Annotated in this window: 51 protein-coding genes, 1 pseudogene and 1 other annotated feature; of the genes and pseudogenes, 4 read left to right on the forward strand and 48 right to left on the reverse strand. The window is 53.8% G+C overall.

Annotated elements, in window-relative coordinates:
• Positions 1 to 108: 108 nt before the first annotated feature.
• Positions 109 to 339 (reverse strand) — a binding site (T-box leader).
• Positions 340 to 396: 57 nt separating this feature from the next.
• From GXX34_03455 to sigG, 13 genes are all read right to left on the reverse strand, one after another.
• The gene (locus tag GXX34_03455) at positions 397 to 981 is read right to left on the reverse strand and encodes a DivIVA domain-containing protein (GenBank protein ID HHW06583.1); all 585 of its coding nucleotides are present in this window, start codon (positions 979 to 981) and stop codon (positions 397 to 399) included.
• Between the two features lie 35 nt (positions 982 to 1,016).
• Positions 1,017 to 1,277, reverse strand: coding sequence for a YggT family protein (locus GXX34_03460; protein ID HHW06584.1), 261 nt, complete (start codon positions 1,275 to 1,277; stop codon positions 1,017 to 1,019).
• Positions 1,278 to 1,283: 6 nt separating this feature from the next.
• On the reverse strand, positions 1,284 to 2,063 hold the full coding sequence (gene proC, locus GXX34_03465) for a pyrroline-5-carboxylate reductase (protein HHW06585.1): 780 nt from the start codon (positions 2,061 to 2,063) through the stop codon (positions 1,284 to 1,286).
• Between the two features lie 56 nt (positions 2,064 to 2,119).
• The gene (locus GXX34_03470; GenBank protein ID HHW06586.1) at positions 2,120 to 2,554 is read right to left on the reverse strand and encodes a cell division protein SepF; all 435 of its coding nucleotides are present in this window, start codon (positions 2,552 to 2,554) and stop codon (positions 2,120 to 2,122) included.
• A gap of 13 nt (positions 2,555 to 2,567) precedes the next feature.
• Entirely contained in the window at positions 2,568 to 3,257 is a 690-nt protein-coding gene (locus GXX34_03475) for a YggS family pyridoxal phosphate-dependent enzyme (protein ID HHW06587.1), read from the reverse strand.
• A gap of 63 nt (positions 3,258 to 3,320) precedes the next feature.
• Positions 3,321 to 4,280: a hypothetical protein gene (locus GXX34_03480; GenBank protein ID HHW06588.1), complete on the reverse strand. Its 960-nt coding sequence runs from the start codon at positions 4,278 to 4,280 to the stop codon at positions 3,321 to 3,323.
• 23 nt (positions 4,281 to 4,303) lie between these two features.
• On the reverse strand, positions 4,304 to 5,125 hold the full coding sequence (pgeF, locus tag GXX34_03485; protein HHW06589.1) for a peptidoglycan editing factor PgeF: 822 nt from the start codon (positions 5,123 to 5,125) through the stop codon (positions 4,304 to 4,306).
• A gap of 138 nt (positions 5,126 to 5,263) precedes the next feature.
• Complete coding sequence (gene nrdG, locus GXX34_03490) at positions 5,264 to 5,737, reverse strand: anaerobic ribonucleoside-triphosphate reductase activating protein (GenBank protein HHW06590.1); 474 nt, start codon at positions 5,735 to 5,737, stop codon at positions 5,264 to 5,266.
• A 16-nt stretch (positions 5,738 to 5,753) separates the two neighbouring features.
• Positions 5,754 to 7,772, reverse strand: coding sequence for an anaerobic ribonucleoside-triphosphate reductase (nrdD, locus tag GXX34_03495; GenBank protein HHW06591.1), 2,019 nt, complete (start codon positions 7,770 to 7,772; stop codon positions 5,754 to 5,756).
• Positions 7,732 to 8,244: a transcriptional repressor NrdR gene (nrdR, locus tag GXX34_03500; protein HHW06592.1), complete on the reverse strand. Its 513-nt coding sequence runs from the start codon at positions 8,242 to 8,244 to the stop codon at positions 7,732 to 7,734. Before nrdR ends, nrdD begins: the two co-directional genes overlap by 41 nt.
• 157 nt (positions 8,245 to 8,401) lie before the next feature.
• Positions 8,402 to 8,662, reverse strand: a complete 261-nt coding sequence (locus GXX34_03505; GenBank protein HHW06593.1) for a YlmC/YmxH family sporulation protein — start codon at positions 8,660 to 8,662, stop codon at positions 8,402 to 8,404.
• A 251-nt stretch (positions 8,663 to 8,913) separates the two neighbouring features.
• The gene (spoIIR, locus tag GXX34_03510) at positions 8,914 to 9,525 is read right to left on the reverse strand and encodes a stage II sporulation protein R (GenBank protein ID HHW06594.1); all 612 of its coding nucleotides are present in this window, start codon (positions 9,523 to 9,525) and stop codon (positions 8,914 to 8,916) included.
• A 16-nt stretch (positions 9,526 to 9,541) separates the two neighbouring features.
• Entirely contained in the window at positions 9,542 to 10,315 is a 774-nt protein-coding gene (gene sigG / locus GXX34_03515; protein ID HHW06595.1) for an RNA polymerase sporulation sigma factor SigG, read from the reverse strand.
• A 150-nt stretch (positions 10,316 to 10,465) separates the two neighbouring features.
• Between sigG and GXX34_03520 the strand changes: the two genes are divergently transcribed.
• From GXX34_03520 to GXX34_03535, 4 genes and pseudogenes are all read left to right on the forward strand, one after another.
• The gene (locus GXX34_03520; GenBank protein ID HHW06596.1) at positions 10,466 to 10,645 is read left to right on the forward strand and encodes a hypothetical protein; all 180 of its coding nucleotides are present in this window, start codon (positions 10,466 to 10,468) and stop codon (positions 10,643 to 10,645) included.
• A 419-nt stretch (positions 10,646 to 11,064) separates the two neighbouring features.
• Positions 11,065 to 11,679 carry a right-handed parallel beta-helix repeat-containing protein gene (locus tag GXX34_03525; protein HHW06597.1) on the forward strand — a complete coding sequence of 205 codons (615 nt, stop codon included), beginning with the start codon at positions 11,065 to 11,067 and terminating at the stop codon, positions 11,677 to 11,679.
• 238 nt (positions 11,680 to 11,917) lie between these two features.
• Positions 11,918 to 12,118 carry a hypothetical protein gene (locus tag GXX34_03530; GenBank protein ID HHW06598.1) on the forward strand — a complete coding sequence of 67 codons (201 nt, stop codon included), beginning with the start codon at positions 11,918 to 11,920 and terminating at the stop codon, positions 12,116 to 12,118.
• A gap of 91 nt (positions 12,119 to 12,209) precedes the next feature.
• Positions 12,210 to 12,302 (forward strand): annotated as a pseudogene (locus GXX34_03535) (AraC family transcriptional regulator).
• A 76-nt stretch (positions 12,303 to 12,378) separates the two neighbouring features.
• On the opposite strand, the gene sigE reads toward GXX34_03535, so the two are convergent.
• From sigE to GXX34_03710, 35 genes are all read right to left on the reverse strand, one after another.
• On the reverse strand, positions 12,379 to 13,110 hold the full coding sequence (sigE, locus tag GXX34_03540; protein HHW06599.1) for an RNA polymerase sporulation sigma factor SigE: 732 nt from the start codon (positions 13,108 to 13,110) through the stop codon (positions 12,379 to 12,381).
• Positions 13,110 to 14,021: a sigma-E processing peptidase SpoIIGA gene (locus GXX34_03545; GenBank protein ID HHW06600.1), complete on the reverse strand. Its 912-nt coding sequence runs from the start codon at positions 14,019 to 14,021 to the stop codon at positions 13,110 to 13,112. The genes sigE and GXX34_03545 overlap by 1 nt, the downstream gene beginning before the upstream one ends.
• Positions 14,022 to 14,174: 153 nt before the next feature.
• Entirely contained in the window at positions 14,175 to 15,224 is a 1,050-nt protein-coding gene (ftsZ, locus tag GXX34_03550) for a cell division protein FtsZ (protein ID HHW06601.1), read from the reverse strand.
• 239 nt (positions 15,225 to 15,463) lie between these two features.
• On the reverse strand, positions 15,464 to 15,799 hold the full coding sequence (locus GXX34_03555; GenBank protein ID HHW06602.1) for a small basic family protein: 336 nt from the start codon (positions 15,797 to 15,799) through the stop codon (positions 15,464 to 15,466).
• Positions 15,800 to 15,816: 17 nt separating this feature from the next.
• Positions 15,817 to 16,563: an FtsQ-type POTRA domain-containing protein gene (locus tag GXX34_03560; protein HHW06603.1), complete on the reverse strand. Its 747-nt coding sequence runs from the start codon at positions 16,561 to 16,563 to the stop codon at positions 15,817 to 15,819.
• Between the two features lie 118 nt (positions 16,564 to 16,681).
• On the reverse strand, positions 16,682 to 17,944 hold the full coding sequence (gene murA, locus GXX34_03565; protein HHW06604.1) for a UDP-N-acetylglucosamine 1-carboxyvinyltransferase: 1,263 nt from the start codon (positions 17,942 to 17,944) through the stop codon (positions 16,682 to 16,684).
• 18 nt (positions 17,945 to 17,962) lie between these two features.
• Positions 17,963 to 18,952 (reverse strand): UDP-N-acetylmuramate dehydrogenase, encoded by a 990-nt coding sequence (gene murB / locus GXX34_03570; protein HHW06605.1) that lies wholly within the window; start codon positions 18,950 to 18,952, stop codon positions 17,963 to 17,965.
• Positions 18,903 to 20,273 carry a UDP-N-acetylmuramate--L-alanine ligase gene (locus GXX34_03575; protein ID HHW06606.1) on the reverse strand — a complete coding sequence of 457 codons (1,371 nt, stop codon included), beginning with the start codon at positions 20,271 to 20,273 and terminating at the stop codon, positions 18,903 to 18,905. Before GXX34_03575 ends, murB begins: the two co-directional genes overlap by 50 nt.
• A gap of 97 nt (positions 20,274 to 20,370) precedes the next feature.
• Positions 20,371 to 21,498 carry an undecaprenyldiphospho-muramoylpentapeptide beta-N-acetylglucosaminyltransferase gene (gene murG / locus GXX34_03580; protein ID HHW06607.1) on the reverse strand — a complete coding sequence of 376 codons (1,128 nt, stop codon included), beginning with the start codon at positions 21,496 to 21,498 and terminating at the stop codon, positions 20,371 to 20,373.
• A 25-nt stretch (positions 21,499 to 21,523) separates the two neighbouring features.
• On the reverse strand, positions 21,524 to 22,648 hold the full coding sequence (ftsW, locus tag GXX34_03585; GenBank protein ID HHW06608.1) for a putative lipid II flippase FtsW: 1,125 nt from the start codon (positions 22,646 to 22,648) through the stop codon (positions 21,524 to 21,526).
• The gene (locus tag GXX34_03590) at positions 22,649 to 24,007 is read right to left on the reverse strand and encodes a UDP-N-acetylmuramoyl-L-alanine--D-glutamate ligase (GenBank protein ID HHW06609.1); all 1,359 of its coding nucleotides are present in this window, start codon (positions 24,005 to 24,007) and stop codon (positions 22,649 to 22,651) included.
• A 12-nt stretch (positions 24,008 to 24,019) separates the two neighbouring features.
• Positions 24,020 to 24,976: a phospho-N-acetylmuramoyl-pentapeptide-transferase gene (locus tag GXX34_03595; protein ID HHW06610.1), complete on the reverse strand. Its 957-nt coding sequence runs from the start codon at positions 24,974 to 24,976 to the stop codon at positions 24,020 to 24,022.
• Entirely contained in the window at positions 24,973 to 26,385 is a 1,413-nt protein-coding gene (locus GXX34_03600) for a UDP-N-acetylmuramoyl-tripeptide--D-alanyl-D-alanine ligase (protein ID HHW06611.1), read from the reverse strand. The genes GXX34_03595 and GXX34_03600 overlap by 4 nt, the downstream gene beginning before the upstream one ends.
• Complete coding sequence (locus GXX34_03605) at positions 26,372 to 27,859, reverse strand: UDP-N-acetylmuramoyl-L-alanyl-D-glutamate--2,6-diaminopimelate ligase (GenBank protein HHW06612.1); 1,488 nt, start codon at positions 27,857 to 27,859, stop codon at positions 26,372 to 26,374. The genes GXX34_03600 and GXX34_03605 overlap by 14 nt, the downstream gene beginning before the upstream one ends.
• A 115-nt stretch (positions 27,860 to 27,974) precedes the next feature.
• Positions 27,975 to 30,122 (reverse strand): stage V sporulation protein D, encoded by a 2,148-nt coding sequence (locus GXX34_03610; GenBank protein HHW06613.1) that lies wholly within the window; start codon positions 30,120 to 30,122, stop codon positions 27,975 to 27,977.
• A 24-nt stretch (positions 30,123 to 30,146) separates the two neighbouring features.
• Positions 30,147 to 30,671 carry a hypothetical protein gene (locus GXX34_03615; GenBank protein HHW06614.1) on the reverse strand — a complete coding sequence of 175 codons (525 nt, stop codon included), beginning with the start codon at positions 30,669 to 30,671 and terminating at the stop codon, positions 30,147 to 30,149.
• Positions 30,672 to 30,745: 74 nt separating this feature from the next.
• The gene (gene rsmH / locus GXX34_03620; GenBank protein ID HHW06615.1) at positions 30,746 to 31,681 is read right to left on the reverse strand and encodes a 16S rRNA (cytosine(1402)-N(4))-methyltransferase RsmH; all 936 of its coding nucleotides are present in this window, start codon (positions 31,679 to 31,681) and stop codon (positions 30,746 to 30,748) included.
• A 15-nt stretch (positions 31,682 to 31,696) separates the two neighbouring features.
• Complete coding sequence (gene mraZ / locus GXX34_03625; GenBank protein ID HHW06616.1) at positions 31,697 to 32,128, reverse strand: division/cell wall cluster transcriptional repressor MraZ; 432 nt, start codon at positions 32,126 to 32,128, stop codon at positions 31,697 to 31,699.
• 140 nt (positions 32,129 to 32,268) lie between these two features.
• Positions 32,269 to 33,330: a hypothetical protein gene (locus GXX34_03630; GenBank protein ID HHW06617.1), complete on the reverse strand. Its 1,062-nt coding sequence runs from the start codon at positions 33,328 to 33,330 to the stop codon at positions 32,269 to 32,271.
• A 162-nt stretch (positions 33,331 to 33,492) separates the two neighbouring features.
• Positions 33,493 to 33,606 (reverse strand): rubredoxin, encoded by a 114-nt coding sequence (locus tag GXX34_03635; GenBank protein ID HHW06618.1) that lies wholly within the window; start codon positions 33,604 to 33,606, stop codon positions 33,493 to 33,495.
• An 18-nt stretch (positions 33,607 to 33,624) separates the two neighbouring features.
• Positions 33,625 to 34,254 (reverse strand): hypothetical protein, encoded by a 630-nt coding sequence (locus tag GXX34_03640; GenBank protein ID HHW06619.1) that lies wholly within the window; start codon positions 34,252 to 34,254, stop codon positions 33,625 to 33,627.
• 79 nt (positions 34,255 to 34,333) lie between these two features.
• Positions 34,334 to 35,680, reverse strand: a complete 1,347-nt coding sequence (locus GXX34_03645) for a VWA domain-containing protein (GenBank protein HHW06620.1) — start codon at positions 35,678 to 35,680, stop codon at positions 34,334 to 34,336.
• 3 nt (positions 35,681 to 35,683) lie between these two features.
• Entirely contained in the window at positions 35,684 to 36,568 is an 885-nt protein-coding gene (locus tag GXX34_03650; protein HHW06621.1) for a MoxR family ATPase, read from the reverse strand.
• 377 nt (positions 36,569 to 36,945) lie between these two features.
• Positions 36,946 to 37,650, reverse strand: coding sequence for a bacillithiol biosynthesis deacetylase BshB1 (gene bshB1 / locus GXX34_03655; GenBank protein ID HHW06622.1), 705 nt, complete (start codon positions 37,648 to 37,650; stop codon positions 36,946 to 36,948).
• Complete coding sequence (gene bshC, locus GXX34_03660) at positions 37,637 to 39,283, reverse strand: bacillithiol biosynthesis cysteine-adding enzyme BshC (protein ID HHW06623.1); 1,647 nt, start codon at positions 39,281 to 39,283, stop codon at positions 37,637 to 37,639. Before bshC ends, bshB1 begins: the two co-directional genes overlap by 14 nt.
• Before the next feature lie 27 nt (positions 39,284 to 39,310).
• Positions 39,311 to 40,003, reverse strand: a complete 693-nt coding sequence (locus GXX34_03665) for a Crp/Fnr family transcriptional regulator (GenBank protein ID HHW06624.1) — start codon at positions 40,001 to 40,003, stop codon at positions 39,311 to 39,313.
• Positions 40,004 to 40,143: 140 nt separating this feature from the next.
• On the reverse strand, positions 40,144 to 40,296 hold the full coding sequence (locus GXX34_03670; GenBank protein HHW06625.1) for a hypothetical protein: 153 nt from the start codon (positions 40,294 to 40,296) through the stop codon (positions 40,144 to 40,146).
• A gap of 61 nt (positions 40,297 to 40,357) precedes the next feature.
• The gene (locus tag GXX34_03675; GenBank protein HHW06626.1) at positions 40,358 to 40,762 is read right to left on the reverse strand and encodes a transcriptional repressor; all 405 of its coding nucleotides are present in this window, start codon (positions 40,760 to 40,762) and stop codon (positions 40,358 to 40,360) included.
• 78 nt (positions 40,763 to 40,840) lie between these two features.
• Entirely contained in the window at positions 40,841 to 41,203 is a 363-nt protein-coding gene (locus GXX34_03680; GenBank protein ID HHW06627.1) for a YlbF family regulator, read from the reverse strand.
• A gap of 87 nt (positions 41,204 to 41,290) precedes the next feature.
• Positions 41,291 to 42,574 (reverse strand): FAD-dependent oxidoreductase, encoded by a 1,284-nt coding sequence (locus GXX34_03685; protein HHW06628.1) that lies wholly within the window; start codon positions 42,572 to 42,574, stop codon positions 41,291 to 41,293.
• A 114-nt stretch (positions 42,575 to 42,688) separates the two neighbouring features.
• Complete coding sequence (locus GXX34_03690; protein ID HHW06629.1) at positions 42,689 to 43,447, reverse strand: histidinol-phosphatase HisJ family protein; 759 nt, start codon at positions 43,445 to 43,447, stop codon at positions 42,689 to 42,691.
• A gap of 346 nt (positions 43,448 to 43,793) precedes the next feature.
• Positions 43,794 to 44,633 carry a hydrogenase gene (locus GXX34_03695; protein HHW06630.1) on the reverse strand — a complete coding sequence of 280 codons (840 nt, stop codon included), beginning with the start codon at positions 44,631 to 44,633 and terminating at the stop codon, positions 43,794 to 43,796.
• On the reverse strand, positions 44,634 to 45,626 hold the full coding sequence (locus GXX34_03700) for a hypothetical protein (protein ID HHW06631.1): 993 nt from the start codon (positions 45,624 to 45,626) through the stop codon (positions 44,634 to 44,636).
• A gap of 15 nt (positions 45,627 to 45,641) precedes the next feature.
• Positions 45,642 to 46,529: a 4Fe-4S binding protein gene (locus GXX34_03705; GenBank protein HHW06632.1), complete on the reverse strand. Its 888-nt coding sequence runs from the start codon at positions 46,527 to 46,529 to the stop codon at positions 45,642 to 45,644.
• Positions 46,526 to 46,966, reverse strand: coding sequence for a hydrogenase iron-sulfur subunit (locus GXX34_03710; GenBank protein ID HHW06633.1), 441 nt, complete (start codon positions 46,964 to 46,966; stop codon positions 46,526 to 46,528). Before GXX34_03710 ends, GXX34_03705 begins: the two co-directional genes overlap by 4 nt.
• Positions 46,967 to 47,034: the final 68 nt, after the last annotated feature.

Consider the following 47,034-nt stretch of genomic DNA (forward strand, 5'->3'; position numbering starts at 1 on the left):
AAGTTGCCTCGCATGGGAAAATCCGTTTTCGGCAAGTTGAGTGTTTGATCGTATCCCATTTCCTTCACCTCATCACTATGAATGCATGGCAATAAAAATACCCCTCACCCAAAGGACGAGAGGTTTCCCGCGGTACCACCTTTATTGCCGATCACAATGATCGACCGCTCGTCATCGTAACGGAGATGCCTCCGGAAACCCCTAGAACTATCCTTACGGCATAGTCTTCAAGGTTCCAACTCCCGGGTGATCTTCAACAAGGCTTCCCTATCCGGCTTCCACCTGACCCGGACTCTCTTGAAGGTCCGCCTTATCTACTCTCCCGTTAATGGTTATTCACTGTCATTCAATTATGTAAAAATTATATCATAATCAGTACCGGTGTCAAATCGTTCCTTAATCGCAAAGCCCCAAGGAACGTTTCTCCTCTTCACCGACACTGGCGGCTGCTTCCTCCAGCATCGCCTCGAGGCTGCTCCCCGCCTCTTCCGGCTCTTCCACCGGTGCCGCTGCTCTTTCCTCTACCCGGTCACCGCCAAACTCTTGTTCCAGTAACAATAACTGTGCTTGAAAAAAGGCCTTCAAATGGGTCCGGTAACCGGCTTCCAATTGCTGCAAGCGGGCGTACTCGTCCCTGATTTCCTTCACTCTCGCCTCGGCATCCCGGATCATGTTTTCTCCCTGCAATCGCGCTTGCTCCAGCAGCAGCGCCGCTTCCTTTTCCCCGTTTTTCTTCACTTCCTCCGCCGCTTGCTGGGCCAGCACCAGCGTTTCCTGTAAAGTATGCTCAATGGTAGTATAATGATTCAGCTTCTCCTGCAGTTCCTGCAGTTGTTCCTGCAGGTCCAAGTTCTGCCTGTAGATCTGCTCATAATCCTTTAACACCTTGTTGATATAGCTGTCCACGTCTTTCGGCCGGTAGCCGCGAAAACTCTTCTTAAACTCCCTGCCCTTTTGCAAATCCAGAGGTGTCGCAACCATGTTTTCCCTCCATTTTTCTCCTCAAGTAGCCTCTTTTACAACGAATACAACAAGCTTAGCACCAGCCACTCCACCAACTGGATTACCAGAATCGCCACGATAGGAGAAAAAGGTATCAGGCTGTACGGCAGCATCCGTTGGATAGGGATCATGACCGGATCCGTCACTTCATGAATAAACTTGACCACCGAATTGTAAGGAACATTAGGTATCCAGGTCAGCAAGGCCCTGGCAATGATGAGCCAGGACAGCAGTTCAAATGCCACACGGACCAGCTGAATCAGCGTGTAACTAATCTCTCGTCACTCCTTCGCACCACTTAATTCTCGCGCTCTTTCCCAAGCCCGGACCACTGCTTTGATCAGAGTTCCCCGCAGTCCTTCCGTTTCAAGATGTTCCAGGGCACAAGCGGTCGTACCGCCGGGAGAAGTAACCATTTCTTTCAGCACGGCAGGGTGCTGCCCTGTTTCCACCAGCATGTCTACCGCCCCGGCCACCGTATGCAGGACCAACTCCCTGCTCAACTCCCGGGGCAAACCGACCCGCACTCCTCCTTCAATCAGGGCCTCCAGCATTAAGAACACATAGGCCGGCCCACTGCCGCTTAAAGCCGTCACCCCGTCCAAGCTTCCTTCCGGCAGTTCCGCCGTAAAGCCTAAAGCACCAAACAGGTTTTTGGCCGTCTCCACGTGTTCTTCCAAGGCGTAGGTGCCCCTGGCCAGGACCGCTGCCCCTTTCCCTACCAAACAGGGTGTATTGGGCATCACCCGGATCACCGGGACCGGACCTGTCAACATGCTCTCAATCTGGCCGGTGGTAATACCTGCCGCCACGGAGATCAACAATTGTTCCGGCGAGATGACCGCCGTTAAAGGCTTCAACACATCGAAGAATACCTGAGGCTTCACCGCCGTTACGATGATGCCGGTGCCCTGCACGGCTTCCATGTTACCGGCGCTGGTACACACCCGCCAGCGTTCCTCCAGGTAGCTGCGCCGGCCGGCCAAGGGTTCGCTGACAATAATCTCTTCCGGCCGGTACTGCCCGCTGCGCAAAGCACCGGCCACCAGGGCTTCCCCCATGGCCCCGCCGCCAATCACTGCCAACCGGTAAGACAAGTAGGTCACCCCTTACTCCTTTAGGACAATTTCAGGGACCAAACGTTTTCCTCGTCATCCCAGTCCCCCGTCAGGTCCCCGGTCACCTCGACATTGTTGGGCAAAAAGAGAATAATACCGGGACTGACTTTTTGCATGCTGCCGTTTAAGGCATAAACCGTTCCGCTTAAGAAATCCACCACTCGCCTGGCCATCTCCAGTTCCATGGCCTCCACATTGACCACCACCGGGTGGCGGTTCTTCAGGTGATCGGCGATCACCTGCACCTGTTCAAATTTCGTCGGCTTGGAGACAGCCATGCGCATAGGCTTGGCCGCCGTGGGCAGTCCCACCAGGTTCGCTCTCCTGCTTTTCGGCTCCAACTCCTCCTGTTCGGCCCCCGGGGCGGCCGGCTCGGACGGCTCCTCTTCAATTTCGTAGCCAATCAAGTTGAGCACCTTGTCCACAATTTTCATGGAAAATCCTCCTTTACGCCCGTTGTCCAAAAATACCGCTGCCGATCCTGACCATATTGGCGCCTTCTTCCACGGCCACTTCGTAATCATTGGTCATCCCCATGGACAGGTACCGCATCTCCACCCGGGGATAATGCAAATTATCTATCTCCCGGGCAAGCCGGTAGAGGGAACGGAAAACCGGTCTTACCTCTTCCGGGTCATCCACCAGGGGCGCAATGGTCATCAACCCTTGCACCTTCAAATTCGCCAGGGCCATGAGCCTGTCCAGGAAAGGTATCACTTCATCCCGGTGCAGGCCGAACTTGGTCTCTTCCCCGGCCACATTCACCTGCACCAGCACCGGTATCACCCGCCCGGCTGCCGCGGCTCTTTTCTGCAATTCTTCGGCCAGGGACCACCGGTCCAAGGAGTGCACTAGGACCACCTTGTCCACAATGTATTTGACTTTATTTGTCTGCAAATGACCGATGAGATGCCAATTAGCTACCGGGCCCAACTCTTCGTACTTGGCCACCAGTTCCTGCACCCGGTTTTCACCCAGGTGGCGGATGCCGGCTGACAAAGCTTCACGAATTCTCTCCGCGGAAACTGTCTTCGTCACCGCTACCAACTCAATCTCCTCAGGTTTCCGGCCAAAACGTTCCGCGGCTTTCGCGATCCGTTCCTGGATTTCAGCCACATTTGTTTTGATGTCCCTCATGACCACCTGACCTCCAGATGTAGTTATTTCTACACACCCCATTGAATTCCTGCTAAATTTTGGCTAATTAGCAGGTAGGCTCGCGACACCGTCAATCAGATACGGGTTGGTGATGACCCGGTCGCCCCTTAACAGGCCATCCACCACGCTGTAGTCTTCCCCTTGGAGCACAACCTGCACCGGTATCCATTGATAGCCTTGCAGGGTCTTTTTATATACTCCCTGTTCATTGTCCTTCAGCACCAGTGCCCGGTTGGGAATCACCGGGCCTTCCGCCTTAGCCAGGATAATGCTTAGCTGTACCTGCCGTTCATGTAACAGCTCCTTGCGGTCCAGTTCCAACACTCCCTGACCGGTAACACCATGGCTGGTGAGGTTCTTCAAAGTACCTTGACATATTTTATCGTCCAGGCTAAAAGTCAGCTTTTTCCCCACGGCGGGAAACAAGTCAAGATACTGGGAATCAAAGTGGAACCAGATCAGGGTAGGCTGCAGGTTATTGACGACTTTGAACAGGGGCTGCCCCGCCTCAACAAAAACGCCGGACGCTGACTCCTGCAAAGCCGGAGGGGACTTATCCAAATTAACCAGTTCCAAAGCCAGGACATTCTGGGGCGTTAACACCTTTTCCCAGCCGTCCGTATGGTAGCACACTACCCCGGCGCCGGGTGCCTCCATCACCTGGCTGGCCCCGCCGCTGGTTCTAATCACAGCCACCGGTTCCCTTTCCGCTACCCGCTGTCCTTCCTGAGCCACCGGGTTAAGAGTACCGGCCCGGGAGGCAAAAACCACCGTTTCATCACGGATGACCAGGGCCCGGTCCACATCCAATTGCCGCTGGAGAGTCCCGGTTTCCACCTCATAATAATTGAGCAGGAAAGGGAAAACCATCGCCCAGGACTGCAGAAAAACGAACCAGGCTGCCAGGCACAGGATCCCGGTACAGCATATTTTCGCCAGCAGCGGCTTCCATGGCATGGGGGGGCGTGTTTTCTTCCTGACGATCACCTTGACCTCTGCCATTTCAGCTTCACCCCATGATTAGATTAACCGGCCAGCATGATCAGAGCAGCCATGCGCCCCGTTAAGCCGTTTTCTTTCCGGTGGGAATAGAACAAATCTCTTTGGCAGCCGGTACACAGGCGGCTGGTAAAAATATGGTCCCTGGGGACCCCGGCTTCTTCCAAAGCACTGGCATTAGCCTCCCACAGGTCCAGGTGCCATTTTCCCTGCCCGGCAGCCCTAAAAAATGCCTCCCCATGGGCAAAGGCCTGGCCAAAGGCATCCCGCACGGGCCTGTCCACTTCGTAACAGCAAGGTCCGATGCTGGGCCCGATGGCCACCAGGCAGTCTTCCACCCTGGTGCCGAAATATTTCTTCATTTCGAGCAGCGTTTTCGCGGCAATCTTTAAAGCCGTTCCTTTCCAACCTGCATGGGCCAAGCCCACGGCCGGGGTAACGGGATCCAGGAAAATCACCGGCACACAGTCCGCATGATAAGTGCTGAGGGGTACGCCCGGTACATTGGTAATGACGGCATCGGTACCCGGCAGCGCCGTTTCATAGGTCAAAGCACCCCGGCCTCTATGTTCCGCCGCCACCACCGCCACGCGGTCACCGTGCACCTGCTGCAGGGCCACTAAATCTTCCAAGGGAAAGCCGACGGCCCGGGCCGCGCGCCGCCGGTTTTCCACCACCTTTTCAGGCGCATCCTGAACAGTGAAGCCCAGGTTCAGTGTATGGAAAGGGGGTTGGCTCACACCGCCCAGGCGCGACGTAAAGCCATGTTTTACTAAACCTGTTTCCGTCAAAGGCGTAACTGTCAAAAAACGTACTCCGTTTACTTGCTGCCACTGGAACACCGGCATCACACCTTTAGTTTCAGTTTAATCATCATTATATAATACTTACCCGTGCCAGTAAAAGCGTCTTGCGGCGAATCAGCAAAACAAGACAAAAAAAGCCCCGGTATGACCCGGAGCTCATGCACTATGAACAGCTTGTCCCTACTCGAACTGTCTTAAGTCAATCACCCGCTGGTTAGCGGAACCGCGGTACGGGAGATTAAAGGTTTTCTGCTCTAGGATATAGGGCCCGTCAATCAACCAGTCGGTTACCTTTAAGAGCGCCAGGATGTCCGGCCGCGACCGGGACAAATCCAGCAAGTCTTCAAAAAGGTAACCTGTATAGGTGACGATGTCGTAACCCTTGTGTTTTAACTCCCGGCCTAAGGACGCCAGCGCCTGAGCTTGCAAGAACGGCTCCCCGCCGGAAAAGGTGACTCCTTTGATGTGTTTCTGCCGGCAGATATCCGCCAGCAAGGTGTCCAAGGCCACCAGTTCACCCCCACTGGGATCATGGGTCTGGGGATTGTGGCAGCCCGGGCAGCGGTGGGGGCAACCCTGGGCAAAAATCACGTACCTGATGCCGGCCCCGTCCACTACGCTGTCTTTTTCCACCCCGGCAATCCTGAGTTTCATGGCCCGCTCACCTGCCTTAAACCACAAAATGATTGACCCGCTGCCGGAGTTCCGCTTTCTTGGCCTCATTGAACCGGTCCACCGTGCTGAAATAACCGGTGATCCGGCGTACCCGCCTGATGGCGGAACACCCGCAGGCAGGGCACTCTGCCTGGTTGATCACCCCTTGAAAACCGCAGCCGGTGCAGAAATCAATGGGGAAATTTATGCCCGCATAGCCGATGCCGCTGTCCGCCATGTGCCGAATCAGGCCTTCCATGGCCTCGGGGTTGCCTGCCGGCGGTGACTTCATCTCCACATAGCTGATATGTCCCCCGTTGCAGTATTGGTGATAAGGCCCTTCCAAAGCGATTTTGTCAAACCAGGAAATGGGATAGTACACGGGGATGTGAAACGAATTCGTATAGTATTCCTTATCAGTCACCCCCGGTATCACCCCGAAACGTTCCCGGTCAAATTTCACAAAGCGCCCCGACAAACCTTCGGCGGGGGTAGCCAGCAAGGAATAATTTAAACGGGATTGCTCCGTGAGCCGGTCGGTGAAACGGCGCATCCTGGCTATGATCTCCAGGCCAAGCTCCTGGCTCTGCGGGTCCTCCCCGTGATGCTTACCGGTTAAGCAGGTGAGGGTTTCCGCCAAGCCGATGAAACCGATGGTCAAGGTGCCGTGTTTAATGGCCGGTTCAATGGGGTCCTCCGGGCCCAACAGGTCCGAGTCCAGGTAGAGTCCTTGCCCCATTAAAAAGGGCATATCTTTTACCCGCAGCCGTGATTGGATCCGGTACCGGTGGTAGAGCTGGTCCGCCACCAGTGCCAAAGTGCTGTCCAGGTACTGTAAGAATAATTCCAGTTTCCCCTTGGCTTTTAAGGCTAAACCTGGCAAATTAATCGAGGTAAAAGAAAGATTGCCGCGCCCGTTGGAAACCTCAGGGCCGTTCACATTGGACATGACCCGGGTACGACAGCCCATGTAGGCCGCTTCATCCCCGTAAGGACTGTTAAAAGGGGCATCCATAAAGCTAAAAGTGGGATTCATCCTTTTACCCGCCACGCGCATGGCCAATTGGAACAAGTCATAATTGGGATCCCCCGGCAGGAAATTCACCCCTTTTTTTACCCGGAAAATGATATTGGGGAAAATCGGGTTTTCACCGCGGCCCAAACCCTTCTCATAAGCCAGCAGCAGGTTGCGGGTCACCTTGCGCCCGGCTTCGCTGGTATCGGTCCCCAGGTTCACGCTGCTGAAAGGAACCTGCGCCCCGGCCCGGGAATGCATGGAATTGAGGTTGTAAATAAAAGCCTCCATGGCTTGATAAACCTCTTCGTCATCGGCTCCGGCCACAAAAGGCGCCAGGTCCCGGTCAAAAAAGGCAAAGGACTGGCCGCCGTGCATGTCATTTTGAGAGCTTTGCAGGATAATCGCCGCCAGGGCCGTGGCGGAACCCGGTCGTTTCGGCGGCCGGATATAACCGTGCCCGGTATCAAATCCTTCCGTCAGCAGCCTTTTCAACGGGATATGTATGCAAGTCAGAGTTTTCCCATAAAAGTCAAGATCATGAATATGAATAATGCCCTCCTGGTGGGCCCGGGCAAAGGTACTGGGAATAACCCGGCTTAAATAATATTTCTTGCTGGCCGCGCTGGCAATCTGCAGCATTTTGGCCGAGGGGGAATTACCGATATTGGCGTTTTCCCGGCTGGTTTCCTTCAGGATCTCCGCCACCGCGTCCATCAAGTCCGATTTCGCTTCCCTGATCTGCGTCCGCCTAGCTCGATACAGAATATACGCTTTGGCGGTCCGGGCATGTCCGTTCTTAATGAGGACCCGCTCCACCACATCCTGCACGTCTTCTACGGTAAAAAGTTTACCAGGATAGGTTCTTTCCAACTCCGCCAGGACCTGCTCCGTCAGTTTCTCCGCCGTGTTCCGGTCCCGTCCTCCTACCGCTTGGGCGGCCTTAAAGATGGCAGCGGTGATTTTTTCCGGATCAAAATCAACTACGCGCCCGTCCCTTTTTTGGATTTGCGTCAACATCTTCTCCATCCTCCTTGTGCTTCTGCTGTAACAAGTCCTGCAGCTCCTGCAGGAAGGACTGCACATCTTTGAACTCCCGGTACACGGAAGCAAAACGTACATAGGCCACTTCATCCAGAAGCCGCAGCCGCTCCATCACCAGCTCGCCGATCACCTGGCTGGAGACCTCACGCTCCATCTGATTGTACAGTTCCCTTTCAATCTCTTGCACCAGCTGCTCCAACCTGGCCATTTCCACCGGGCGCTTCTCACAAGACTTGATAATGCCCGTCAGGAGCTTGTCCCGGTTAAATACTTCTCTTTGCCCGTTCTTCTTCACCACGACTAAAGGCAGCTCTTCCACCCTCTCATAGGTCGTAAACCGCCTGCCGCAAGCCAGGCATTCCCTGCGCCTCCTGATGACCGTCCCTTCATCTGCCGGCCTGGTATCTTGTACTTTGGAATCAGGATGGGCACAAAAAGGGCATCGCATTGAAACGCCTCCTTCCGGGAGTCACTATATATCGTACATTTACCAGTATAAACCACAACATATAGTGTGTCAATGAAGAACTGTGTCATGGCTTGTCCCATATGGAGGCGGCTGCCGGCCGGCTGCGCCGCTGGGTCTCTTGGGGCTGCCGGCGGGTTTAGAAATTGTGTTTTGGATCCGTGTAATTAGGTACTTCCACCAGGATCACATCTACACCTAGTTTCCTGATTCTCTCCCAGGGAATGACAATATCATCGTTCTTGCTTAAGAAACCCATAAAGCGGCCTGTGCCGGGCAAGATGATGGACTTAATCCGGCCTTCTTCCAGGTCAAGATCGATGTCCTTGATCATGCCTAACCGCCGGCCGTCGACGATATTGACTACATCCCGCATTCTTAGATCCGAAACTCTCAACATAAAGCCACCCCCGGTTATGCTTACATCTTCCAGGAATATATATGAAACAAGTCCTCAAATAGTGCCTGCTGTCTATCCCCCGGCAAATAAAAAAGCCCTCTTGATGAGAGCCGCAGACTGTTGAACAGCATCCGTACGGTATTTCATAGAAAGCCGGGGCTGCTGGGAACCGGTTGGGGAATGGCACCTAATCACAGTGACCATTGCGCCGTAACGAACAAAAAGCCCCTCTGCCGGGGGCTGGTATCACTTTAAAAGGGCAGCTTCACCTGGCGCAAAAGTTCCGCCGTCTTGAATTTAAAGTGGGGCCATGGGGTCGCCGCCTGTTTGTCTCCTCCTTTGACTTGTCGCAAAAGCTCCTCGGCGCTCGTTTCCTCCAGTTCGCCTTGGGCAATGTCCACAAAGCAGAGAGGTGGGAAAAGAACACACCACCAATTGGACCCTTCTCCCTCGCCGATGATCACCTTCACCGCCTCATATTCCCCGGCCGGCAGGACGAGTGAACCGTAACCCTTGACCGGAAAGGGGAAAACCCCGTATTCCACCCTTACCGGGTCCTCACACCCGGCTTCCCGCAGGCGATGTTCCGCCAGCCGGTGGATGTAGTCCATCCTATCCTGCAGGACCGCGCGGACTTCCTGAACGGTCCCGGCTTCCGCCACATAGGGTCCCAGCTTAGCCAGAATCTCATCCCGGACTTCGTGTTTCAACTGCTGGTCCACTGCCAGGTCTGAATTGGCAATCACATGCAGCCGGATTAAATTGTCGGGATGAAAAGCCACCTGGGCTTCCTGCATGTGGATCCAGTAGCCTCCCAGAACCAACAGTGCGGAAAGGCACAATCCCCCGATGATGCTTCTCACGGTTTCCGCCTCCTCGTTAAACGTACTTGCGCATATGGGCTAAAGCAGCCTTCTCCAAGCGTGATACCTGTGCTTGGGAGATGCCGATTTCTTCCGCTACTTCCATCTGTGTCTTGCCGTGGAAAAACCGCAGCGTTAAAATCATTTTTTCCCGCTCGCTTAGTTTAGACAGGGCTTCTCGCACGGCGATTTCTTCCAGCCAATTATTATCGTGATTCTTTTCATCTCCGATCTGATCCATGACAAAAATCGGATCCCCGCCGTCATGGTAGATGGGCTCGAATAATGACACGGGTTCTTGGATAGCATCTAGAGCAAAGACAACTTCTTCCCTCGGCAATCCCAGTTCCTCGGCGATTTCAGTAATCGAGGGTTCCCGGGAATATTTGTTGGCCAAAGCATCTCGCACTTGCAGTGCCTTGTAAGCAATATCCCGTAAGGAACGGCTGACCCTGATGGGATTGTTATCCCGGAGATACCGCCGGATCTCCCCGATGATCATGGGCACCGCATAGGTGGAAAACCTGACGTTCTGGTTCAAATCGAAGTTGTCAATAGCTTTCATCAAGCCGATACAGCCGACTTGAAATAAATCGTCGACATATTCACCGCGATTGGTAAAACGCTGGATGACACTCAACACTAACCGGAGATTGCCGCTGGCCAGTTCTTCCCTGGCGCTCTTATCTCCTGCTTGCATGGCTTGAAAGAGCTGGCGCATTTTCTCGTTCCCTAAGACCGGCAGTTTAGAAGTGTTGACGCCGCAGATTTCCACTTTGTTAACGACCATCCATCGCTAGCCCCCAAACCGTGGTATTCTATCAATCATCTTTAATTATTGCCACGGGCAGAATCTTTTATACAAGCGGCCAGTCTGGCACCGGGCAAAGAAAAAAAGACGGCAGCTGGAAGATGCCAAAAGCCGTCTTTTTGCAGTCAGATGTTGTTATGCCCATTGAACGCCCCGGGCAAGGGAACCACCAGGGGAGTGGAAGCCGATGAGAGCGAGGCGGTAACGGAGGACAACCTGGCGGCCTCCGTCCTTTTTGCCCAGCAATTAAGCGGCGAAACCGGCGCTATTAAAGCCAATCTTGCTCTGGGCAAAGGGTCGGAGCCCTAGACCACTGTTATAACGTGTAAGTGATCATCAGAACAGCCTCCGTTGCGAATAGCGGCTCCAAGCTGTTCACGAAACAGTTAATTCCGTCCTTTTGTTTTTTACTTAGAGACGGCTGCCGTTTTCACGGTGGCTGTTTTTTATCCACCGAAGGCCGGCCACCGGCGGCGCTCTTTTTGGATGCGAGTAGCAGGTAATGCCATGGAGGCATATAGTGCCATTAACCACCGATATGCTGTTTCTGGAAAGGAAGTGTTCCGATGGCGGTCATTACTGTTTCGCCCACGACCGATCTTTTTGCCCTGATCGCCTCAAACAACGTTGCTCCCGGGGACGTACTGGTGCTGGAAGACGGGGAGTATTTCCAGACGGTGAACGTAACCTAGGATTACCTGCGGCTGGTTGCCAAGGGAACCAAAGCGGTGTTCGACGGCAAAAGTATACTTCAGAGTGCTTTTCTTCTCACTGATGTGACCGGGGTAGAGATTTTCGGCATGTCGATCATGCATTACCGCTCTAATGGTATCTTCATTACCCGGGGCGGCAGTCACCGGATTATCGGGAACAGAATTAACGGTGTTTTAAACAATGGCATCAGTGTTAGCTCGTCCAGCGGGAACCTCCTGTGGAAAAATGAAATCTGCTATGCTGTTGACGGTATTGCGATTGTTGGCGGCAGCGTGAACAACCATGTTCTGGAGAACCTGGTCACCCTGTGTGGGGATGACGGCATCGAGACTTTCTTTCTTGACGACAACAACAATGTATTGGCCGGCAATGTGGCCGTCAAAAACGGCGGTTTTGGGATGGAGATCTGGGGCGACAACAACCTGACGGCCGGTAATGGGCTGATAGGCAACAGATTAGGCGGTATCAGTGTGGGCCAGGGCAGCAGTTCTGCTGCCGTCGGCAATCTGGTCCAGAACAGCGGCAGCAGGGGGTGTTTCTTGATTAATCATAACAACCTGTTCTTCGGGGAAAACAGAGTGGAAGCCAACCTGCGGGAAGGAATCACTGTCTTAAGCGACTTTCCCTAGGGTATCTTCCAACAAAACAAGATCAGGCATAATACCGATTCGGGCATCACCCTCGGCCCGGGTGCCCAAGCGAACTTTGTGTTCAACAATAAACTGGAGTGCAATATCCCTGTCAATATCAGGGATGCAGGGGTGAACAACAACTTTTTCGGCAATATCGATGAACCTTGCAAACCTTATGAACTGCCCTTTAATGATTGTGCCGGCTCGGCGAGGCACTGGAAAGAGAGGGGAATGGATGATGGATGTGAATGTGAAGATTAGAAAAGAGATTGAACGCCTGAAAAAAACTCGTTGCCGACAGCGAAGCAATAATGGACCAGGTGCCCGGTCATTTGCGTCCGTATCAGGAAAAAGCGCTCGCATTACAGAAGAGTTATATAGCCAAACTGGAGTATATGCTGGCGAAAAACGGCAAATAGGAAAGTGGGTAGCGTAAGGCTACTATTTGTTATAGAAAGGCGCCGGCAGGTTTACTGTTTTCGCCGGCGCCGGGATTGTGATCAATCAAGAGCCTTTGCGACATGGCCTTAAGCGAGTATATCAAGCACAGGCGGCTATCCGAGGCAAACAAGGATTTATTGCCCGGGGAGAAAGTCACCGATGCGGCTGTCAAGTTCGGTTGATGCGCCGGCTTTTTCCTGATTAAAAAGGGCGTGTCGCCCTACGTTCTTATTTTAACGTTTTGCGACACGCCCCTCACTCCATCTTAATGATTTCCTTGCGCAGCCGTTTGATTATTCTTTTTTCCAGTCTGGAAATATATGACTGGGAAATACCCAGGATATCAGCAACTTCTTTTTGGGTCTTTTCCGACCCGTCTACCAACCCAAATCTAAATTCCATAATCTTCTTTTCCCTGGCCGACAGTTTTTTTAATGCTTGCCTGAGAAGCTTGCGGTCAACCTCTTCCTCAATGGATTTATAGATAATATCGTTGTCCGTGCCCAAAACGTCGGAGAGCAGCAGCTCATTACCGTCCCAATCTATGTTCAAGGGTTCATCAAAAGAGACTTCCGCCTTGGTCTTGTTGTTGCGGCGCAAGTACATCAGGATCTCATTCTCAATGCAGCGGGAAGCATAGGTGGCAAGTTTAATCTTCTTTTTGGGATCAAAGGTATTGACTGCCTTGATCAGCCCGATGGTACCGATGGATACCAAATCTTCAATGCCCACGCCGGTGTTTTCGAATTTGCGAGCGATATACACCACCAGGCGGAGATTTCTTTCGATTAACTGCCCTTTCACCGTCAAGTCCCCGTGCTCCAAACGCTCGATGAGGAATATCTCTTCATCCGTGGTGAGAGGCGGGGGCAGTGCTTCCCCGGATCCCACATAGTAAACATCATCGATCAAGGATAGTTTTCTCAGGAGTTTCACTATGTTTAACCTTAAAATCCATTTCCAATACATGAAGGAGACTTTTTCCATCATGCCACCCCCTTTCTATCCATTACATCCGGTTGTAACAATTCGGGATGCAACAAGGCGCGGTAATGCCCCTCCTGGGATAAACGCCCATGATAAACCCCCACGATCACTTTAGGCTGGTATACCACTTCCCGGCCGAGATCCACATAGACTCCGTCTGACAGGAAACCGATCAGCATTCCCTGAGCTGTGCCCAAAGAATGAAAGGGCAACAGGCGCACTCTCCGCTCCCACCCGGTTCCTTTAAACAAGGCTTCCACCTCTTCCCACTTGAGTTCCCCGGACACCCGGAACAAGCAGCGGATATCTCTTGGCAAGACACTCCTCAGTAAGGCCTCCTCCGCCACCAGCACGGGTTTTTGGGACAAAGGATCTCTTAAATGATTGCCCGTATCCACCAGGGCTCTCGCAGCAATCTTCTCTTCCCCAAAAACCATGACCACCGGGAGAGAGTGCCGGCTCTTCTGCAGGTGACGGCGAAAAACGGCCATACCTAGAGTGCTCACGAGACATAGGACCGCCACGGCGATTAGCAGCCAGGCCGCCGGCAGTCCGGCCAAAGCCAGGACACCATTGTAATTAGCGACCTTCCCCAGATCCTGAAACAAGTAAACCCCTCCCACCACGGCACCTCCCGCCAGGAAAGAAATCAGGTAAAAACAGGCAACAGCTTTACCCAACATCTGCCAGGACTGCCACGGAAAGGCGATGACCAGCATCAACCAGGAGTACAAGATTTTAATAGCGAAATTAGCCAGGAAACTCAAAGGGGGCAGCATGATCATCACGGCATAGAGGGCTCCCACCAGAGCCGCCGCTGCTATCCGCCGGCATTTGAGCGGTAGCCGTAAGCAAAAGCCGACGGACCAGAGGATCACCAGGTCCATTGCAAAGTTTACCAGCAACACCATATCAAGATAGATAACCGGCATTTTCCCAGCTTCCCCTATTTCTCTCAGTGAAACCATTTTGTGGTTTTCATTATTATACAATACAAGCCAGGCAAAAGTTGTCAGGATTTGGAGTCCGCATAAAAAAAAACCAAAGCTTTTCGCCTTGGTTTTCTACTTATGCCTGCGCATGAAAGCCGGGATCACAATGTCCTCGCTGGAGAACTGCTTGATGTTCAGCTCACTGCCCATTTTCGGGGCCTTAGGCTTCTGATCAAAGCCGGTAGCAATAACCGTAATGCGCACCTCATCCTTCAAATCATCGTTGATGACGGCGCCAAAGATAATAGTAGCCTCCGGATCCGCCGCGGAAGAAATGATTTCCGCCGCCTCGTTGACCTCCAGCAGTCCCAAATTGGAGCCTCCGGTGATGTTGAGCAGCACTCCCCTGGCCCCGTCGATGGAGGTTTCCAGCAAAGGACTGGAGATAGCCATCCGCGCCGCTTCGACGGCTCTTTTATCCCCCGTAGCCCTGCCGATGCCCATGAGGGCGGATCCCGTTTGCGACATGATGGTTTTCACGTCGGCGAAATCCAGGTTGATCAACCCGGGAATGGCAATCAAATCCGAGATGCCCTGTACGCCCTGTCTTAGAACATCGTCAGCAATCCTGAAGGCATCGGTGACGGAAGTATCCTTGCCGGCTACCTGCATCAGCCGGTCGTTGGGTATCACAATTAGCGTATCGACTTTTTCTTTTAACTCTCTAATGCCTCTTTCCGCTTGATCGGCTCTCTTCTTCCCTTCAAAACTAAACGGGCGGGTCACCACGCCAACGGTCAAGGCCCCTACTTCCCGGGCCAACTCCGCCACCACGGGCGCAGCACCGGTGCCGGTGCCCCCGCCCATGCCGGCGGTGATAAAGACCATGTCGGATCCCTGCAAGTGCTTCAAAATCTCATCGGCGCTTTCTTCCGCCGCTTTCTTTCCGATTTCGGGGTTGGCACCGGCACCTAAACCCCTGGTCAGCTTGGCACCGATTTGCAAGCGAGTTTCTGCGGTGGTAAACTTAAGAGCCTGAACATCGGTATTAATGCAGATAAACTCCACCCCTTGCAGCCCGGCCGCAATCATCCGGTTCACTGCATTTCCTCCGCCGCCCCCGACACCGATCACCTTGATCCTCGCAAATTGACTAATGTCTTGCTCTTCAAATTCCAGCATTAATTACCCTCCTTATTACGCATCGGTTAGAAGATAAGGAAAATTCGATAGATGCAGCTTACCACAGTATTGAATTACTGCGGTGGGCATATTTGAAACACCAACCCACCAAAACTAGGAGGGTTGTTTGAAACATATCCCGGGTAATGCCTCGCAAGCCCTCGGAATTCTTGCTACAAAGATGATTCAACACCAAATGGAAATTCCCTTTTTTTTCAATTAACATTGTTGTAATTTATCTACTTTTTTATCAGGTACCGCCTGATAATGCCTAGATTTTGGAACAACCTGACCCCGAAGACAAAAACCGCCGCCATGTACAGTTCCACCCCGAGCTGATCCCCGATGTAGGCCAGCACCCCGGCCAGCAACGTATTGCTGAAAAAACCGGTCAAGAAAACAATCTGGTCAAATTTATCCTCCATGGCAGCTCTAATGGCACCAAACACGGAATCCAGCGCTGCCAACACACCTACGGACATGTATTTGGCATATTCAATGGGAATCTGCAGGGGATACTGGAGGCCAATGAGAATCCCGATCAATAATCCGATAAATGGAAATAAAAGCCACATCCACCACACCGCCTTCTTCAGTTGGCATATTTGATCACAGGAGCACCGGCAAAACTAAGATCCACGTATTCTAGGTCCGCTCTATTGATCAGGGTCGTTTGCAGGATTTCCTCCATCAAGGCCGCCTTCTCGTCAATCCGGTTGCTATCCCCAAAGTTGACTTTCACCCCGTCCACGGTATGTAAAAAAATGGTGTCTTGCTGTGACAAGTCAATTTCCGCCACCAGCTCTCTCAATGCAGGAGGCAGCTTATCCACCAGCGCCAAAGCCTCTCCTAAGAGCTCCGAGGATAGGCGCTGCCCGGGGCTGAGATCCCCCACCTCCAACCCGGTGATTAAAGGCAAGCTGCTGTCGCTTACCGTAGGTACACTGCGGAGCACATGTTGCTCCCCGTCTATCTGGTAAAAACCATCGTTAAAAGGAATGACTGCTTTCGGCGTTCGCTCGCTCACGACAATCTGGATCTCCCGCGGCAGCTTGCGCATCAACTGGACTTCTTTGACCAGTGGATGCAGCAAGAGATGCTGTTCTGCTTGGTAAAAGTCCACTTTAAAAATGTTAATGCCCAGGGGAATACCGGCAAGTTCCCGCAGCTCCCCGGCAGGGATGAAGCTGTTTCCCCTGACCGTCACTGCTTCCACGGCCCAAAAGGGAGATTGGATAAAATAAAAAAGGGATAAAGAAACAACTATAATTGCCAGCAGTGCCCGGAATACGACCAGCCGCCGTTTTCGTACCAGCCGGATCCGCCGTTTACGAGCCACCCAGCCACCTCCCAGATCCACATCCACCGGAAAATGGGTTCTTCCGTAATTATAACAGAATACAAAGCCTTGTCCAAGTTTCCCATAAAAAAAGCAGCCACCTAATTAGCCGCCGGATTTATGACTTGCCGTTAACCCTTATAATGCGTGCTCCTAAAGCCGCATACTTGCTCTCCAGGCTTTCATAACCTCGATCCACGTGTTCAATACTCTCAATGATGGTCGCATCTTCCGCCACCAAACCTGCCAGGACTAAAGCGGCACCGGCTCTTAGATCAGTGGCTTCCACAAAAGCTCCGCTCAACCTAGGCACGCCCTTGATGATGGCTACCCGGCCTTCCACTTTGATGTTCGCCCCCATGCGGCGCAATTCATCCACATGCTTGAAGCGGTTATCAAAAATGCTCTCAGCCACCACACTGGTACCTTCCGCCACCGTCATCAAGGCCATAATCTGGGGCTGCATATCAGTAGGAAAACCCGGGTAAGGCAGGGTGCGGCAGTCCGCCGCTTTTAACCGGCCGGGGGCCTTCACGCGGATGCTGCTGCCGCTGGTTTCCCAGACGTGGACGCCCATTTCTTTTAACTTAGCCACTACCGGTTCCACATGCTCAACGATGACATTCGTAATATGTACGTCTCCCCTGGTTATCGCCGCCGCCACCATGTGTGTCCCGGCTTCAATCCGGTCCGGGATAATGGTGTGCTCCGCTGAGCCCAGCTCGGTCACGCCTTCTATCTTAATGGTATCCAAGCCCGCTCCCTTGATGCGAGCTCCCATGGCGTTGAGGCAGTTCTGCAGGTCAACGATTTCCGGCTCTCGTGCCGCATTCCGGATCACCGTATTCCCTTTGGCCAGCACCGCCGCCATCATGATGTTTTCCGTGGCCCCCACACTGGGGAAATCCAGGTGTATCTCCGCCCCGTGCAAGTTGGGAGCCTCCAATTCGATAAAGCCGTATTTCTCCGTCACCGTCGCTCCCATGGCACGAAAGCCTTTCAAATGCAGGTCCATGGGCCTGGAACCGATGGCACAGCCGCCGGGATAAGCCACTTTCACTTTGCGAAAACGGCTGAGCAAGGGGCCCACAATTAAGTTTGATGCCCTTAACTGCCGCATCAGTGCTTCGGAAACTTCCTTCGGTTCCACCTGCTCTCCTTTAATGTTGAGGGTGCTGCCGGACCAGTTAACCACAGCTCCAAGATGGGTTAGGATCTTCGCCATCATGGTGACATCCCTGATTTTAGGCACTTGAAACAGGGTCACTTCCCCGTGGGTTAATAAGCAGGCCGCCATGATCGGCAGGATGGCGTTCTTAGCGCCGCTGACTTTAATGTCTCCGACTAACCGGTTACCTCCCATCACAATAAACTTTTCCAAGGATCTTCACCCCCGGTTTTAACGGTCCACTCCCAGAAATTGAATCTCAGTTTTCAGTTCTATGCCAAACTGTTTCATTACTTTTTCCTGCATGACTTCGATGAGCTGCAGCACATCTTTGGCTGTGGCTCCTCCTGTATTGATAATGAAATTGGCGTGCTTTTCCGACACCCGGGCTCCCCCGATGGTTAGACCCTTGACACCGGCCTGTTCCAATAAATAACCGGCCGCCTGCTCCGGGGGATTAACAAAGACACTGCCGGCGCTGGGCCAATTCAAGGGTTGTTTAGTGCGGCGAAATTCTATGTACCGGTCCATTCTGGCCCGGATCTCTTCCCGGTTACCGGGCGATAAAGCAAAATGAACTCTTGTCACCAAGAGCGAACTGTTCTTCAACATGCTGTGACGATACCCCAGGTTCAAGGCATAGGCAGGCAAGAGCCTTAGGGAAAGATCGGGGCTGACGGTTTCCACCTGCGTCACCACTTGTGACATGGTCTGCCCATGGGCGCCGGCATTCATGACCACCCCGCCGCCGGCGGTGCCCGGGATACCGATCATAAACTCCAAACCTGTCAACCCGTGCTCCAAGGCAATCCTGGCTAAACGGGGCATGAGGGCACCGGCTTCCGCCACCACCCGGTCTCCTTTCACTTCCACCCGGGTTAAACTCCCCCCCAATTTCATCACCAACCCGGGAATGCCCCCGTCCCGGACCAGGATATTAGAACCGTTGCCCAGCAGGGTCACAGGCACATCTTTTTGCCCGGCAAACTCCAGTAACCTGGGTATCTCCTCCACGGCAGCCGGAAACACCAATAAATCAGCCGGTCCACCGATGCGCAAGGTGGTATGGTTTTTTAACGGTTCATTCACCAGGACCCGGCCGCCGGTGATGTTCCCCAGTTCTTTGGCCAACAACTCCAAATTCATCTCGGCACCTACTTCCAACGGTTTCTCATAAATGCGCCAGCAATTGCCGCCCGGTCTGCCAGATATCACCGGCACCCAAGGTGAGCACCAGGTCTCCTTTTTGTAAGTGCCGCAGTAGAAAATTGATAATCTCTTCCTGCCCGGGGCAATAGGTCACCTTGACCCCGTTGGCACGCAGCGCATCTATGATTAACTGGGCGGAAACGCCGGGAATAGGACTCTCCCCGGCAGCATAAATATCACTAACGATCACCTGATCTGCTTCATCAAAAGCTTTCCCAAATGCTTGATACAGCTGTTTGGTCCGGGTAAACCGGTGGGGCTGGAACACGGCCCACAAGGTTTTCGGCTGTAGTTGACGGGCCGCCGCCAGGGTGGCCATGATCTCCGTCGGGTGATGGGCGTAGTCATCCACCACTTTCACACCACCGGCCGTACCCAGCAGTTGAAATCTTCTTTTGGCCCCTTGAAAGACAGCTAAAGCCCCCGCCGCTTGGTCAAAGGTCAACCCTAATTCCAAGCACGCGGCCACCGCTCCTAAAGCATTTAAAACATTATGCCTGCCCGGCACCGTGAGTTCCAGACTGCCTAAATATGTACCTTTATACTCCACCACGGCTCTGGAATGGGAGGCAGTCAACTCCACCTCCACCGCCCGGAATTGGGCCCCGGGATGAGAACCGTATGTAATGACTTGCCGATGCCGTTGGGCCAGGGATTGGGTCACAGGGCAATCGGTGCACACCGCGGAAAACCCTCCGGCCGGCACCAATCCCAAGAACTCATCGAAGGCCTGCACCATTTTGTCAAAAGAACCATAATGGTCCAAGTGGTCGTCTTCCACATTGGTCACCAGCACGGCATAGGGATGGAGTTTGAGAAAAGATCCATCACTTTCATCTGCTTCCGCTACCAGGTAATTACCGCGACCAAGTTTGGCATTGACACCCAGGTTGTTGACCTCGCCGCCCACGACAATGGTCGGGTCCCACCCGTTCTTCTCGAGACACCAGGCTATCATGGAAGAAGTCGTGGTCTTTCCGTGGGAACCCGCCACCGCGATGGCCTGCTGCTCCCGCATAAACTCGGCCAGGAGCTCGGCCCGCATCAGCACCGGAATACCCAGTGACTTGGCCTTTTGCAGTTCCGGATTGTGTTCTTTAATGGCGGAAGATATAACCACACGGTCCACGGCCGGCGATAAATGTTCGGGCCGGTGACCTTCATGGATAGTGGCTCCTAAACGCACCAGCAATTCGGTGGTTTGGGATTTGGCCAGGTCACTGCCGCTCACCGGATAGCCCTTTTCCAAAAGAATTTTGGCGAGGCCGCTCATCCCTACTCCGCCAATGCCGATAAAATGCGTCCACTCCTTCTGCTTTTTCGCCTCGGCCACTCTCTCAACTCCTTTCTCCCCACCTTACATGAGCATCTTATGCAGGGCATGAAATTTTGGTTACCGGGGGTTGTCCAATCCGGGGAAAAGAGAAAAGCTATATTCGCCTGGTTTTCCCAGTTAGAGCAAAAACCTGTTCGATAATGCGGTCAACGGCATCAGGTTTACCCAGGGCCCTGGCGCCCCGGGCCATCCTTGCTAATCGCTCAGGGTGGTCCGCCAGGGCAATAATGTGCTCCGCCAGCACCGGCCCGGACAAGTCCTTTTCTTTGACCAGGATGGCGCCTCCGCTTTCCACTACCGCTTTGGCATTATACTCCTGGTGGTTTTCCGAAGCAAAGGGATATGGTATTAGAATACCGGGTAATCCTTTCGCTGTAACCTCCGCCAGGAAACTGGCACCGGCCCGGCCGATGACCAGATCCGCCACGCTAAGAGCCTGTTCCATTTGGTAAACGTAGGGCATGATGGTAATATTTCCAAAATGTGTCAAGTCTATCCCCCTGGCGGCCAGTTCTTGCAGGTACCCTTCATAGCCTGCCTGTCCCGTGATATGGAGCCAGTGGATATCCCGCCGCTCTTTGAGCCGGTCATACACATCCAGCATGGCCAGGTTAATGCTCTTGGCACCCTGGCTGCCGCCCACCACCAGCACCCGGAAGCCTTCTTTTAAACCCAGCCCCCGCAGTCCTTCTTCCCTGGTGGTCTCCAGAATTTGCCGGCGAATGGGAAGACCGGTCTCTACGATTCTACTCCCGGCAGGAAAATACTGAGCGGATTGGGGGAAGGTAATGCAAACCCGCCCGGCTACCCTGGCGAGCCACCGGTTGGTCAGACCCGGATAGGCGTTTTGCTCATGGATCATGGTGGGAATACCGAGATGGGCCCCGGCCAGTACCACCGGGCCGCAGACGTAGCCTCCCGTCCCCAACACCAGATCCGGTTTCAATCGCTGGAGCAGTCCACGGGCTTGCAGGTAACCTTTCCCGGTGGTCAGTAACGCTTTGACCGTCGCCGGCGAAATCCGCCTCGCCAGGCCCGCTGCTGCCACCGTGTAGAAGGGCCACCCCTCCTTGGGCACCAGTTCTTTTTCTAAACCGCGGGAAGTACCGACGTAATAGATCTTTGCTCCCGGTGCCACTTCCAGGAGACGTCGACCGACGGCAACGGCGGGATAAATGTGGCCGCCGGTGCCGCCGCCTGTTAAGACCACCTTTAAACCCATAAAAGCTACCTCTTTCTCTTTTAGCCTACAAATCGGCATGCCGTGAAACATTGAGCAGGATGCCGACGCCGATTAAAGTGAACAACAAGGATGAACCGCCGTAACTAATCAACGGCAGCGTAATACCGGTAACCGGCAGGGAACCGGTCACTACTCCCAGGTTGATAATGGCCTGAAAAATGACCAATGAGGTAATGCCTACCGCCACCAGGCTGCCAAAGCTGTCCCTGGTGCTGAGGGCAATCTTATACCCCCGCCAGGCAAAACCAAAAAACAAAAGAAGCACCGTGAAAGCACCGAAAAAGCCCAGTTCCTCACCGATGATAGCATAAATAAAATCCGTATGCCGTTCCGGCAAATAAAAAAGTTTTTGTTTGCCGGCCCCCAGTCCCAGTCCGAACAGCCCGCCGCTGCCCAGCGCCAAGAGGGACTGGATGGTCTGGAAACCGTCTCCCAAAGGATCCGCCCAGGGGTCTAAGAAAGCCAGGAACCGCTTCATGCGATATGGCTCCAAATAGATGGCCAGCGCCACGGCCGCCACACCGGCCACCGCCAGTAAACCCAAGTGCAGCAGTCTCGCCCCGGCCGCAAAGAGCACGATAAAAGTGGTCCCGGCCAGGGTTACGGTGGTACCCAAATCCGGCTGCAGCATGATCAAACCGCAGAGCAGCGCCATTACCAACAGGGAAGGCATGAGCCCTTTGCCGAAAGACTGGATCCTCAAAGGGTTGCGGCTGTGATTCCGCGCCAGGTAGAGCACCATGGCAATTTTCGCTAATTCTGCCGGTTGAAAGCTGATAGAACCGAATCCCAAGGACCTGGTGGCACCTTTGCTTTCCAATCCAATCAAGGGCACCAGAGCCAGCAAAATGATGCTCCCAAGCAGGAACCAGTCCACATAACCGCGGTAATGAAAATAATCAATATTCATGACGATCACCATCGCCACCAGGCCCAGTAAAGCCCACAACAGCTGCCTTTTCAAATAATAGAAAGGATCACCGATGGTCTGGCCCGCTGCCACGGCACTGGAACTGAACACCATGATAATCCCGATCGAGAGCAAGGCAAGAACGATGGCAAATAGGACAAAATCGGGAGCTCCCCTTTTCACGCTTTTCTCCCCCACTTCTCTACCACCCGGCGGCATCTAAGCCAAGCGTAGTACCAATTCCTTGAATACCTCTCCCCGGTGCTCAAAGTTCCGGAAAAAGTCAAAACTGGCACAGGCCGGAGACAGCAATACTATATCGCCCGGGCGAGCCAGGGCGGCCGCCGTTTTCACTCCTTCTTCCAGGCTGTTGACGATCCTGGCCCTGTCAAAGCCCACCTTTTCCACAGCCTCCTTGATTTCCCGGGCCGTTTCCCCAACCAGGATTAACTCCCGCACCTTTTCCTTGATCTTCAGCGCCAGCCCGCTAAAATCCGTACCGCCTTTCCTGCTGCCGCCGGCAATCAACACAATCGGTTTATCGAAGGCCAGCAGCGCTTTTACCGCTGCCTCCGGATTGGTGCCCTTGGAATCGTTGATATACTCCACTCCATTGATCACCGCCACCCTTTCCAAACGATGAGGCACCCCCGGAAAAGAACGGAGGGTCTGAGCCATCTGCTCCCCGGATAATCCCATCACCCAGCCGGCTGCCACGGCCGCCAGGGCATTCTCCAAGTTATGAGCACCCGGGATGGTTAATTCGGCTGCGGCACAGACCGCTTCTTCGCGGCCCTGCGCTCTGATATATATTTTTCCATCCTTGACAAAAACTCCCTCTTCTAGCTTATGCAGCCGGCTGAAGAATATAACTTGTCCCCGGGTAAGCCCGGCCAGTTCCTGCACCAGCGGGTCATCGTAATTGAGTACTGTATAATCCCCGGCTTCCTGTCTTTGGAAAACCCTGGCTTTCACCCGCCGGTACTCGTCCATGGTGCCGTGCCGTTCCAGGTGGTCCGGGGTGATGTTGGTGATGAGAGCCACTTTGGGACGAAACGCATCCACCCATTCCAACTGGAAACTGCTTACTTCCACCACAAATAGATGTTCCGGCAGCTTGTACAGGACCTCCCCGATGAAAGGAACCCCGATGTTGCCGGCCACGGAGACGGCATAACCGGCATCCTTAAAGAGCTGCCCCGTCAAAGCAGTGGTGGTGGTTTTACCGTTGGTGCCGGTGATGGCGATGACCGGCCCCTTAGCGAACCGGTAAGCTAATTCTATTTCACTCAAAACGGGAATCCCGTGGCGGACTGCTTCCTTGAGGGGCTCGGCCCAGTTGGGTACCCCGGGACTGGTAACCACGAAATCGAACTCTCCCGGTAAAACCGCCGGGCATTCACCGGTCACAATGTGCACCGGCCACCCCGCCAGTTCCCGGCAAGCACCGGCCAAGTCCGAGGGGCTTTTGGTATCATTAACGGTGACTTCTGCCCCGCCAGCCGCCAGGGCCTTGGCGGCAGCCACCCCGCTTTTACCCATCCCAATCACCAGTACCTTTCGATCCCTTACCTCCATCTCCGCTACCTCCTATCCGGCCAGCAGGAAAACCCCCACGGCGGCCACGGCCAAAAGGCTTCCTACCAGCCAAAACACAGCCACCACTTTAGTTTCATGCCAACCGGACAATTCGAAATGATGATGCAAAGGGCTCATCCGGAAAACCCGGCGCCCGGTAAAACGGAAGGATAAAACCTGAATAATGACTGACAGGGCTTCCGCCACAAAAATACCACCGATGATAAACAGCAGCAGTTCCGTACCGGTCAAAATGGCCAGCATGCCGAGGGCACCGCCTAAAGCCAGGGACCCGGTATCCCCCATGAACACTTTTGCCGGGTACCGGTTGTAGACCAAGAAACCCAAACAACCACCCGCCAGGGCCAGGGAAAACACCGTCAAACCGTCATGCCCCGCAAACCAGCTGATCACGGCATAACCAAGGGCGGCAAACAACATAGTACCGGCGGCCAGGCCATCTAAACCGTCAGTCAAATTGACGGTATTCGTTGTAGCCACCAGCACCAGCAGCCCAAAAAAGGGATAAAACCAGCCTAAATCGATACTGTAACTGAACAGGGAAACAGCGGTCCCCCTGGGGGTGAGCATCATGGCCAGCATGCTCAGCACCAGCCCCAGGGCTATTTCACCGGACAGCTTGTGCCTGGCCTTCAGCCCTAGAGAACGCCGCATGACCACCTTGATAAAATCATCGGCAAAGCCGACTAACCCGTACCCTACCAAAGCCACCAGGGCCAGGCTAACCTCGACACTGTCCCGGCCGAAATAGTAGCTGACCAGGGTGATGGGAATGATAAAAATTAGGCCTCCCATGGTCGGCGTGCCGGCTTTCCGTAAATGGGTCTTGGGGCCGTCACTGCGCACCGTCTGCCCGAATTTTAAAACTCTCAGTAAAGGTATCAAGACCGGCCCCAGGAGCACCGCCAAACCTGTTGTGCCGATGAAAGTCCACAATGCTGTTTTCAACCCTTGGTTCCTCCTTCAAACGCCGCTATCCCTTTGACAATTTCCTCCATGGCCAGTGCCCGGGAACCTTTTACCAGCACCAGGTCGTCTTTGGTCAACAATACCTGCAGCCGCTCAATCACTTCTTCCTTGGTTGGGCACCAGGCGACACGGGCAGGCTGCATGCCGCTGTCAATGGCAGCCTGGGCCACCCACCGGGCTTCCTCACCCACGGCAAACAAGAAATCAATGCCCAGCCGGGCCGCTTCCCGGCCCACTTCCCGGTGTCCCTCTTCCGCCAGTGTCCCCAGTTCCTTCATGCTGCCTAGAACGGCAATTTTCCGGTTACCGGGCAAGGCACACAGCACCCGCAGGGAGGCAACGGTAGAACCCGGATTGGCATTATAGGTATCATCAATGATGCAGGCATCATGGATGCCCGGTATCCGGGCCAGCCTCTTGTCGCTGATCACCGTTTCTTCCAACCCTTGAAGACAGCCTGCTAATGGGATTCCGCACACCAAACCCACCGCAACGGCTGCCAGGGCATTTTGCACGTTATGCTCTCCGAACAGGGGCAAGAACCCTTTGACCGCCGCCCCATCCACCACCAGGTCAAAGTCGACGCCTCCGGGAGCCACCACCGGGTGCCGGGCCCGCACATCGGCTTCCGGGTGAAAGCCATAATATAAGACCTGTAACCGGGGACGCTTTTTGGCCAGCTTCTCTCCCAAGGCAACACTGTAGACGTCATCCCGGTTTAAAACGGCCACCCCGTTGTCGGGCAAGCTGTCCAGCAGTTCTCCTTTTGCCGCGGCAATTTTTTCTTGGGAGCCCAGCAGCTCATAGTGAGCCACCCCAATATTGGTGATGACACCGTAATTGGGAAGGGCAATCTCGCAGAGCTCCTTGATCTGGCCCAGTCCCCGCATTCCCATTTCCACCACGGCGATGTCGTGGGGGCGGATCAACCGGAGCAAGGTCAGGGGTAGGCCAATTTCGTTGTTAAAGTTGCCCTGGGTTTTTAGCACCCGGTATTTCGTCCCCAGCACTGAGGCGATGAGGTCCTTCGTGGTGGTTTTGCCGTTGCTGCCGGTCACTGCCACGACGGGAATGCCTGCTTGCCGGCGCAAAGCGCGGGCCAACTGCTGCAGGGCCCTTAACGGGTCGGGTACAACCAGCAATCCCGCCCGGTTCAAGAGCTCCGGCGCCACATCCCGGGGTACCCGGGACACCACGGCTCCGCAGGCGCCCTTTTGAAGCGCAGCGGCAACAAACTGATGCCCGTCGGCTTTTTCGCCGGGCAAAGCAAAAAACAATTCCCCGGGTTTAATGATCCGGCTGTCAATGGAAAACCCGGTCACCGGTAGATTCCCCATCCCCATGAGGTGAGCTTCCTTTAGCTGTTCCCTAATGTCATTTAGTCTCATCCTTCATACTCTCCAGGATCTCCCTGACCACTTTCCGGTCATCGAAGGGATACTTTTTCGTACCGATAATCTGGTAGTCTTCATGGCCCTTCCCGGCCACCAGCACCAAATCCCCGGCACCGGCCAGGGTCAGGGCTTTTTGGATTGCTGCCTTTCTTTCGACTACGATTTCATATTTTCCTCCTGCTTCCTTCACACCGGGTACAATCTCAGCGATAATGGCTTCCGGGTCTTCGGTACGAGGATTATCGGAAGTAACAATGGTGTAATCGCTCAAGCGGCCTGACACATGCCCCATCAGGGGCCTTTTCGTCCGGTCCCGGTCCCCGCCGCAGCCAAAGACCGTTATTATGCGGCCGGAGCAGACCTCCCGGGCTGTCCTCAAGACGTTTTCCAGACCGTCCGGGGTATGGGCATAATCCACCACCACGGTGAAATCCTGCCCGGCATCCACCCGCTCAAACCGCCCGGGCACCCCCGGCAGTTCCGCCAGAGCTTCCCGGATGATGTCCACCGGCACTCCTTCCTCCAGGGCCACGGCAACCGCCGCCAGCCCATTATAAACGCTAAACCGCCCCGTCAGGTTCAGGGTAAAAGGCGGGAAGTCTTTCCCTTTCAGGCGAAAACTGGCCCCTTTGGCGGTAATCACGATATCCGTGGCTTGATAGTCACTGGGCTGCGTTAAGCTGTAAGTTAACACAGGCACCGGCGAGGTTTTCATGAAATACTCGCTGTTGGGATCATCCTTGTTGACTACTCCATATTTCCGCCCGGCTTTGGCCCCACCGGACAGGAGGGTGAACAGTTTTCCTTTGGCTTCCCGGTACTCTTGAAAATCACGGTGAAAATCCAAATGATCCCGGGTTAAATTGGTGAAAACGCCGACGTCAAACTCGGCAGCCGCCACCCGGTGCAGGCTCAAGGCGTGGGAAGACACTTCCATCATAACATAATCCGTCTGGGCATCCGCCATCAATTTGAATAGTTTTTGCAGGTCCAGGGACTCCGGCGTCGTGTGGGAAGCCGGGATCACTTCGCCGCCGACACGGTTGGAGATCGTCCCCAGTAAACCGGTCTTCCTACCCCACCGGCGGAAAACGGCATCAAGCAAGATCGTGGTAGAAGTCTTGCCGTTGGTACCGGTCACGCCAATGAGATGAAACCGGCGGGAAGGATAACCGTAAAAGCAAGCCGCCAGCCCGGCCAGGGCCAGCCTGGCATCGGGCACCTGAATCACCGTCACACCGTCCGGCACTGTCACCGGCCGTTCTACCACCAAAGCCACGGCTCCCTTGGCGACGGCATCGGCGGCATAAAGGTGGCCGTCGGTCTTAAAGCCCGGAACACAAACGAATAGACTGCCCGGCTGCACTTGCCGCGAATCATATTGAATACCGGCTATGGACCGGTCCAATCCACCGGCCAGAACGACCCGGTCTGGCAGTGCCTGTATCAGGGTTTGCAATGATATCATGGAAAGACCCCCAAAGAAGAATTTGGTACTATTATTTCCTTATTATGCCAAGTCATGTCATAATTCTACGGCAAAAACCCAGAAGGCCAAAATTTAGGCCTTTCTGGGTTCTTCCTCATGGTCCAAGGGCCGGCCGCTGCACTTCCTCTTCACTAAACGTCACCACAACGGAAGTCCCCCGTGGGACCAGGGTGCCGGGAATCGGTTCCTGCTCCACCGCTTTCCCGGCCGCGCCCCGGGGCTTGAGAGTGAGACCCAGAGCCTCTACCAGGGCGGCAGCTTCCGGAATCCGTTTCCCGGTTAGATCCGGCACCATCACTTCCTGACTACCGCCGTCGACGGTACCCAGGTGCAGGATCACCTTCGTGCCTTTCGGTGCTTTAGCTAAACCTTTAGGAGTTTGACTGACTACCACATTTCCCTGCCCTCTGAAGGACGGCACCAGACCTGCGGCTTCCAAAGCAGCCGTGGCCTGCTCCGGTTCAATATTGGTCACATCGGGCACCACTACTTCCTCTTGCCCGGCCTTGCTTTGTCCCGCCAATTCTTCTTCATTGTACTGGGGCGGCACGCCTAAATAATACAAAGCGTCCTCTACAATTCTCTTAAAGACCGGCGCCGCCACAGTGCCCCCGTAATAGATACCCTGGGGTTCTTCCACCACCACCAGCGCCACCAACCGCGGGTCATCCACGGGAGCCACCCCGATAAAGGAGGCCACATATTTGCCTTGCTGGTATCCGCCCGGGCCGGCAATCTGGGCGGTACCGGTTTTCCCTCCCACCCGGTAGCCAGGGATGTAGGCATTGCGACCGGTACCGTTAGAAACGACCCGTTCCAAAGCTAAAGCAATCTGGCGGGAAGTCTCCCCGGAGATAACTTGCCGCACCACTTCCGGTTCAAAGGTCTGGATTACTTCCCCTTCACTGTTCAGTATCTCTTTCACCAGCCGGGGTTTCATCAAATAACCCCCGTTGACGACGGCGGAGACTGCGGTGACCAGTTGCAAAGGGGTGACGGCAATACCTTGCCCGATAGAGATGGTAGCTAGGTTAATGGTTTTCAGCTGTTCTTCCGGGATCATGATCCCTTTCGCTTCGCCGAAAAGCTCTACTCCCGTGGGCTGCCCCAGCCCGAAGGCACGCAAGTAGCGATACATCAGGTTTTTCTGCTTTTCCTCCACCCTTAAGCCTACTTCTACGAAGACCGGGTTACAGGAATTCTCAATGCCCTCCAGAAAAGATTGGCTACCATGGGGATTGCCGCTGCGCCAGCATTTGATGGTTTCCTTGCCCACCTTAATATAGCCGGGATCGTAAAAACGATCATCAAGACCCACCACCTTCTCCTCCAGGGCCATGGCGGCAATGAGGATCTTGAAAGTTGAACCGGGCTCATAGGTATTGGAAACGATGACATTGCGCCAGCTGCTCTGGGGATACTGGTTGTACTGGTTGGGATTAAAGGTAGGACGAGAGGAGAGGGCCAGGATATCCCCGTTTCTCGGGTCCATCACAATTACCGCCGCACTCTTCGGCTGGGACGGACCGGCCATCAGGTTATCTAATTCTCGTTCCACAATATACTGGATAGTCTCGTCAATAGTCAGCACGATGCTGCTGCCGTCGGTGGGCGGGATGTACTGGTGGGTGGCTTGGGGGATTTCTCTTCCGACGGCATCGAATTCAATGATAATCCTCCCGGCTTCGCCCCGCAGCTCTTCATCAAACTTTTTCTCCAAACCTTCTAGGCCCTGGTTGTCAATGCCGGCAAAACCCAGTACATGGGCCGCCAGGGTGTCGTTTGGATAATACCTTTGGCTTTCTTCGTAGACCTCGATGCCAGGCAAATCCATAGCTTTAATCTTCGGCCCCAGCTCAAAGCCGATTTTCCGTTTCACCCAAACAAAGGAAGCATTCTTGGTAATTTTCGCATAAACTTCCTCTTCATCCATTTCCAGCAATTCGGCTAACTTGGCGGCAATTTCCCTTTCCCGGCCCGATCGTCTCACCTGACTGGGAAAGGCGCCTACCGAATCCGTGCTGACACTGATGGCCAATTCCTTGCCGTTCCTGTCGTAAATGATACCTCGTTTGGCTTCCACCCGGACCTCCCGCAACCGGTTATGCATGGCCTTTTCCTGCAGCCAATCCCCCTGGATGACCTGGATCCAAACCAAGCGCAAAGACAGCAAAAAAAGAATCCCTGCTATCAAGAAGAATAGCACGGCGATTCTTTTCCGGATCATGAGGTTTAAATTCATAGGAGCCTCCTCGTATTCACTGTCTTAGTCTCTCCCTAGAGCTACCGCCAGCAGGGCGGCTGCTTTTTGCCGGAATAACGGCCGGTCATCTACCGAGGCCGCGGCTGCCGCCGCTTCGCCTCCTTCCGCTATTTCCACCTCTTGCTTTTCTCCTGCGCGTTCTAAAAAACCGGCTCCCGGCAGCAGCATGTAGTCATCTTTATCCGGTTGTACCATGCCAAATTCATTCAGGGCCAGCATTTCAATCCTTTCCAGAGAATCTAACTTAGCAATTTCCAACCTGAGCCTGGCATTAGCCGTTTCCAACTCCCCGATTTCACTCTTAAGTTTGGCAATCTCATAACCTTTCGTGGCCACGGCCATGGCTAGGGAACAGCTGTACAGACCGCAACAAAACATGGTGACCACGGTGACTACGTAAAGGAACTTGTAAAACCGCGGCTTCACCCTGGGCTTGGCATGAGGACGCAGTCTCTCCTCCCGGCTTTGCTCCGGGCTAGGGGTACTAGGCAGGTATGGGGCTTCTTCGAGTTTTTTTGCTGCTAACAACTTATTCACGCTCCCCGGTCTTTAGAACTCGCTAAAAGGTAAAACACACCATGTCCTCCCACAAGCCCACTAATTTACAGTTTTTCTGCCGCTCTCAATTTGGCACTGCGTGCTCTGGGATTGTTTTCGACTTCTGCCTGGCCCGGCAGAACAGGTTTTTTCGTTATAATCCTGAGCTGGGGCAACCGCCCGCACCGGCAGGCAGGAAAGTCCGGCGGGCAAATGCAGCCTTTCGCCTGTTCCATGAAAGCCTTTTTTACCAGGCGGTCCTCCAGGGAATGAAAGGAAATCACCACCAGCCTGCCCTGGGGATTCAAATAACCTGCCACTTTGCTCAATGTTTCCGATAGCGCCACCAGTTCATCGTTCACGGCAATCCTGATAGCCTGGAAAGTTCTCCTGGCCGGATGAGGCCCATCCTGGCGGGCTCCTTTGGGAATGGCTTTTTTGATGATGTCTACCAGTTCCCCGGTGGTGCGAATGGGAGCTTTCGCCCTGGCGGCCACGATGAACCGGGCTATCCTTTTGGCCCACCTCTCCTCACCGTACTCCCAGATAATGCGGGCCAGGGATTCTTCGGGCCAGGTATTGACCACCATTTCCGCCGTCAAGTCCCCGGTCCGGTCCATCCGCATATCTAGCAGGGCGTCTTTTTGGTAACTGAAACCCCTCTCCCTTTCGTCAAGTTGGTAAGAAGATACGCCCAAATCCAGCAAAAAGCCGTCAACTCTGTCAATGCCCAGCTGGGCCAGGCACCTGTCGAAATCGCGGTAATTCGAGGCAAACAGCCGGTAACGGGGGCTGATCCCGTTCAGGCGCTTCCCGGCATACGCCAGGGCGTCCCGGTCTTGATCAATGCCTATGAGCAACCCGGTCTCGCCCAGCCTTTTTAGGATTTCACTGCTGTGCCCGGCACCGCCCAGGGTACCGTCGATGATGATTTTGCCTTCCTGCGGGGCCAGGTAGTCCAGCACTTCCTGCAGCATGACCGGTTGATGTTGAAAATCCATCCCATCCCTCCCGGATTAAAGTTCCAAATCCACCATGGTTTCCGCAATTGCTTCGTAATTGGCGGCAGCCTGTAGACTGTATTCTTCCCAGACTTCTTTGGCCCAAATCTCTATCCGGGTGGAAACACCGATGATCACTACATCCTTGTTGATCTTCGCATGGTCCCTCAGGACCTGGGGCACCAGCACCCGGCCTTGCTTATCCAGTTCGCTTTCTACCGCTCCCGAAAAAAAGAACCGGGCGAAAGCCCGAGCATCCGCTCGTGTAAAAGGTAAGCTCTTTAGCTTTTGTTCCAGCCGGCGCCATTCTTCCATGGGGTAAACGAAAAGCGAGTTGTCCAGCCCTTTGGTGATGACAAAGACTTCCCCCAATTCCTCACGAAACTTCGCGGGAATGCTGACCCTGCCTTTACTGTCAATTGTGTGCTGGTATTCACCCATGAACATGGCTTGCCACCACCAAGAGGTACTTACCACTTTGCCCCACTTTAACCCACTCGATATGCATTATTCGCCGCAAATAATAAAACTCCTGCCGTTTAATGGAAGGATCTTAAAAGAAAAAAAGGTGCTGCACACACAGCACCTTAACCCTTTCTATACAGTTGGGCGGACAGAGCCGCCGTCATTTCGTAGACTTTTTCCGCCTCATTGAGTTCCATTAAACCGGTACCGCAGCTGGGGGTTAGCAAGACATTGGTTTCCAAGAGCCGCCGCGAAACCCCATTGGCGATAAGCCTTTCCTGCTGCCGGTAGAATTTCGCCAGCAGGGAATTGGTGTTTTCCTCCCAAATGGCATGACTGGTGGGAACAATCCCCCAGGCCAAAATGCCGCCACCGGCTAAGAACTGCTGCAGCTGGTGGCTGAAACCGATTAAGGAACCAAAATAATAATAAGCATCAAAACTGATAACATCCACCCCGGCTTCGATGGCCACGCCCCAGTCAATCCCGGCACAAGCGTGCAGGCCCGCCATGCCCCCGGCCTGTTTTATTTCCTTAATAATCTCTTTTAGAGCCAGCACCATGTCCTCCCGTTCCAAGGCTACAAAAGTAGCCGTTCCCCAAGCGGCTATGGCCGGATCATCAATAAAGATAATGGGAGGAGCGATTTGTCCCAAGAAATTCGCCTGCCACCGGGCATTAAGAGCTAGGTTCTTAATCAAAACGTCTTTGAGTTGAGGATGATAGAAAACCGGTCGTCTTTCCTCATCGTGTAGATTAAGACCAATGGATAAGGGACCGGCCATTTGACCTTTCACCGCCACAATGGCAGGCCGTTTAAAAGTCTTTAAGTAATCAACAAAACGATACAAACCGATACCGGATTCCGGCGGGATCGCGAAAAAATCCAACCCCTCGCCGGTGTCCATCACCTTGAGGTACCGTTCATAGAATTCCGTCAAAGGCTGTTCAATGTCTTGCCCCCGCACGAAACAAGTCCCGTCTTCCCTGATAACCAGCAATCCCAACTCCACCAACGGGGTTAAAGATTGGTACACGAAATGCTCCCGCCTGGTTCGCTGCGGCATCTGCGGCCAGTGGGGCAGGTGCGGCAGGTGCTGGAAAATCATCGCCAGTGCTTCATCCGGTTCGGTATAGGGAACGCTGCCAATCCCGGTAGCCATATAGCGTGGTTTAAAGCCCATGCGTATTTCTCCTCTGCGCTTTTGGTATCACAATTTATTGTTTATTTAGACTATTTATCATCAAAGGGGCCCGGCGAAAATTCACAGGCTGTACCCGGGACGAGTACAGCCTGAAAGCTTCCTTCAACTATAGGCTTCTCCTAACCACCGTTATGCCAGACACTACTTTGCTTCTTGTTTTACAAAGGTATCCTTGCCTCCACATTCAGGACACTTTCTAGGCTTGCAACGGGTTTCCTTTTCATAACCACAATTGCTGCATTTAAAAACTGCCATGAATGACACCTCCTATTTTTAATTATTTGCTTTCACAGCTTCCTGAGCCATCTGTACCATAGCTTCCACCTGGGAACGGACGGCCGGGTCCAAATCCAGGGCCAGAGCCGCGTTCCACTGCTCTAATGCCGCTTCAGGGTCTTCCTTGCGGTAAAAGAGGAACACACCGTAATTGATGCGCCCGTTGACAAAGTCAGGCTCCCGGCGCACGGCTTCTTGGAAGTGCTTTTCCGCCAGCTCATCCAGACCGGCATAATAAGCCGCTGTGGCCAGATCCACCCTGGCCCCGATGAGACTGGGATCCATCTCCAAAGCCTGTTCATAAGGCACCGTTGCTTCTTTAAAATAGCGACCGGCTTTACCGGCATCGCCGTATCCGGCATAATATACCCCTATATCGTAAAGGGTGTTGCCTAAACTAACATGGAGTTCCACGTTGCCCGGTTCCAATTTCAACGCCTGCTCCAAGTGGCGCTGCAAATCCAAAAGGCTTTCCACTTCGCTGGCTTGTACACCCGGCTGGGAGGTGTTGAAATCCAGGGGAGTATAAGTAAACAGTCCTACCAGACTGATGGACAAGACCACGGTAAAAATAAGTAACGGGACCTTCAGGGCGCGTCGCTTGTTGCGGATGGCACGCATTACCACAGGGATGATCCCCCCAAGTCAAAATTGTTGCATGAAGATTACTTTTATCATATTATAGTCATTTTTACTTGTCAATTCTTTAAACCGTCAACAGCTGGCGGCTGATAATCGCCTCCAGGTCTTTAATGGTATTACACTGGTACATTTGACAGTAAGGCTGGAAAAGGGCCACGGTGGGATGCCTGTCCCACACTTCACCCGGTAGCGTATTCAGCCAAACGATTTCCCTCACCTGTTCCCGGATTTGCCGGAGTTCCGCCGCCGCCTCCTTGCCGTTCATGGTTTTGGTATCACTGACGATGATCATGATGGTGTTCCTCTGCAGCAGGGGCATGTGCCGGCGCCGGAGTTCAGTGAGGCCGGCGTATAAATCCGTCCCGGTCCCCAGGCCTTGCTGGCCCCCGAAGACCCTTTCCACCATATCCTCCAAGTCCATCCCCTTTTGAAACCAGGAAGTAGTCTGTTTCAGGCGTTCGGCAAAGAGGAAAGTCTCGATTTTGCTGGTGACGGAAACCAAGCCCGCAATAAACTGCATGATAAAAGACACATAGGGCTTCATGGAACCTGACACATCGCAGACCAGCACCAGTTGAGGCTTGGCGACCCGTTTGCTCTTATAACTCAGGCGGAACATGGTGCCGCCGCTGCTGATGCTGTGCCGGATCGTACGCCGCAGGTCCAAGCGCAGCCGCTGCCGGCTCTGCCGGTAACGCCTGGACAGCCTGGTGGCCAGGCGTCTTGACAAGAGGTGAATTAACCGCAGGGCCTCGGGCCGGAGTTCTTCGCTGATCTGCCGCATGTCTTCCTGCAGCAATTGCTCGTATTCCTGCTGCAAGCCTTCCGCTGCTTGTGCCAGCAAGTAATTCCATTCCTCATTGCCTGTATCGGGCAGGGCGGGATACCGGTTTTGTACCCCTTGCTTCTGCCAGTACTGCAGCTGCCCCCGCACCAGGCTCTCAATGAGGGGTTTAAAACTGGCCCCCACGTTTTTTCCTTCGGAGCTCTGCCGGAGAAAATCCTTCAGCCTCTCTTTAGCTTCTTGCGTGAGACTGGCGTATACCAATTTCTCCTCCACCGTCAAGTTGACCGGTTCTCCTTGGAAAACCAGATCAGCTTCCGCGGCGGCGATTTCTTGCTGCCGTTCCAGTTCTTTCGCTTCTCCTTCAGCCACCCAGGCCTGCTTTTGCTCCGGAGGGGCGAAATAAACCCGGAACACCTCCCGGAATACAGGCAGGTCTTCCGCCCTCTTAATCAAAGTACACTGCAGCGCCGCTTTAAAGCTGGGTTTGTGGGCCAGTTCCACCTGCTCCAAGGCCCGGAAGGCATCCAGGACTTCCGCCGCGCTGATCCTTAATCCTACCAGCCGCAGCAAGTGCACAAATTCCACCAGGTTTTCCGCCAGCTGGGTTGGTTTCATCCCCCTCACCGGTTAACCTCCTTGACCGGCCAGCATCCGGCACAAGCCCTGGGCTCCCAACTGTTCGTTAAAGAGTTCCTGGTCCTGCCGGTCTTTCAAAATAACGTTCAGGGTCTTTTCCACGACGCCGCTGTCCAGCTTGCTGACTCCCAAGGCCTCCAGGGCCCTGGCCCAGTCTAAAGTCTCCGCAATTGACGGCTTCTTTTTCACGCTTACTTTCTGCCGGATCAGCTGCATAGCCCGGGCCACCTCCTGGGCCAACTTCTCCGGTATGCCCGGCGCCTTGGCCAGCACAATGGCCAGTTCTTTTTCTAAACTGGGATAATCGATGTACAAAAACAGGCAGCGCCTCTTCAGCCCATCGGACAGTTCCCGCTCCCCGTTGCTGGTTAACACCACCATGGGGATTTGCTTGGCTTTCACGGTACCCAGCTCGGGAATGGACACTTGGAAATCCGACAAGACTTCATACAGAAAGGCTTCGAACTCCGCATCGGTTTTATCTATTTCATCGATGAGCAGCACCGGTTTCCGGTTGCACTGGATGGCTTTTAACAGCGGGCGCTCCAACAGGTATTCCCGGGAAAAAATGTCTGTTTTGAGTTCTTGGCCCCCTTCTTTGAACATCTGGATGTGCAGCAGCTGCTTCTGGTAATTCCACTCATACAGGGCCTTATTCTCATCCAGCCCCTCGTAGCACTGCAGCCTGATTAAATCCGTGCCAAACACACAGCTCAAGACCTTGGCGATTTCCGTCTTGCCCACACCGGGAGCACCGGTGACCAATAGGGGCTTTTCCAGTTTTAACGCCAGGTAGACGGTGGTAATGATTTCCTCGTCGGAAATATAACCACATGCCTGAAACCCTCGCTTGAGGTCAATGAGGCTTAGTTCCATGACGGCTCCTCCTTGATTGATGCTGGTTACACTCTATGTTCAATCATAGCAAAAACCTTACGGTATTACTACCAATTCCTGCAATCCCGTGATTAACATTTCTTTAACAAGGACAAAAAAAAGGAAGAATTACTCTTCCCCACTCGTAGCAGTCTTGGGTCCTTCCACGTTGACCCCTAACCATTGTAAATAGTTAACCCAGCTGCGCACCGGATCTACTTCCCTGGTGACACGCTCCTCCATGTTTTGCAATTACTCCACCCCCTATATTAACTCGATAATATCATAAAACATTTGAGAAAATAATAAAATACTTATTCGGTAAACAATCAAATATTAACAATAAACGGCAAAAATCAGGGGATAAACGGTAGACATTAACGGGCCCCAAATAAGGCCACCGGGTCCGGAACAGCCAGTACTTCTTTGGAGTAAAAACCTTCCCCGTAGGTACAGCCGATCAGGGCGCCAAAAGCCCCGTTCCAAGCCCGTAAACGACCCAGAAATCCCCCTGTATTGAGAGAGGTTTCCCTCGGTGCCGGGCCGAATTGGGAATAATGGGCGAAGATGGCCTCCACCTTTTTCTCAAAAAACGGGCTGATGTCCACCACAAAACTCGCCTGGACTTGATAATGATTGAGGAAATAGTAGATCAGCCTCGGCTGGTGGGGCGGCAGCTCCGGCAAGAACTTGTACAACCTTGCACTGAAGTGGGCTTCCGTGACGAGCTGGGAGCAGGCCACGTGATCCGGGTGCCGGTCTTCCCAGTACGGGGCCAGGATCAATCGCGGCCGGGCCTCCCGTATGACTCTCACTACTTTGGCCAGGCTTTCTTCATTGATCCTGATCCCCCGGTCCGGGAGCTTCAGGTTGACCCGGAAACTGGTACCCAGGATCTCCGCCGCCTTCCGGCTTTCTTCCCGGCGCATCTCCACGGTGCCGGTACTGGCCATTTCTCCCTCGGTCAAATCCACAATGCCCACTTTATAACCACTGGCAATACTCTTTAGAATCAGCCCACCGCAAGCAATCTCCACATCATCCGGGTGAGCCCCAAAGGCTACGATATCAACTTGCTCCACTGGTGACGCCTCCCAAGAATAGGAATTGATGCACCGCATCCGTGAGGATACCTGGCAGAAGGGCCTGGATTAAGCCGGGCCCGTACAGGGAGTAATAACTGAAGAAATTATAGACGTTTTCTTGTCTCCGGCCCATGGGAAGCAGTTCCGTTTCCAGGCACCGGAAATCATCGATCAAGTCCCGGTTTTGCCGCCGGTGGGCCTTAGCGGCCTGGGATTGGAGCCAGGTCCAGTTGCGGATGGTCCGGCTCATACTTTCTTGCCAGGCGGCCTGCAGTTCCGCCTTTAAGGTGCCGGGCAGCTGCTCCACCAGTTCCCGGTAAGTGTTTTCCAACTCCGCCCGCCCGTTGGCAAACAACCGGGGCAGGCCGGCGGTATCCCGCTGGTCCAGCCGGCTGTTGAGGGCACCGGCCAAATCGTCGAGGATTTCCTCCGGTGCCAGCCGGTGCTTTTCCATCACGTGAGCGGCACCGGGCTCTACCAGGGTCAAACCGGCCCGCGGGTAGATCGGAGGCATCTCAAGGCTGAATACCCGGAAAATGTCTCCCAATTGAGCCCAGTAGTCCACCTCGCCAGGCCCGGCCACATAGGCCAGCACCGGCAATAGCACCTCCTGGGAGACGGGGCGCAAGATCACATCGGGACTGAACTGTTCCGGGCGCTCCGCCAGGCATGCGGCCAGCTCTTCCCGGGCAAAACGGCGGTCTCCCACTTGAAAGCCCCCGCCGTCCAGGTAAACCGGCAGCCGGTTCCCCTCCTGCAGGAGAAAGAGGTGAGTATGCTCCGCCTTCTTCTGCACGGCAGCCGTAAAACCATGGGCGGCCAGCGCCTTGGCATTATCCGCCAGCAAGCCGTTGATGGTTCCCGCTTCCTCCAGCCCCCGCCGGAAGACCGGCTCCTGCAGCTGCCGCAGTTCCGGCAGCATGGGATTAAGGCAGACCAGTCCTTCTTTGGCAAATAAACGCAGGAGGATAGCGCCAAACCAGTCGCAGATATTCCGCGTACCCGATAGGGTCTCCTGCAGTAAGGCAGCCATGTCCGCAAAATAGGGACCGGACCTTACCAGCCTTAAGCAGTCGGCGAGAAACTGCCGGCAGGCCGGTCCCGTTTCGATCCACTGCACCGGGGGCTGCCCGTTCAAGGCGTAAGAAAAATACACCGTCTTATGGCGGTTCTTCTCTCCTAGTATATGTACATGATTAATCTCTTGCAAATCATGGTCTTCGCTGGCAATCCAGAAAACAGGCACCACATCAACCTGCAGCAATGCCTCCAATTGCCCGGCCAGGGCTACGGCGGTCAAAGCTTTGTACACGGTCAACAGCGGTCCTGTTAATAAACCTGCCTGCTGCCCCGTGACCACCGCCAGGGTACCGGGATTGGCCAGCTTCCCGGCATTAGCCAGGCTGGCCTCACCGGCCCCCAGGGATCGGTTGTAATGCCGCAAAACGCTAGCGACCTTTGCCCGGACCTCCAGGGGGAAGTGCCGCTTTAAATAAGCTTGTCTATGGAAATAAGTCTCTTCCCGCCGCGGATCTCCGGCAGGAAAGAAGGGGGCGATTTCCGGAAAGGATCGATAATATAAAGAACTCCCAGTCCAACGCTCCGGTAATTCTACTGCCTGAAAAATCACACTTGCTGCCTCCAGCCGGAATTGGTTCTACAACCAAGCTTTTAATTTTTCCCGGTCATTGATCACAATTTCTTTATTATTGATGCTGATGATCCCTTCCCGCCGCCATTCACCCATAATCCGGGCGACGGTTTCCCTGGAAGTACCGATGACCCCGGCTAAATCCTGCTGGTTGAGACTAATCCCGATATGATCTAAATTATCCACTTTGCGACCGTACTCTTTCGCCAAGTTGAGCAGGGCAGAAGCGAGGCGGCTGTAGGCATCATTGAAAGCCAAATCCCGGATATGGTATTGCGCCTCCCGGAGCCGCTTCGCCATTACTTTGAGTATCTTCAGCGTAATTTCACCGTTATCCCTTAACAGCTGTTCCATATCCTGATGACGAATCAAGCCGATTTCGGAATCTTCCAGAGTCTCCGCCGTCGCCGGGTATTCCCCGGCATCAAACAAAAGGACTTCGGCAAAGACGTCTCCCGCTTGACAGAAATGCAGGATCTTCTCCTTGCCGTCGCTGGACATTTTGGACAGCTTGATTTTTCCCTTTTGCACAAAAAACAACCCTTCGCCGGGGTCCCCCTCGTGAAAGATCACAGTGTTTTTCTTGTAAAACCTGAACCTGGCAATACCTGCAATTTTGGCCAATTCCTCATCGGTCAAACTGTTGAAGACAAAGACCTTTTTCAACAAACCGGTAGAAATGCGGCTGCCTTGATCCATGTTCTCCTCTCCCCGGGCTCTCTGTCATCGCTTGTCCATGAGGCCCTATTACCATATTATCACAGCCTGGGCCAAAATCCCAGACAGGGAGAGTTTTTCATGAAAAAAAGCCCGTAGGGGCTCAAAAAGAAAGCAAAGGCTTACCAATATCCCCAAAGAGAACGTTGGTGCCTTTGATAGCAGCTCTTGCATAAGGACCTGCTGCCCCAGATTTCATTGACCTGCAGCAGCTTCTGCTTGCTGTGGGGCTTGCCGCAATAACTGCACAGGGCAATCTCGCCGATTTTCACCATGAACAATCACCTCAAGGAGTTCTTGTTCATAGTTTTACCGGAAGGGGCAGGTTTTTATGCTCTAGTTTTTCATGCTCGCCCGCTGCTGGCAGTCGCTACACACTCCGTAGAACTCCAGGCGGTGCATTTCCACCTTCCAACCCGTGCCTGCCTCTACCTGGTCGTTCAGTTCGTGGCAAACATCCATGGGAACATCAAACACGCGCTGGCACCGGTTGCAGACGAAATGATAGTGGGGCATCGGGTTGCCGTCGTACCTGCTGTGGGAGCTGCCGTAATTCAATTCTTGAATCATGTTGTTTTCCGTCAAGACTCTCAAATTGCGATACACGGTACCAAGGCTAATATCAGGTAACACCTTGCGGGCTTCCTCATAAATCCAGTCAGCTGTCGGGTGTGTATCGGTTCCTTTGAGAACTTCTAAAATAACTCTTTTCTGTTTTGTGTTTCTGCTTTTCACTTGCATATTAATCACCTAAGAATGCCTACTATTATCAATATATTAGCAAGAAATTTGTAAGGTGTCAAGGCAGCAAATGCACTGCTAATTAATATTTTTATCGCTAGGCTCATCAACGGTCCAAACACCGATCGCTTCACTGAGGATCTTCTGTACGGTAGACACCATGCGGCTGAACTGGTATTCCGCCGTCAGGTACTCATTGATGACGGGTTCGGCAGATAAAAAGGCATACAGCTGTTCCAATTCCTGGGTAACCTCTTCGGTAACCTCATGTCCCAACAGCCTGAACATCTGCACTTCCCATTGTTGCCGACGAAAATGCTGCAGCATGGAATAGCTGGCCAGGTCCTTTTCCAGCTTTTCCTTGCAAGCCTGGTACTGTAGATATTCCGGTGAATTCATGAGTGCTTGGGCTAGTTCATAGGCTTTATCGTAAACAGACAATGGGATTCCCCCCTCTCAAGCAAGAATCGAAACAACTCCTAATAAAATAGTTCGCCCTGTAACGTTGATTTCCTGCTGTCACCGCCGTCAGCCGGCACAGTTTTGAAACACCCCGGACAAACCTGCCTCGTTTACCCGCCGCTGGATTTGATCAATATCCGTGGTGTACAGCCCCAGTTCTTGCATCCGGTGAAAGAAGACGGAACCGGAAAAAGTGTATTTCTCCGTCAGTCCGAAACCCTCCATTCTCTCTTGGCCATAAGCAATCAATTCCCCCACGGCTAAAGTGCGGGGCAGTTCCAGTAGTTCCTGCCCCATGGCCATCCGGGCCGCATTGTACCCGGCCAGGGTTCCCGTCACCATGGCCTCCGTATGACCGACAAACAAGCCTGCTTTTTCCCCGGCACAGAAGAGATTGGCTGCCCCCTTCACTTTTAACGTGTTGTCCCGCGGGGTTAAGGCCAAAAAGCGGACGGAATTACCCTTGCTGCCCCCGTAAGGGTCCTCATACCTGGCATGCTCCAATCCCTTAATCTGCCGCAGCACATTTAAAGGCAAGAAGGGCGCCATCATTTTGGCATGGCCGGTATCCAGGATGACCAGGTTATCCCGGTAATCTTCCAAGGCATACTGTTGACATGCTTTTTGGCTTAACATGTCTTTTCCTTTCCGGAGGCCGGGGGGAACCCGGATCACCACCACGCCTTCCGTCTCCAGCCGTTGCCGCAAGTCCTGGGCCAGGGAATCTTTATGCAGCTTGCAGGAGCCGCTGAAGGCACCCACCCCGCCGTCAGAGCGCAAACCTTTTTGTTCTTGAATACCCAATTTGCCGGCGATACTTACCCGGCCGCCGAAAGAAGGACAGCGCATAATACACATCACGCAGCCGTTGCCGTAGCGGCTGCAGTTGTTCTGGGGGCCGAAACTCCCGGTGGCATCCACGAACACATCGCCCTCAACGTACCTGCCTTGCGAGGTAACTACAGCATCAATGGTATCATGGTCGGCTGCCACATCAACGCCTCGCTCCTCGAAATAGATTTCTATGCCAATTTCTTGGAGATGCCGGCGCACCAGCGGCTCTATCCGTACCACATCGTATAAAGTAGCGTGCCGGTGCCCGGGAAAATCAATCCGGCGATGCCGGGCGGCTTCATCCGTCAACCGGATCAAATCCCCGGCTCCCAGGGCAATCAACTCTTCCGCTGCCGTAAAGCGGCCGTTGTTGCGCATGATGCCCCCGACCAGTCCGGTGCCCAGCAATAAATCGGTTCTTTCCAGTAAAACTACTTCCCCGGCTCCTCCTTTTCTGGCGGCCAGGGCCGCACTGCAGCCGGCCCAGCCGCCGCCAATGACCACCACTCTGGCCATGCCGCTTTCACCCTTATCAAATTAGACTTTTATCATGATCTATTATTACGGGAGGGGCCTTTAGATGCATCCGGATTGAAATCTTAAGGATAGGTGCACACCGGCGGCTCACCTCTACCAGCTGCGGCTCAAAATCTTCCTTCCCTCGATCCAGCTGATTTTTTGATATCCTATCTCTTGTAAGATTCTCCGTCCCCTGGCAAAATCCCGGCCCACTTCATGGGCCGCGTGAGCATCGGAGGATAATACCACCGGGATGTCCAGGGCCAGGCACTGCCGCAAAATTGACGGGCTTGGATACATCTCTCGCACCGGTTTGTAAAACCCGTTGGTGTTTAATTCCACCGCCATCCCTTGTTGCCTGATTTTCTCCAGTACAGGTTTGACGACGGGCAGCAAGTCCCCTTGATAGAAGTAACCGAAAACCTTAATGAGGTCTAAATGACCCACCAGTTGAAACAACCCGCTGTCCACGGCCTGGGCCAGGGTAGCAAAGTATTTTTCATACAAGCTGTTGATCTTCCATTGTCGGTACCCGCTTAGATAGTCCGGATGATCGAAAGGCCACCCGCCGATGTCGTGGACGGAGCCGATAACGTAGTCATAGGGTTTAGCCTCGATGATGCGGCGGATCTCCTCCTCCCGGCCGGGTTCGTAATCGATCTCCAAGCCCAGGAGAATCTTCACTTGCGGGTATTCCTGCCGCAGCTCCTCCACCGCCCCTGGATCAATCTCGTCCTTATACCATTCATGATCCGTGAAAGCCAGGCCCTTTAAGCCCTTCCTCACAGCTTCCGCTACAAAAGGCCTTAACCTGTCTAAAGTGTATTTCCCGCCGGTATGCGCCAGCGGGTGCGTATGACAATCAATCAACCCTCCGTCACCTCCAAGGCACCCTCAAATTCATTACCATACCGCCGTACTCCATCTGTCCTCAAGGAGGCACCGGTTTTGAGCGGGTAGTTCATGGGAGCAAAAAAGCGAAGCAGCCCTTCACCGTGGTCAGCCACCGATCGCCGGGTGCCGGGTTATGTTTCCGTCGCGCTTAAGTTTAGACCGGAAGGGCTATCAGGACCAGAAAGAATGACATGTACTCCTGACAACTGACGACCGCTGTTGAGCTCATCTCCAAATATGGTTCCTCTGAAGTTCCCGCTGAACACCGGTTGCCGGCGTGGCACTTGATAATCAATGAGCCCTGCGGCTGCAGGGCTCTTCTTTAATACTCGTTGGGCATTTGATTGAGTTCAGCCAGGGTGAAGACCGGCCCGTCAAGGCAGACGAATTTGCTGCCGATGTTGCAGCGGCCGCACTTGCCGATGCCGCACTTCATCCGCATTTCCAAGGTGGTCACGATTTGCTCCGGAGCAAAATTCATCTTGGCCAGGCTCTGGAGCACAAACTTAATCATGATTGGCGGTCCGCAAGTCAGCGCAATGGTATTCTCCGGGGAAGGATTAATCTCTTCCAGGAAAGCCGGCACGAAGCCCACATGACCGGTCCAGCTCTCATCGCCCCGGTCCACTGTTACGTGTACTTCCGTATCCCTGACTTTAGGCCAGTTCTCAAATAAATCGGTCTTGAAGCACAGGTCTGCCGGGGACCTGGCGCCGTAGATGATGGTCAACTTGCCGTAATCATCCCGGTGCTCGATGCAGTAATTGATCATGGAGCGCACCGGGGCCAACCCGATACCGCCCCCGATGAACAAGACATCTTTGCCTTTAAAGAGGTCAATGGGAAAACCGTTGCCATAAGGCCCCCGCACACCGACGGTCTGGCCCACTTCCGCCTCGTGCAGGGCTTCCGTCAGTTTACCCACTTTCTTAATCGCAAATTCCAGGTGGTCAGGGCCCTGGGTCGTGACGGAAAACATCGCTTCCCCCACATCCAGCAAGGACAGCATCCCCAACTGCCCCGGCATGGGGGTAAAGGGTTTGCCGTTGTCGGTGGTTACGTGGAAGGTCTTAACATCAGGGGTCTCTTCAACGATCTTAATGATTTTGCCTACGACAGGCAATAAAGGATTTCCCTGGCATGATCCGTTGCAGTTGCTCATCTACTCCACCTCCCACAGCTGGCTAATCACGCGGGTAATATCTAAGTTCACCGGGCACTTCTGGATGCAGCGGCCGCAGCCGACACAGCCCACTTCAGAGTATCTTTCGGGAATATACTGGAGCTTGTGGAGGAAACGCTGCCGGACCCGTTCTTTTTTGCTGGGACGAGGGTTATGCCCGCCGGCCATCAAAGTATATTCCGCATACATGCAGGAGTCGTAGCAGCGGTATTTGACACCGCAGTTCCCCCTGGTCCTGTTTAAGATATCAAAGCAGTGACAGGTAGGACATAAATAGGTGCAGGTACCGCAGTTGACACACTTGCGGCATATTTCTTCCCACACTTGATGTTCAAACTTGGGCTGCAAGTGTTCCATCAAACCTTCGGTTTTCACTTTCAAGGTGCAGGGTTTGCCTTCCGGCAGTTCCCCCGCCTCTTCCGCCAGCCTGCCGGCCAAATCGGCCAGGAGCTTCTCACCGGCTTCCGATTGAGGCGCCAGCAGGATGCTGTCCCCTTTTTCCATCATCATCACATCTGCTAAGGGGGCCCGCGCCGGATTGATACCCCAGGCATCGCAGAAACAAGTTTCACAGGGCTCGGTACAGCCTAAAGCCATGATGAGACCTTGTTCCCGCTTTTGCTTGTAATACACATCTTCATAACCTTTAGTGAGAAATACATCATCCAGTACTTTCATGGCATGAACGTCACAAGGACGCATCCCAAACACCACAAAGGGTTCCGGGGGGGCACTGAGATCCTGGATGCTGCCCTCTTGCTTGTTAACCCGGTATTCATACATTTCTTCCGTCTGGGGGAAGAACAAACCCTTGGGAGGGAGAAGAGTATTTCCTTCCAGGACCAGTTCGGCTTCTTTATCCCAGGGAGCAAATTGGGAAATGCCATTTACGGTCACCGGCACAAAGGCTTTCCTTTTGCTGTTCAAGGCTTCCAAAAACTGTGGTAGATTAGCTTTTTTCACACTCTTCATGGCTTCCCACCTCCCCTACATAAACTCTTCCGGATCATCAGTTTTGAACATCCCCAAGGGCAGGGGACCTTCAGGATCCAGCCCGGCTTCATACTCGCCGAACAACTCGTTGATATCTTTGGCGATCTTGTGATGCAAGTCCATAATCGGTACACCCATTGGGCAAACGCGTTCGCATTCACCGCATTCAATGCACCGCCCGGCTACGTGGAAAGCCCGGACCAGCCCGTAGAACTGGTTGCCCCCTCTTTCCACGGCTCTTTCCAGCCAAGTTTGCCCTTGATCGAAAACGCATTCCCGGCAGTTGCAGGCGGGACACACATTACGGCAGGCATAGCACCGGATGCATTTATCGTACTGTTTCGCCCAATAAGCAAACTTCTCCTCGGGATTCATCTTTTCCAGTTCCCCTATCCGGGCAAAGCGGTCTTCTTTGCCGGTGACAGGGACTTCCTCGCCTACCAAGACATCATAGACCACCGGATTGGGATGAGTGCAGCGGAGGCATTTTACTTCCAGGGGAGCTTCCCCGGCTTTTTCCTTGCCTAAAGCAGCGGCCTGCCTGGCATCCTTCATACCGGGACAGGGCACACCGATTAGATAAACTTTATCCCTACTGATCACCAAGTCCTGCACCAGGCGGTTCACGCCCCGGGCATCACATCCCTTGACCAGGACCGCCACTTTGCCCTCCAGGTGACGGTAGTCCATCAGGTACTTGGCTAGATTGACGGCACAGTATTCATCCCAGACGAGGCGTTCCACATCCTCCGGTTTCGTAATGAAGACAGGGGTTGAATTATAGAAAAAGGTGCCCTTTTCCCAGCCGATCACCAGCTGGACTTCCTGCTTCTCCAACAGTTCCCTGGCTATTTCCCGGATTTTCGCAGTTTGTGGGTTCATTTGGCATCCCTCAACTTCCTATTGGGGCCAAGCGGCCTGATCTGTTCCGTCAGCTCCTCGATAATGGTCGCGAATTTCACGCTTTCCGAACCGGACACCCAACGGGCTTGGAAGCGCTGGGGATCGATGCCCACATATTCCAGCATCCGCTGCATGATGAGATAACGGCGGCGCGTAAAGTAATTGCCACTAGCATAGTGGCAGTCGCCCGGGTGTCACCCCGCCACCAACACTGCATCGGCACCTCGCTGGAAGGCCCGCAGCACAAACTGCGGATTCACCCGCCCGGAGCAAGGCACCCGTATTAACCGCACGTTGGGAGGATACTGGAGGCGGTTAAGACCCGCCAAATCTGCCCCGGCATAAGCGCACCAGTGGCAGGTGAAGGCGATCACTTTCGGTTCCCACTGGGAGCCTTGAGCTTGTTCTACAGACACAGTGCATCCACCTCCATGAGGATCTGTTCATCGGTAAACCCTTTCACGTTGATGGCGCTGGAACGGCA

The organism is Clostridia bacterium, assembly GCA_012840125.1.
GTDB lineage: Bacteria > Bacillota > DULZ01 > DULZ01 > DULZ01 > DULZ01.

Excerpts from the sequence above, each read along its gene's own strand:
- GXX34_03555 (HHW06602.1), bottom strand. The coding sequence starts at position 15,799 with ATGTGGCTTTTATTTCCATTTATCGGATTATTGATCGGGATTCTCATT.
- GXX34_03480 (HHW06588.1), bottom strand. The coding sequence starts at position 4,280 with ATGGCAGAGGTCAAGGTGATCGTCAGGAAGAAAACACGCCCCCCCATG.
- nrdG (HHW06590.1), bottom strand. The coding sequence starts at position 5,737 with ATGAAACTCAGGATTGCCGGGGTGGAAAAAGACAGCGTAGTGGACGGG.
- GXX34_03700 (HHW06631.1), bottom strand. The coding sequence starts at position 45,626 with ATGAAGAGTGTGAAAAAAGCTAATCTACCACAGTTTTTGGAAGCCTTG.
- GXX34_03705 (HHW06632.1), bottom strand. The coding sequence starts at position 46,529 with ATGAACCCACAAACTGCGAAAATCCGGGAAATAGCCAGGGAACTGTTG.
- GXX34_03545 (HHW06600.1), bottom strand. The coding sequence starts at position 14,021 with ATGGTGTTGCTGGTAAACTTTGCAATGGACCTGGTGATCCTCTGGTCC.
- sigG (HHW06595.1), bottom strand. The coding sequence starts at position 10,315 with ATGGTCGTTAACAAAGTGGAAATCTGCGGCGTCAACACTTCTAAACTG.
- ftsW (HHW06608.1), bottom strand. The coding sequence starts at position 22,648 with ATGCCGCCGGGTGGTAGAGAAGTGGGGGAGAAAAGCGTGAAAAGGGGA.
- GXX34_03650 (HHW06621.1), bottom strand. The coding sequence starts at position 36,568 with ATGGAACTAAGCCTCATTGACCTCAAGCGAGGGTTTCAGGCATGTGGT.
- nrdD (HHW06591.1), bottom strand. The coding sequence starts at position 7,772 with ATGTTGACGCAAATCCAAAAAAGGGACGGGCGCGTAGTTGATTTTGAT.
- GXX34_03610 (HHW06613.1), bottom strand. The coding sequence starts at position 30,122 with ATGAATTTAAACCTCATGATCCGGAAAAGAATCGCCGTGCTATTCTTC.
- GXX34_03630 (HHW06617.1), bottom strand. The coding sequence starts at position 33,330 with ATGGGCTTTAAACCACGCTATATGGCTACCGGGATTGGCAGCGTTCCC.
- GXX34_03505 (HHW06593.1), bottom strand. The coding sequence starts at position 8,662 with ATGTTGAGAGTTTCGGATCTAAGAATGCGGGATGTAGTCAATATCGTC.
- GXX34_03520 (HHW06596.1), top strand. The coding sequence starts at position 10,466 with ATGTTGTTATGCCCATTGAACGCCCCGGGCAAGGGAACCACCAGGGGA.
- sigE (HHW06599.1), bottom strand. The coding sequence starts at position 13,110 with ATGGAAAAAGTCTCCTTCATGTATTGGAAATGGATTTTAAGGTTAAAC.
- GXX34_03695 (HHW06630.1), bottom strand. The coding sequence starts at position 44,633 with ATGAGCAACTGCAACGGATCATGCCAGGGAAATCCTTTATTGCCTGTC.
- proC (HHW06585.1), bottom strand. The coding sequence starts at position 2,063 with ATGGGGGAAGCCCTGGTGGCCGGTGCTTTGCGCAGCGGGCAGTACCGG.
- GXX34_03475 (HHW06587.1), bottom strand. The coding sequence starts at position 3,257 with ATGAGGGACATCAAAACAAATGTGGCTGAAATCCAGGAACGGATCGCG.
- GXX34_03605 (HHW06612.1), bottom strand. The coding sequence starts at position 27,859 with ATGATATCATTGCAAACCCTGATACAGGCACTGCCAGACCGGGTCGTT.
- GXX34_03530 (HHW06598.1), top strand. The coding sequence starts at position 11,918 with ATGATGGATGTGAATGTGAAGATTAGAAAAGAGATTGAACGCCTGAAA.
- GXX34_03635 (HHW06618.1), bottom strand. The coding sequence starts at position 33,606 with ATGGCAGTTTTTAAATGCAGCAATTGTGGTTATGAAAAGGAAACCCGT.
- GXX34_03675 (HHW06626.1), bottom strand. The coding sequence starts at position 40,762 with ATGCAAGTGAAAAGCAGAAACACAAAACAGAAAAGAGTTATTTTAGAA.
- GXX34_03600 (HHW06611.1), bottom strand. The coding sequence starts at position 26,385 with ATGAGACTAAATGACATTAGGGAACAGCTAAAGGAAGCTCACCTCATG.
- nrdR (HHW06592.1), bottom strand. The coding sequence starts at position 8,244 with ATGCGATGCCCTTTTTGTGCCCATCCTGATTCCAAAGTACAAGATACC.
- GXX34_03590 (HHW06609.1), bottom strand. The coding sequence starts at position 24,007 with ATGGAGGTAAGGGATCGAAAGGTACTGGTGATTGGGATGGGTAAAAGC.
- GXX34_03470 (HHW06586.1), bottom strand. The coding sequence starts at position 2,554 with ATGAAAATTGTGGACAAGGTGCTCAACTTGATTGGCTACGAAATTGAA.
- mraZ (HHW06616.1), bottom strand. The coding sequence starts at position 32,128 with ATGTTCATGGGTGAATACCAGCACACAATTGACAGTAAAGGCAGGGTC.
- GXX34_03685 (HHW06628.1), bottom strand. The coding sequence starts at position 42,574 with ATGGCCAGAGTGGTGGTCATTGGCGGCGGCTGGGCCGGCTGCAGTGCG.
- GXX34_03455 (HHW06583.1), bottom strand. The coding sequence starts at position 981 with ATGGTTGCGACACCTCTGGATTTGCAAAAGGGCAGGGAGTTTAAGAAG.
- murG (HHW06607.1), bottom strand. The coding sequence starts at position 21,498 with ATGGGTTTAAAGGTGGTCTTAACAGGCGGCGGCACCGGCGGCCACATT.
- GXX34_03665 (HHW06624.1), bottom strand. The coding sequence starts at position 40,003 with ATGGATCAAGGCAGCCGCATTTCTACCGGTTTGTTGAAAAAGGTCTTT.
- rsmH (HHW06615.1), bottom strand. The coding sequence starts at position 31,681 with ATGGATTTTCAACATCAACCGGTCATGCTGCAGGAAGTGCTGGACTAC.
- ftsZ (HHW06601.1), bottom strand. The coding sequence starts at position 15,224 with ATGCTGGAATTTGAAGAGCAAGACATTAGTCAATTTGCGAGGATCAAG.
- pgeF (HHW06589.1), bottom strand. The coding sequence starts at position 5,125 with ATGCCGGTGTTCCAGTGGCAGCAAGTAAACGGAGTACGTTTTTTGACA.
- GXX34_03670 (HHW06625.1), bottom strand. The coding sequence starts at position 40,296 with ATGGTGAAAATCGGCGAGATTGCCCTGTGCAGTTATTGCGGCAAGCCC.